48 protein-coding genes (1 of these 48 only partly in view) are annotated in these 57,671 nt (G+C 63.1%); 19 read left to right on the top strand and 29 right to left on the bottom strand.

Annotation, left to right across the window (positions count from 1 at the left end; translation table 11 throughout):
- The 14 genes from XalbCFBP2523_RS02020 to XalbCFBP2523_RS01955 form a co-directional block, all read right to left on the bottom strand.
- On the bottom strand, positions 1–2,248 hold the 5' portion of the coding sequence (locus XalbCFBP2523_RS02020; RefSeq protein WP_158250768.1) for a YadA-like family protein. The gene continues 1,868 nt to the left of window position 1, outside the view; 2,248 of the gene's 4,116 nt are visible here — the first part of the coding sequence; it begins with the start codon at positions 2,246–2,248; its stop codon lies beyond the left edge, outside the window.
- A gap of 1,491 nt (positions 2,249–3,739) precedes the next feature.
- Positions 3,740–5,656, bottom strand: coding sequence for a CocE/NonD family hydrolase (locus tag XalbCFBP2523_RS02015; RefSeq protein ID WP_045758171.1), 1,917 nt, complete (start codon positions 5,654–5,656; stop codon positions 3,740–3,742).
- Between the two features lie 333 nt (positions 5,657–5,989).
- Positions 5,990–7,252, bottom strand: a complete 1,263-nt coding sequence (locus XalbCFBP2523_RS02010) for a glutamate-5-semialdehyde dehydrogenase (protein ID WP_045765906.1) — start codon at positions 7,250–7,252, stop codon at positions 5,990–5,992.
- 157 nt (positions 7,253–7,409) lie between these two features.
- Positions 7,410–8,576, bottom strand: coding sequence for a glutamate 5-kinase (proB, locus tag XalbCFBP2523_RS02005; RefSeq protein WP_045765907.1), 1,167 nt, complete (start codon positions 8,574–8,576; stop codon positions 7,410–7,412).
- A gap of 16 nt (positions 8,577–8,592) precedes the next feature.
- Entirely contained in the window at positions 8,593–8,850 is a 258-nt protein-coding gene (locus XalbCFBP2523_RS02000; protein ID WP_012916376.1) for a YciI family protein, read from the bottom strand.
- A 68-nt stretch (positions 8,851–8,918) separates the two neighbouring features.
- The gene (gene argH / locus XalbCFBP2523_RS01995) at positions 8,919–10,217 is read right to left on the bottom strand and encodes an argininosuccinate lyase (RefSeq protein WP_045765908.1); all 1,299 of its coding nucleotides are present in this window, start codon (positions 10,215–10,217) and stop codon (positions 8,919–8,921) included.
- Between the two features lie 48 nt (positions 10,218–10,265).
- Positions 10,266–11,237 (bottom strand): N-acetyl-gamma-glutamyl-phosphate reductase, encoded by a 972-nt coding sequence (argC, locus tag XalbCFBP2523_RS01990; protein WP_045765909.1) that lies wholly within the window; start codon positions 11,235–11,237, stop codon positions 10,266–10,268.
- On the bottom strand, positions 11,234–11,851 hold the full coding sequence (locus XalbCFBP2523_RS01985; protein WP_045766736.1) for a GNAT family N-acetyltransferase: 618 nt from the start codon (positions 11,849–11,851) through the stop codon (positions 11,234–11,236). Before XalbCFBP2523_RS01985 ends, argC begins: the two co-directional genes overlap by 4 nt.
- A gap of 14 nt (positions 11,852–11,865) precedes the next feature.
- On the bottom strand, positions 11,866–13,182 hold the full coding sequence (locus XalbCFBP2523_RS01980) for an acetylglutamate kinase (RefSeq protein ID WP_045765910.1): 1,317 nt from the start codon (positions 13,180–13,182) through the stop codon (positions 11,866–11,868).
- Positions 13,183–13,238: 56 nt separating this feature from the next.
- Positions 13,239–14,336 (bottom strand): acetylornithine deacetylase, encoded by a 1,098-nt coding sequence (locus XalbCFBP2523_RS01975; protein WP_045765911.1) that lies wholly within the window; start codon positions 14,334–14,336, stop codon positions 13,239–13,241.
- A 6-nt stretch (positions 14,337–14,342) separates the two neighbouring features.
- The gene (locus XalbCFBP2523_RS01970; protein WP_045765912.1) at positions 14,343–14,795 is read right to left on the bottom strand and encodes a GNAT family N-acetyltransferase; all 453 of its coding nucleotides are present in this window, start codon (positions 14,793–14,795) and stop codon (positions 14,343–14,345) included.
- Between the two features lie 136 nt (positions 14,796–14,931).
- The gene (locus tag XalbCFBP2523_RS01965) at positions 14,932–16,152 is read right to left on the bottom strand and encodes an argininosuccinate synthase (protein ID WP_045765913.1); all 1,221 of its coding nucleotides are present in this window, start codon (positions 16,150–16,152) and stop codon (positions 14,932–14,934) included.
- Between the two features lie 66 nt (positions 16,153–16,218).
- The gene (locus XalbCFBP2523_RS01960; RefSeq protein WP_045765914.1) at positions 16,219–17,253 is read right to left on the bottom strand and encodes an N-acetylornithine carbamoyltransferase; all 1,035 of its coding nucleotides are present in this window, start codon (positions 17,251–17,253) and stop codon (positions 16,219–16,221) included.
- Positions 17,254–17,552: 299 nt separating this feature from the next.
- Positions 17,553–18,083 (bottom strand): glycine zipper 2TM domain-containing protein, encoded by a 531-nt coding sequence (locus XalbCFBP2523_RS01955; RefSeq protein WP_045758815.1) that lies wholly within the window; start codon positions 18,081–18,083, stop codon positions 17,553–17,555.
- A 143-nt stretch (positions 18,084–18,226) separates the two neighbouring features.
- Here XalbCFBP2523_RS01955 and cysS point away from each other — a divergent pair, with 143 nt between their 5' ends.
- The 3 genes from cysS to XalbCFBP2523_RS01940 are packed head-to-tail and all read left to right on the top strand — an operon-like array spanning position 18,227 to position 21,352.
- A complete protein-coding gene (gene cysS / locus XalbCFBP2523_RS01950) occupies positions 18,227–19,621 on the top strand; it encodes a cysteine--tRNA ligase (RefSeq protein WP_045766737.1) in 1,395 nt (464 codons plus the stop codon).
- A gap of 46 nt (positions 19,622–19,667) precedes the next feature.
- Positions 19,668–20,108, top strand: a complete 441-nt coding sequence (locus tag XalbCFBP2523_RS01945) for a SufE family protein (protein ID WP_045760799.1) — start codon at positions 19,668–19,670, stop codon at positions 20,106–20,108.
- Entirely contained in the window at positions 20,105–21,352 is a 1,248-nt protein-coding gene (locus XalbCFBP2523_RS01940; RefSeq protein WP_045765915.1) for an MFS transporter, read from the top strand. The genes XalbCFBP2523_RS01945 and XalbCFBP2523_RS01940 overlap by 4 nt, the downstream gene beginning before the upstream one ends.
- A gap of 22 nt (positions 21,353–21,374) precedes the next feature.
- Here XalbCFBP2523_RS01940 and XalbCFBP2523_RS01935 read toward each other — a convergent pair whose 3' ends face one another.
- Complete coding sequence (locus XalbCFBP2523_RS01935) at positions 21,375–22,484, bottom strand: alpha/beta hydrolase (protein ID WP_045765916.1); 1,110 nt, start codon at positions 22,482–22,484, stop codon at positions 21,375–21,377.
- Positions 22,485–22,920: 436 nt separating this feature from the next.
- On the opposite strand from XalbCFBP2523_RS01935, the gene XalbCFBP2523_RS01930 reads away from it, so the two are divergent.
- The 8 genes from XalbCFBP2523_RS01930 to XalbCFBP2523_RS01895 all read left to right on the top strand — a co-directional run bounded on the left by XalbCFBP2523_RS01930 (position 22,921) and on the right by XalbCFBP2523_RS01895 (position 31,351).
- Positions 22,921–23,925 (top strand): HlyD family secretion protein, encoded by a 1,005-nt coding sequence (locus XalbCFBP2523_RS01930; protein WP_080928205.1) that lies wholly within the window; start codon positions 22,921–22,923, stop codon positions 23,923–23,925.
- A gap of 6 nt (positions 23,926–23,931) precedes the next feature.
- A complete protein-coding gene (locus XalbCFBP2523_RS16995; protein WP_080928115.1) occupies positions 23,932–24,195 on the top strand; it encodes a hypothetical protein in 264 nt (87 codons plus the stop codon).
- A gap of 86 nt (positions 24,196–24,281) precedes the next feature.
- Positions 24,282–26,378, top strand: a complete 2,097-nt coding sequence (locus XalbCFBP2523_RS01920; protein ID WP_407071005.1) for a peptidase domain-containing ABC transporter — start codon at positions 24,282–24,284, stop codon at positions 26,376–26,378.
- 60 nt (positions 26,379–26,438) lie between these two features.
- A complete protein-coding gene (locus XalbCFBP2523_RS01915; RefSeq protein WP_045765918.1) occupies positions 26,439–27,014 on the top strand; it encodes a 2OG-Fe(II) oxygenase in 576 nt (191 codons plus the stop codon).
- Between the two features lie 31 nt (positions 27,015–27,045).
- Positions 27,046–27,945: a dienelactone hydrolase family protein gene (locus tag XalbCFBP2523_RS01910; RefSeq protein WP_230599081.1), complete on the top strand. Its 900-nt coding sequence runs from the start codon at positions 27,046–27,048 to the stop codon at positions 27,943–27,945.
- A 48-nt stretch (positions 27,946–27,993) separates the two neighbouring features.
- The gene (locus tag XalbCFBP2523_RS01905) at positions 27,994–29,652 is read left to right on the top strand and encodes an outer membrane protein assembly factor BamB family protein (protein WP_230599083.1); all 1,659 of its coding nucleotides are present in this window, start codon (positions 27,994–27,996) and stop codon (positions 29,650–29,652) included.
- Positions 29,653–29,768: 116 nt separating this feature from the next.
- Positions 29,769–30,602, top strand: a complete 834-nt coding sequence (locus XalbCFBP2523_RS01900; protein WP_045765920.1) for a hypothetical protein — start codon at positions 29,769–29,771, stop codon at positions 30,600–30,602.
- Between the two features lie 74 nt (positions 30,603–30,676).
- Positions 30,677–31,351: a hypothetical protein gene (locus XalbCFBP2523_RS01895; RefSeq protein WP_012916397.1), complete on the top strand. Its 675-nt coding sequence runs from the start codon at positions 30,677–30,679 to the stop codon at positions 31,349–31,351.
- Positions 31,352–31,647: 296 nt separating this feature from the next.
- On the opposite strand, the gene dksA is transcribed toward XalbCFBP2523_RS01895, so the two are convergent.
- Positions 31,648–32,787 (bottom strand): RNA polymerase-binding protein DksA, encoded by a 1,140-nt coding sequence (dksA, locus tag XalbCFBP2523_RS01890; RefSeq protein WP_104629888.1) that lies wholly within the window; start codon positions 32,785–32,787, stop codon positions 31,648–31,650.
- Positions 32,788–32,901: 114 nt separating this feature from the next.
- Here dksA and yidD point away from each other — a divergent pair, with 114 nt between their 5' ends.
- The 5 genes from yidD (at position 32,902) to XalbCFBP2523_RS01865 (ending at position 38,951) form a co-directional block, all read left to right on the top strand.
- Positions 32,902–33,174, top strand: coding sequence for a membrane protein insertion efficiency factor YidD (gene yidD / locus XalbCFBP2523_RS01885; RefSeq protein ID WP_080928117.1), 273 nt, complete (start codon positions 32,902–32,904; stop codon positions 33,172–33,174).
- Entirely contained in the window at positions 33,174–34,508 is a 1,335-nt protein-coding gene (locus tag XalbCFBP2523_RS01880) for a dihydroorotase (protein WP_045765922.1), read from the top strand. The genes yidD and XalbCFBP2523_RS01880 overlap by 1 nt, the downstream gene beginning before the upstream one ends.
- Positions 34,509–34,567: 59 nt before the next feature.
- On the top strand, positions 34,568–35,374 hold the full coding sequence (locus XalbCFBP2523_RS01875; RefSeq protein ID WP_045766740.1) for a peptidoglycan DD-metalloendopeptidase family protein: 807 nt from the start codon (positions 34,568–34,570) through the stop codon (positions 35,372–35,374).
- A 599-nt stretch (positions 35,375–35,973) separates the two neighbouring features.
- On the top strand, positions 35,974–37,242 hold the full coding sequence (locus XalbCFBP2523_RS01870) for a putative acyl-CoA thioester hydrolase (protein WP_080928118.1): 1,269 nt from the start codon (positions 35,974–35,976) through the stop codon (positions 37,240–37,242).
- An 11-nt stretch (positions 37,243–37,253) separates the two neighbouring features.
- Positions 37,254–38,951, top strand: a complete 1,698-nt coding sequence (locus tag XalbCFBP2523_RS01865) for a glycoside hydrolase family 28 protein (protein WP_045765923.1) — start codon at positions 37,254–37,256, stop codon at positions 38,949–38,951.
- Between the two features lie 110 nt (positions 38,952–39,061).
- Here the strand turns inward: XalbCFBP2523_RS01865 and XalbCFBP2523_RS01860 are convergent, their stop codons facing one another.
- The 5 genes from XalbCFBP2523_RS01860 to efp form a co-directional block, all read right to left on the bottom strand.
- Complete coding sequence (locus XalbCFBP2523_RS01860; RefSeq protein WP_045766742.1) at positions 39,062–39,766, bottom strand: isoprenoid biosynthesis enzyme family protein; 705 nt, start codon at positions 39,764–39,766, stop codon at positions 39,062–39,064.
- 20 nt (positions 39,767–39,786) lie between these two features.
- Positions 39,787–40,494 carry a phosphoglycolate phosphatase gene (locus XalbCFBP2523_RS01855; protein ID WP_045765924.1) on the bottom strand — a complete coding sequence of 236 codons (708 nt, stop codon included), beginning with the start codon at positions 40,492–40,494 and terminating at the stop codon, positions 39,787–39,789.
- Positions 40,481–41,221: a bifunctional 2-polyprenyl-6-hydroxyphenol methylase/3-demethylubiquinol 3-O-methyltransferase UbiG gene (gene ubiG / locus XalbCFBP2523_RS01850; RefSeq protein WP_045765925.1), complete on the bottom strand. Its 741-nt coding sequence runs from the start codon at positions 41,219–41,221 to the stop codon at positions 40,481–40,483. The genes XalbCFBP2523_RS01855 and ubiG overlap by 14 nt, the downstream gene beginning before the upstream one ends.
- Positions 41,222–41,269: 48 nt before the next feature.
- Positions 41,270–42,607, bottom strand: coding sequence for a TRZ/ATZ family hydrolase (locus XalbCFBP2523_RS01845; protein ID WP_012916407.1), 1,338 nt, complete (start codon positions 42,605–42,607; stop codon positions 41,270–41,272).
- A gap of 281 nt (positions 42,608–42,888) precedes the next feature.
- Positions 42,889–43,455 (bottom strand): elongation factor P, encoded by a 567-nt coding sequence (gene efp / locus XalbCFBP2523_RS01840; protein WP_012916408.1) that lies wholly within the window; start codon positions 43,453–43,455, stop codon positions 42,889–42,891.
- 99 nt (positions 43,456–43,554) lie between these two features.
- Between efp and epmB the strand changes: the two genes are divergently transcribed.
- Complete coding sequence (epmB, locus tag XalbCFBP2523_RS01835; RefSeq protein ID WP_045756910.1) at positions 43,555–44,592, top strand: EF-P beta-lysylation protein EpmB; 1,038 nt, start codon at positions 43,555–43,557, stop codon at positions 44,590–44,592.
- Positions 44,593–44,786: 194 nt separating this feature from the next.
- On the opposite strand, the gene XalbCFBP2523_RS01830 is transcribed toward epmB, so the two are convergent.
- Both XalbCFBP2523_RS01830 and XalbCFBP2523_RS01825 read right to left on the bottom strand, forming a co-directional pair.
- The gene (locus XalbCFBP2523_RS01830; RefSeq protein WP_012916410.1) at positions 44,787–46,064 is read right to left on the bottom strand and encodes a lytic murein transglycosylase; all 1,278 of its coding nucleotides are present in this window, start codon (positions 46,062–46,064) and stop codon (positions 44,787–44,789) included.
- A 483-nt stretch (positions 46,065–46,547) separates the two neighbouring features.
- Positions 46,548–47,306, bottom strand: coding sequence for an RNA methyltransferase (locus tag XalbCFBP2523_RS01825; protein ID WP_012916411.1), 759 nt, complete (start codon positions 47,304–47,306; stop codon positions 46,548–46,550).
- Positions 47,307–47,426: 120 nt separating this feature from the next.
- Between XalbCFBP2523_RS01825 and XalbCFBP2523_RS01820 the strand changes: the two genes are divergently transcribed.
- Positions 47,427–48,254, top strand: coding sequence for an inositol monophosphatase family protein (locus XalbCFBP2523_RS01820; protein ID WP_012916412.1), 828 nt, complete (start codon positions 47,427–47,429; stop codon positions 48,252–48,254).
- 512 nt (positions 48,255–48,766) lie between these two features.
- Entirely contained in the window at positions 48,767–50,932 is a 2,166-nt protein-coding gene (locus XalbCFBP2523_RS17315; protein WP_045765926.1) for a methyl-accepting chemotaxis protein, read from the top strand.
- A gap of 284 nt (positions 50,933–51,216) precedes the next feature.
- On the opposite strand, the gene secF is transcribed toward XalbCFBP2523_RS17315, so the two are convergent.
- The 6 genes from secF to XalbCFBP2523_RS01785 form a co-directional block, all read right to left on the bottom strand.
- A complete protein-coding gene (secF, locus tag XalbCFBP2523_RS01810; RefSeq protein ID WP_012916414.1) occupies positions 51,217–52,182 on the bottom strand; it encodes a protein translocase subunit SecF in 966 nt (321 codons plus the stop codon).
- 73 nt (positions 52,183–52,255) lie between these two features.
- The gene (gene secD, locus XalbCFBP2523_RS01805) at positions 52,256–54,100 is read right to left on the bottom strand and encodes a protein translocase subunit SecD (protein ID WP_045765927.1); all 1,845 of its coding nucleotides are present in this window, start codon (positions 54,098–54,100) and stop codon (positions 52,256–52,258) included.
- A gap of 56 nt (positions 54,101–54,156) precedes the next feature.
- A complete protein-coding gene (gene yajC / locus XalbCFBP2523_RS01800) occupies positions 54,157–54,501 on the bottom strand; it encodes a preprotein translocase subunit YajC (RefSeq protein ID WP_012916416.1) in 345 nt (114 codons plus the stop codon).
- Positions 54,502–54,746: 245 nt separating this feature from the next.
- On the bottom strand, positions 54,747–55,886 hold the full coding sequence (gene tgt / locus XalbCFBP2523_RS01795) for a tRNA guanosine(34) transglycosylase Tgt (RefSeq protein WP_045765928.1): 1,140 nt from the start codon (positions 55,884–55,886) through the stop codon (positions 54,747–54,749).
- Positions 55,887–55,950: 64 nt separating this feature from the next.
- Entirely contained in the window at positions 55,951–57,003 is a 1,053-nt protein-coding gene (queA, locus tag XalbCFBP2523_RS01790; protein ID WP_045766743.1) for a tRNA preQ1(34) S-adenosylmethionine ribosyltransferase-isomerase QueA, read from the bottom strand.
- Between the two features lie 116 nt (positions 57,004–57,119).
- On the bottom strand, positions 57,120–57,551 hold the full coding sequence (locus XalbCFBP2523_RS01785) for an Lrp/AsnC family transcriptional regulator (RefSeq protein WP_012916419.1): 432 nt from the start codon (positions 57,549–57,551) through the stop codon (positions 57,120–57,122).
- Positions 57,552–57,671 lie beyond the last annotated feature (120 nt).

Here is a 57,671-nt window from a genome sequence, read left to right as displayed (position 1 = left end):
CGGTGGAGACCGGACCAATCGCCACGCTATCCGAGCCAGTGGCGGTCGCATCGGCTTGGGTCGAATTACTACGGAAATACTTGATGCCGCCACCGTTATCGATATTACTCACGGTGCTGCCCAAGCTCTGCACGGCACTGTTGGTGGCGAACAACTGACTGCCATTGACGGCGTCCGTGCTGCTGGCGCTGACCTGACCCGCGGCCAGATTGGTCAGCGTGCGCTCATTGCTGGCGCTGCCCACGCTGAGCGTGCCGACCGGCGCAGTCCCCGCGAAGGAATAGGTCGTCCCGTTGAGCGTGGTGCCCGTGGTGCCAACTGCCACCGCGGTCACGCTGCTGCCCTGCCCCAGCGCCACGTTGACCCCGGTGACGCCCGCGGTGATGCTCGCGCCGCGGCCGATCACCACGCTGCTGGTGATGCCGTTGTCGCTGGCGCCGCTGCCGATCACCACCGAACCCAGACCATTTGCAGTGGTGGAGAAACCCAGTGCAACCGCGTTGGTGCCACCGGCGGTGGAGGAGTTACCAATCGCCACCGCACGTTGCGCACTGGCGGTGGAGCTACCGCCTAGCGCGATGGCGTTCGAGCCGTTGGCCGTCGCGGTATCGCCCAGCGCGATGGCGCTCGCCGCACCGGCGGTGGACCCATTGCCCAATGCCACCGCGCCTTGCCCGATCGCACTATTGGCATTACCGATGGCGACTGCGCCGTTGGCCGCGGTGTTGCCAGCGGTATCACCGGCAGCCGTGTTGTCCGCGCCCACCGCCACCGCGCCGGTCCCGTTGGAGACGTTGGGATCGCCAATCGCCACCGCGCCGTCGCCGCTGGCGTTTTGACTCAGGCCGATCGCCACCGCTCCGCCCGCCGTCGTACCGCTATTGGCCGACGCCGTGGCGCCGATCGCCACGTTTTTGCCAGTGGTGCCGGATTGAGCGGCATTGCCGATGGCGATACCCGACACGCCCTGCGCATTGGAGACCGGACCGATCGCCACGCTGTCCGTGCCGGTGGCGGTCGCATCGGTTTGCGTCGAATTACCATGGAAATACTTGATGCCTAGACCATTATTGATACTGTTCACGGTGCTGCCCAAGCTCTGCACGGCGCTGTTGGTGGCGAACAACTGGCTGCCATTGACAGCATCAGTGCTGCTGCCCCCGATCTGCCCCGCGGCCAGATTGGTCAGCGTGCGCTCGTTGCCAGCGCTGCCCACGCTGAGCGTACCGACCGGCGAGGTCCCCGCGAAGGAATAGGTGGTTCCATTGAGCGTGGTACCCGTGGTACCAACCCCCGCGGAGGTCACCCTGCTGCCCTGCCCCAACGCCACGCTGACACCAGCGATGCCGGCGGCGATGCTCGCGCCACGGCCGATCACCACGCTGCTGGTGGCGCCATTGTCGTTGGCGCCGCTGCCGACCACGACCGAGCCCGTACCGCTTGCGGTCGCTGCATTACCTAACGCTGTTGCCAGCAGCGCATTGGCGACCGCGTTGTTGCCGATCGCCACGGCTTGCTGTGCAGCCATCGCATTGGTGCCCATCGCTACCGCAGCGATCACCGTGGCCTGGGCATTCGTGCCAATGGCGATGGTGTTGCTGGCAGACGACACCGACTGGCCACCGATGGCGATGGCGCCGGTGCCAGAGGCCTGCGCGCCGCTGGTGGAATTACTGCCAATTGCCACTGAACCGTCTCCCGAAGCAGTCGTCGAATTGGCCTGAGACAGCGGGAGTGTCCCCACGCCGCCAGTGCCGCCGGCACCGCCGATGGCAACGCTGTTCAATGCAGTGGCATTGCTGCCGAAACCCAACGCGGTGCTGGCGATACCGCTAGCCTGAGTCTGCAGGCCAAAGGCCGATGCCCAGCGCGCGGCCGTGGACTGGAAACCGAACACGGAAGCGCCGGCACCCGTCGCCTGACCGAAGCTACCGAAAATACTGACCGCATCCAGGCCGGCACCGGTCGCATTGCAACCGGCCACGTTTGCATAGGTGCCCGAGCCATCGACCGGGTAGGCATTGGTGGCCCCAGGATTGTTCCTGCCGACGAGAACGCCTGCGCCAGAGTTACAGGAAGTGACCGTGCCACTGGAATTAATCGGGGCAAAGACGCTGGCCCAGCACGTCGCCGAGCAACCCGCACTTGCCAGCGCCAGCGCCAGCGCGGATGCGGTCAACCGCGATCGACGCCGCGGGTCAATGCCGCTGCCGGCCACGACAGCACACGCGTCCAGTTTCAAGATCATCTTTGCGTGTCCAACGACTGCGTTCCAGCTATTGCTGTATGGCGTCTTCATTCATTTCCCCTGCGTGTGCGCCAATGGGAATTATCGATCAATCGCCCTATTGGCAATGAATTATCGGAATGTTTATTTTTTTACATAATAAAGACATAAGACCACTGATGAAACATCACAGCGAAAAACTAGAGCCCGAGATTTTCCAATAAAAATAAAACGAAGCAACTTTGACGATGCGCGATATCGCACTACGACGAGCAACGAAGCAAGATTCAGCAACGACGACACAAGGGTCAAATCACTTCAACCCAAAAAATAATTTATAAATTTATCGACGAACGACACATCGCCCTTTGATTCAACAACACTTGATCCCAATCGGATCCTCAGAGCGCCGACTTCACTCTCATCTCCATGAAGTCGAATTCATCCTCATATCAAGGAAAAGATGACCTCTACCTCTTATTACTTCTCGAAATTTACATATTTCCAAAATTCAAAGCGAAAATTAAGAGTAAATATTAGAGATAAACTTATACACCACCACGCGCGCACTAAGCGTAGACAAAGCCATGAAAAAATTTTATGGGTTTCACGCCATCGTCATGCCGCATTCCTAATGATAAAAAATTTCACCAGAAAATTCGTGAAAACATCGCCAATCAACCCATGAAACAAAGGAAGCATAAATTTCAAATCATCTGTTTCACTAAAATATTGAGATACCCATCCCCTTAATTACCCATGACAAACCCAGCATCGATTTTTAATTGATGCACTTGGTACCCTGCGAGGCGCGTATGGATCATCCACTTTCGTTACGCTGACATCGACTTCCTTGCAACGTTCGAGCAAACGCCTTCCTCGTTCTGCCATCGATAACGCTTCCCAGTGAAAACCTGCTCCGTTCGGCTCTTGAGAACCAGATTGCTCTGCGACAACCTCAGACCCAGTTGATCGGGAAAACGCCATGGTCCGCACTGCAAAAGACGCTTTCGATGTGTATGCCGGCAGACCCTGTCCGCGGTGAACGCCAGGCGCCATCGATCCAGCCGATGGCCGGATTGCTGCACCTCAAGTACAGCTACGATTTTTGCGACGAGACTATGTTGAGTTTTTTAGGGCCGACGCTTTAATCGACGCGACAATGCAGGTTCGCCACTGTAGAGATCTACGTAAGACTCTCAGCCTGAGGCTTTCGATCAGCTCTACCGCTGATGCCTGCGTGTGGAGCCGAGCTCTTCCACTTTTTTAGCGAAACTGACATCGTGCACGCAGATAACCCCACAACAACGCTCGACGTTGACGTGCAACCTGACCCGCAACAACGTTGGGGACATCACCCACAGATTGGATAGCACAAGCACCTTCATTACCTGCGAGTGTGCTTGGCCAAACCACGATATCCGACGCCGACAGCGGTAGCGCGCGGCACCGCGATGGGACGCCCGCCAGCAAGCGTCCCACAAATGCAACACGAGAACGCTCACGGCATGTTCAATACACCGGCAGTTCGATGAAGCTGGGTTGTTGTGGCGTGTGCCAGATCCGCTGCGTGGCTTTCTGGTAATCGCCGGGCTTGGCGAAATAGATGTTCGGCACGTAGGTCTGCGGATTACGGTCGTACAGCGGAAACAGGCTGGACTGCACCTGCACCATCACGCGGTGGCCGCGCTGGAAGGTGTGGTTGGCGGTCGGTAGGCCGAACGTGTAGGCCAGCGGCTGGTTTGGCGCCAGTGGCGCGGGATGTTCGAAACTCTCGCGGTAACGGCCACGGAAGATCGCCAGCGATATCGGCAATTCGTAGCCACCCATTTGGGGATCGGAGGCCATCTGATCCGGGTACACATCGATCAGCTTGACGACCCAGTCGCTATCGCGGCCGCTGGTGGAGGCCTGCAGGTGCACTTGTGGCGCGCCGGCGATGCGCAAGGGCGCTTGCAGGGGCTCGCTGACGAAGGTCAACACGTCCGGGCGACCGTCGACGAAACGCTGGTCGTGGACCAGCCAGGTGGTCCACATGCCACGGTCTTCGAACGCGACTGGGCGCGGCGCGAACGGCACCGGCTTGGCAGGGTCGGACACGTATTCGGTGTACTCGCCCTGCCCGGCCTTCGGCGCCTCGAACGACACCTTACCGCCAGCTTCCAGGTACAGCGGCTTGCTCTGCGCCGCGCAACCCTGCGCGCAGCTCAATGGCCAGTGCTGCAGGCGATCCCAGTGATTGGCACCGGTGTTGTAGATCAACACCGGTGGCGTGTCGGCCTTGGGCGCGCCATCCACCAGGTATTGGTCGAAGAACGGCTTGAGCACGTCGCGGCGGAATTGCAGCGTGGTGTCGCCATCGAACTGCAACGCGCCCAACGATGCGCCACTGGCGTTGACCTGACTATGCCGCCACGGCCCCATCACCAGATAATTGCGGTCGTTGCCGGTGTCGCGCGGCTCCATCGCCGCGTAGCTGTGGATTGCGCCCCACATGTCTTCCTGATCCCACAATCCTTGCAGCCACATCGTCGGCACCTTCAACGGGGTGCGCGCCATGACCTTGTCCAGCGCCTGGAGTTGCCAGAACGCATCGTAAGCCGGGTGCTCGGTGAGCTTGTGCCACCACGGTAGTTGCTCCAGGCCAGCGGCCTTGGCGTAGGCGCCGGCCGAACCGGCACGCAGGAAGTTGCTGTAGTCGTCGTAACCCTGACGCGCAATGCTCGTCCCCTTGCCATGCTTGCTCAGCTGGGCGGTGAAGTAATCCAGGTTGACTTGCCGGAAAGCACCGTAGTTGAGCCAGTCATCGCCCATCCAACCATCGACCATCGGGCTTTCCGGCGCCGCCACCTTCAGCGCCGGATGCGGATCGGTCAGCGCCATGACCACGGTAAAGCCTTCGTAAGACGAGCCAATCATGCCCACTTTGCCGTTGGACTCGGGCACGTGCTTGACCAGCCAGTCGATGGTGTCCCAGGCGTCAGTGGCGTGATCCACCTTGGTGGAATTGAGCGGACCGCGCAGTGGCCGGGTCATCACGTAATCGCCCTCGGATCCGTACTTGCCACGCACGTCCTGGTATACGCGGATGTAGCCGCCCTCCGCGAAGACCTCATCGCTCTGCGGCAGCAGGTCGCGCATATGCGGGGAGAACAGACGGCTGGCGCGGCCGCTGGCATCGTAGGGCGTGCGAGTCAGCAGGATCGGCGCGCCGTGCGCGTTCTTGGGCAGCACGATGACGGTATGTAGCTTCACCCCGTCGCGCATCGGAATCATCACCTCCCGCTTGATGTAGTCGTCCGCCACGGTCGGCGCGACGAAGGGCTTGCCGGTGATGTCCGGGGTCATGGGCGCGGTCTGAGCGATCGCACCACCGGCGATCATGAAGGCGATGGCAGTGGCAAGCAGGCGGGGAGCAAAACGGCGCATGGGCTGATCGTATCGAATTAGAAGGCAAGTTCGCCACGCTAGACGGCAAAGCGCATTTTGGAAAGTGTCAAAGGTATCGGGTTGCTGGCTTCGACGCTCGCCAGATAACCCGGCCTCCCGATACGCCAGATGCAAACCACCAGCACAAATCGCCACACCCACCAGCGCCGAGGCCAGGCATCGATTGCAGCGCGAGCCGATCATGCCGCTCCACGGCAGACTGCCGAGCAGACCCAGCCGGATGAACGCGACCGCCGTCCATGCGCGCCGGACATCGCCCAACACCGCCGTCAATGCCGCTGGCGCAAGCCGCGCCCAGGTACGCGATGGCCGTCAGGACGCGGTGTCTGGGTGCCGCACCTGACCTTCGCCACGCACCACGAAACGCTCCACTGTCAACGCGTCCAGGCCCATCGGGCCATAGGCGTGGAGGCGCGTGGTCGAGATACCGATCTCCGCCCCGAGGCCCAGCTCGCCACCATCGGAAAACCGCGAGGATGCATTGACCATCACCACCGCCGCGCGCAGTGCCTGCACGAACGCCTCGGCATTGGCGGCATCGGTGGTGGCGATGACCTCGGTGTGGTCCGAACCGTAGCGGCGGATGTGCGCGATCGCCGCATCCAGATCAGGCACCACCGCGATCGCCAGGATCAGATCGAGGTACTCGGCGGCGTAGTCGTCGTCGCTGGCGAGTTCGATCTGCGGCAGCAGTGCGCGGGTGGCGGCGTCGCCGCGCAGCACCACGCCGCGTTGGCGCAGCGCCTGTGCCGCCAACGGCAGGAAGCGCGCGGCGATGTCGGCGTGGACCAACAACGTCTCCAGGGAATTGCAGGCCGCCGGACGCGTAGTCTTGCCATCAATCAGCAGCTTTATCGCCAGGTCCACGTCGGCTGAGGCGTCCACGAACAGATGGCACACGCCTTTGTAGTGTTTGATCACCGGCACGCGCGCGTGTTCGGCGACGAAACGGATCAGACCCTCGCCGCCACGCGGGATCGCCAGATCGACAAGATCGTTGAGCTGCAGCAACTCCAGCATGGTCTCACGGCGCAGGTCCTCGAGCAGGGTCAGCGCGGCCTCGCCGAGACCAGCCTCTCGCAGTGCGCGGCGTAGCGCCGCGGCGATGGCGGTGTTGGAGTGGATCGCTTCCGAGCCGCCGCGCAGGATCACCCCGTTGCCGGCCTTGATACACAGCGCCGCGGCATCGGCGGTCACGTTCGGACGCGCCTCGTAGATCATCGCCACCACACCCAGCGGCACGCGGATTTTCTGCACCCGGATGCCGTTGGGACGCACGTCGTCGCGGGTGATCTGGCCAACCGGATCGGGCAGCGCCGCGACCTCGCACAAGGCCGCGGCGATGCTATCCAGGCGCGTGCTGTCCAGCGCCAGCCGATCCAGCAACGCCGTGCCGACGCCCTTGGCCCGCGCCGCGTCCAGATCGCGCGCATTGGCGGCGAGGATGCGCTCGGCATCGGCCTGCAACGCCGCCGCCATCGCCTCCAACAACGCCTGCTTGGCTGCGGACGACAACTGCGCCAGCGCCTGCGCAGCATCGCGGCATTGCAGGACGAGGGAGCGGATGGACGTCATGGCGCGGTTCCAGATGATGGGATGATTGAAGCGAGATGCGTGATCCTTAAAAAGCCGCGCGTTGGCCGGATGTATCGAACCGAGCCACTCGCGCTGGCGCGATCTCGGCGCGACCACGCGAGCGTAACGCGATGCAGCCGTGATCCTAGATCCAGGATCACGGCGCTTGCAGCACCAGATCGTCCCGATGGATCACGTTCTCGCCATAGTTGTAGCCCAGGATCGCCTCGATGTCGCGCGAATGGCGACCGGCGATGCGACGGATGTCCGTCGCCGCGTACTGGCTGATGCCGCGCGCCAAGCAGCGCTCGCCAGCGGCGTCGCGCAGGCGCACCTCCACCATGTCGCCGCGGCGGAATTCGCCATCGGCGTCAGCAACGCCGCCGGGCAACAGCGAAGCTCCCTTCTCGACCAGCGCGACCGCAGCACCGGCGTCGATCCGGATCGCACCGGGTTCCACCGGCACATGGCGCAACCAATACTTGCGCGCGGCAATGCGGGTGCGTGCGGCATGGATGCGGGTGCCACGCAGACGGTCCTGCGCCAGCGCACGCACCACCTCAGCGCTGCGACCGTTGAATAAATAGGTCTCGATGCCGGCGGCGCCGGCCTTGGCCGCCGCCTCCAACTTGGTGCGCATGCCACCGGTGCCGACACCGCTGCCGCGACCACCGGCCATCGCCAGCACCGTCGCGCTCAGTTCCTGCACCTCGTGCAGCGGCTGCGCCTGCGGGTCACGACGCGGATCGGCGGTGTACAGGCCGTCGATGTCGGTGGCGATGAACAGTGCGTCGGCATCGACCAGCGCGGCGACGATCGCCGCGAGATTATCGTTGTCGCCCAGCGTGAGTTCGTCCACCGACACGGTGTCGTTCTCGTTGACCACCGGCAGCGCGCCCAGCCGCAGTAGCTCGCCCAGGGTCGCGCGCGCGTTGAGGTAGCGGCGACGGTTACGCAGATCGTCGTGGGTCAGCAACACCTGCGCCACCGGTCGCTCGAAGAAGCGCTGCCACAACGCGATCAGTTGCGCCTGACCGAGCGCGGCCAGCGCCTGCCGCGCGGCCAGCGCCGCGCCCGCCTCGGCCGCTTTGGGCACAATCGCGCGGCCGGCGGCGACCGCGCCGGAGGAGACGATCACCAGTTCGCGCCCGGCCGCCAGGTTGGCGGAGACGAACTGCGCCAGACCCAGCGCGAAGCGCGGACTGACGCCGCCGCCATCGGCGGCCAACAAGCTGCTACCGACCTTGAGCACCGCGCGCCGCCATGGCGGCAGCACCTGCTCGGCGAAGGCGGACACAGCGATGGGGGCGGTCGGTACGCTCATCGTGGCCTCGTGCGGCTCAATGGGTATTCCAAGCGTAGATGGTCAACTCGGACGCATTCTGCAACAGCAACGGATCCTCGGCGACAATCGCCCGCGCCTGTTCGAGACTGGCGACGTTCTTCAACACATAGGCACCGCCGCTGCCGTCGGCGAAACCGCCGGTGAGTTCCAACAGCCCCTGCGCGCGTAGCGCGGCGAGAAAATCGCGGTGCGGCTGGATCACCGACTCCGGAAACGTCGGCTTGCGCATCGCCATGACCAAGTAGTGTGTCATCGTCTGGTGTCCTTGCTGGATCGGTTCGGTGTGCGCCAGGCGCGGTGGCGGCACGGCGGTGATCGGCATCAGCCACCCAGCGCGTGCCAGCGCGCGTGCAATTGCGCCAGGCGCAGATCGGCGGCGGCACCGGGCGAGACCCGTGCGGCCAGACTGCCTTCCGGCGTGCGCCCCTGCCCAGCGCTGTCAGCGGTGGCCGCCGCCGCCTGATACGCCTCGCGGAACGGCACCCCGGCCAGCGCCGCTTCCACGGCCACGTCGGTGGCGTACATACCGGAGTCGATCGCCACCCGCAGCTTGTCCTGGCGCCACTCCAGATTGGCCAGCAACGCCGGCAACAACTCAAGCGCGGCCAGACCACGACCGAAACCGTGGAAAATCGCCCCCTTGCTGCTCTGCAAATCGCGGTGATAGCCGGAGGGCAGCGAGAGCAGCTGTTCGATCTCGGTCCGCGCCGCGGCCACGCTGGCATGGGTGGCGCGCATCAGTTCGATCACGTCCGGATTGCGCTTGTTGGGCATGATCGAACTGCCGGTGGTGTACTGCGCCGGCAGCGCGACGAATCCGAACTCGCCGCTGGTGAACAGCGACAGGTCCCAGGCCAGACGGCGCAGATCCAAGGTGGCGCTACCGAGCGCTTCCAGTGCCGCCATTTCGAACTTGCCGCGCGACAATTGCGCGTAGATCGGGCTGACCTGCAGGCGTGCGAAGCCCAGCGCAGCGGTGGTGTGATCGCGATCCAGCGGCAGATTGACACCGTAACCGGCGGCGGTGCCGAGCGGATTGCAGTCCACCAACCGCAGCGTATCGCCAGCGCGTACCGCATCGTCGATGAAGGCCTCGGCCCAGCCAGCCCACCACATACCCGCCGACGACACTACGGCACGTTGGATGTGGGTATAGCCGGGCACCGGCAGATCCTGCTCGGCCTGCGCGCGGTCCAACGCGACCTTGGCGATCTCGGCGCTGAGCTGGACCAAACGCGTCAACTTGTCCTTCAGCCACAGCCGGGTAGCGACCAAGATCTGATCGTTGCGGCTACGTCCGGTGTGGATCTTGCGCCCGGCATCGCCCAGGCGCTCGGTCAACCGCGTTTCGATCGCCGAATGCCCGTCTTCGAAGCGCGCATCGAGGACGAATGCGCCGCTGCGGAAGTCTTCGGCCAGGATCGCCAGCTCGCGTTGCAATCCAGCCAGTTCGTCCACCGAGAGAATGCCGATGCGCTGCAGGCCTTCGGCATGCGCGCCGCTGGCGGCGATGTCGTGCAGGAAGAATTCGCGATCCAGCAGCACGTCGTCGCCAGCCAGAAATGCCTGGATCTGCGCATCGACGGCAACGCCGGGTTTTTGCCACAGGAGATTGGTCATGGGGAGGGAGGCTCTTGTGTGGGACCCAGGTTGCGGGTCCAGATGATGTCACACCGGAATCGACGTCAATTCGTCCAATCCCAGCGCCAGGTTGAGATTTTGCATCGCCTGCGTCGCCGCGCCCTTGAGCAGATTGTCCAGCGTCGCCACCAGCACCAGCCGCTTGTTGCCCGGCGCCAGGGTGAAGCCACCGATCTGCACGCCGTGGCGGCAGGCGATGCGACTCACCCACGGCGCGGTGTCCAGCACCTCGATCAGCGCTTCGCCGGCATAGCGCTCGCGGTAGCGACGCTGCACCGCATCCAGCGTCATCGGCTGCTGCAGCCATAGGTTCACGGTCATGGTGATGCCGCGAAAATGCGCCGCCACGTGCGGCATGAACTCCACCGGCAGGCCGAGTTGCGCAGACACTTCACGCTCGTGCAGGTGGTCGGTCAACGCATACGGCATCAGGTTGTCGCGCAGCAGCGCCGGGTCGTTCTTGTCCGACGGCGTGGTGCCAGCACCGGAGTAGCCGGAGACACCGAAGCACTGCGGCGGGCCGGCCAGTTGCTCGCACAACGGCGCCACCGCCAACTGCATCGCGGTGGCGTAGCAACCGGGATTGCTGATCCGCCGCTGCCCGTCATAGCGCGTCCGGGTCAGTTCCGGCAGGCCGTAGTACCAACTCGGATCGAAGCGATAGTCCGCGGACAGATCCACGATCACCGGATCCACCGCCGTCGCGTCCGCCTGTTGCGCCGCCTCCAGCGCGGCCACGTAGGGCGCGGCCTTGCCGTTGGGCAGCGCCAGCACGACCACGTCGGCGCGCTTGGCCGCGACCGCCTCCGGATCCAGGTTTTCGTAGCGCAGCTCGCCCTGGTAGGCGTCGTGATGCACGTCGACGCGCTGACCGTCCAATTCGCGCGAGGACACGAAGGCCAAGCACAATTGCGGATGCGCAGCGATCAGGCGGATCAGTTCGGCGCCAGTGTGGCCGCGCGCGCCGACGATGCCAATGGAGTAAACGGAAGTGCTCATGCGTGCGAATCCAGGCGGAACTGCAGGTGACGTTTCACCCCGGCCCATTCCGTATCGATGATGGAGAAGACCACGGTGTCGCGCGGCGTGCCATCGGGATGGCGCTTGTGGTTGCGCAGCACCCCATCCTGCTTGGCGCCCAGCCGTGCGATCGCCGCGCGCGAGGCATGGTTGAACCAGCTGGTCTCGAACGCCACGCTGAGACAGCCGAGGGTATCGAAGGCGTGACCGAGCAACAGCAGCTTGGCCTCGGTATTGACGCCGGTGCGCTGCACGCGCGGCGCATACCAGGTGTAGCCGATCGACAGCGTCGGCACCTGCGGGTCCAGGCCGTAAAAGCGCGTGCTGCCGACGATCTCGCCGTGCGCGTCGCGCACCACGAACGGTAGCACGCGGCCCAACGCCTGCAACTCAAGCGCGTCGGCGACATAGACATCCACTCGCTCCGGCGTCGGTACGCTGGTGTACCACAGCGTGTCCAGGCCGCTGCCGGCCAGCGCGACGCGCAGCCCCTGGGCATGCGCCGGCTCCAGCGGCTCTAGGCTGACATGACACCCGCGCAAGGTCGGCACGAAACGCCAGGCCTCGGTAGGATCGCAGGAGGACGCAGACATGGCGGCGGTCGCGTTCAACCCAGCAAGGTCGGCATGCGCGTGGCGCAATGCGCCACGCAGTGCTGGATCTGCTCGAAATTCTCCAGCCCGTACCAGAACACCTTCCACTTCTCCTGCTTGAAGCAGCCGTCGGATTCGGCGTAATAGAAAATGTTGACCTGATTGTTGTGGCGCGAACGCCAAAACAGCTGCGGCGTTTCCTCGCGCATCACGTTCCACACCGCGCGGCCAAGGCCTTCACCCTGCGCATCGTCAAGTACCGCGAACTTGTCCAGATAAGTGTAGCCGTCCTCGTTGGTCAGGATGACCGCGGTACGGTAGTTCTCACTGACGTAGGCGCGCAGCAACCGGGTCGTGTCGAAGTAGTCCGGCACCAGGGTGCGACCGAAACTGGATTCGATCAGCGTCCTCAAGCGCGCCATGTCCAACTCACGCCACGAGGTCGCGCGCAACACCCTCTCGCCACGTCGCACCAGCGTGCCGGAGCCCTTATGGGTGAACAGTTCCTTGGCCAGGTCGGCCGGGCGGGTGATCGACACGGACGACTCCAGCGGCAGCCGGTCCAGCAGATCCTTGATCTGTTCGATTTTCAGCCGCATGCCGCCATTGATCCACGGCTGCTGCATCAGGTGCGCGTACTCGGTGGACAGATTGATGGAGTCGATCACCGTACCGCGCTCGTCGAGCAAGCCGCCGGTGCCGGTGAGGAAAATGATCTTGTACGGCTGCAATTCCCGCACCAGTTCGTTGGCGGCGATATCGGCGTTGACGTTGAGGATCTGGCCGCTGGGGGTTTCGCCCAGGCTGGTGATGACTGGAATCGAGCCGGCTTGCAGGCTGGCCTCGATCGGCGCCAAATTCACCGCGGTGACCTCGCCGACCAGGCCGTAAGTGGCCTGATCCAAGTACTGCGCCTCGAACACCCCGCCGGTGATCGAGGTGGCGCGCGCACCGTTCTGCTGCAACGCCTCGACCAATTTCAGGTTGGAGGTCTGGAACACCCGGCGCACGATCGCCAGCGCTTCCGGCGAAGTCACGCGCAGTCCGTTGACGGTGCGCTTCTCGATCCCCGCCGCGGCCAGTTCCGCATCCAATTGCGGGCCGGCGCCGTGCAGCACGATTGGGGTCAGCCCTACTTCTTGCAGGAACGACAGCGATGAGGTCAGCGCTTCTAGGTCGTCGCGCAGCACCGCGCCACCGACCTTGACCACGGCGAAACGCTTGGCATCCAGTTGCGAAAAGCGCTTCAGATACTGGCTGATTTCCTTGGCGCTGGCCATGCTCGAAAGCAGGCGCACGATGGTCTGACGGGTTTGACGGTTGGCGTGCATGGCAGGAGAAAATGTCCGAAAAAATCCAAGGTGGTCAGGCGCAGCAGACGCGCGGGTCAGCGCACACCGTTGAGGATGCGATGCACCGACGTGGCGTAGCGCTGCAACTGCTCCAGCGTCACGAACTCGTCGGCAGTGTGCGCCTGGGCAATATCGCCCGGGCCGTACACCAACGCGGTATAACCACCCGCGGAGAACAGCGAGGCCTCGGTCCAGAAATCCACTGCGTTGCCGATCGGCAGCTCCAGCGCATCGGCGACATCGCGCGCGGCCAGTCGACGTTCCTCGGCACGGGCGATGTCGCCGGACGGCAGGCTCGGCCCACGGAAGGTTTCCTCGAAATGCGCCGCGGCCGGATCGGCGAAGCCAGCGAAGCTCCCCAGCAATGCGTCCACGTCCATCGACGGCAACGGACGGAAACCGAAGCGCAATTCGGCTGCCGGCGCGATCATGTTGGCCTTGATGCCACCCTCGACCCGACCGATGTTGAAGCGCAGCCCGGTGAGACCACCGAAGCGCGCATGCGCCAGCGATTCCACATGATCCAATGCGCGGCCACCCCAGCGGATCGCCTGGTGCAGCGCGCTGGCCGACGGATCCTGCTTGCCGGATGCATGACCGGCACGGCCAGCGAAACGCATCAGCACCGAACTGATGCCGCGATGCGCCAGCACCGCCTCGCTCATCGTCGGCTCGGCCACCAGCACCGCCTCATAGGCGATGCCACGCGCCAGAAACGCGGCGATGCAACGTGGATCATTGGCTTCCTCGTCACTGGAAAACAGGAACGCCGCATCGCCATCGCCGGCGTTGGCTGCGGCAATCAGTGCCGCCGCCGCGCCCTTGATATCGCAAACGCCCAGGCCGATCACCCGATCCTCGGTGCGACGCATCACGTGCGGGTCGGCGCTCCAGTGCGGCGAATCCGGCACCGTGTCCAGATGGACGTTGAACAGATACTTCGGCGTACCCCGCACCGCGTACAGACTGACCGCGCCGGCGCCGTGGTCGATCACCTCGACCCGGAAGCCGGGCAGTTGCGCGCGGAGATAATCGAAGATGCCAGCAGTGGTGATCGCGCGCGGCGGGTTGCGGGTGTCGAAGGCGACTAGCGCCTGTAGGTGATCGAGGGTGGAGGTGAGCAGATCGGTCATGGTGGGTCAGGCAGCCGTGGTACTGGTGCGGTAGAGGTTGGTGTGAGCGATTTCCATCAGCGATTGCGGCCGCTCCGGCGCGGCGAAGCCGTGCCGGGCGTACAACGCATGCGCGTCGGAGGTCGCCAGCATGAAACGGCGTAGGCCTTGCAGTTGCGGGTGGGCCATGACCGCTGTCATCAACTGCTTGCTGTAGCGATGGCCGCGGTGTTCCGGCAGCACGAACACGTCGGCGAGATAGCCGAAAGTCGCGCCATCGGTGATCACGCGGGCAAACGCCACCTGCCCCACTGCACCGAGGTAGCCGCCGAAGCACAGCGAACCGGCGATCGCCCGTCGCACCGTCTCCAGCGGAATGCCCAGGCACCAGTAAGCTTGCTCACTGAGAAAGCGGTGGATCAAGGGCAGATCCAGTTCCTCGTTGTCGGTGCTGATGCGCAGTGCGGCCATGGATTCCATCAGAACAACACTTCCAGCGGGAGAATGCCCCCGAAGGGAGCGGATGAGGGGGCGTGCGAAGCCTCGTGTCGTGAGCTGCGCGAGGGCTTCGTTGCCGTACCCTCACCCATCTCCCGAGGGGAGAGGGGCCTTGCGCTCAGCGATTCACCTGCGCATACAACGTGGAGCTCATCCCGAACAGCTTGATGAAGCCCTCGGCCTCGGCCACGCCCCAGTCCGCCGACTGCGCGTAGGTCGCGCCCTTGGCATTGAGCAGATGCGGCGACTTCACCGCCACCGCATCGACGCGACCGCCGCGCGTCTCCAGTGTCACCTCGCCGTTGACCATGGACTGCGAGGAATGCAGGAACGCCTCCAGATCGGTCTTCAGCGGATCGTGGTAGAAGCCTTCGTAGACCAACTCCACCCACTTGCGTGCCACCTCCGGCTTGAAGCGATTCTGCTGTTTGGTCAGCACCGCGTCCTCCAGCGCGCGGTGCGCGGCCAGCAACGCGACCAGGCCCGGCGCCTCGAAGACGATGCGACCCTTCAGGCCGATCACGGTATCACCGGTGTACATGCCACGGCCCACGCCGTAGTGGGCGAACAATTTGTTGAGCTTGGCCAGCAACTTGGCGCCTTCCAACGGCTTGCCGTCCAGCGCCACCGCCTCGCCGTGTTCGAACGTCAGCGTCACCGTCAACGGCTCGGTCGGCCAGGCGCTGCGCGGCGCGCACCAACCACGGGTGCCCTCGCCCGGCGCTTCCCAGCGGTCGATCTCGCCACCGGACATGGTCACGCCGAGCAGGTTTTCATTGATGGTGTACGCCTTCTGCTTGGCGCGCACGCCGAAGCCGCGCTCCTCCAGGTATTTCTGCTCGTAGGCGCGGGTCTGGGTGTGCTCCTTCTGGATTTCGCGAATCGGCGCCACGATGGTGTAGTCGCCCAGCGCCTTGACCGCCAGATCGAAGCGCACCTGGTCGTTGCCCATGCCGGTGCAACCGTGCGCGATGTGCTTGGTGCCCAGTTCGTCGGCGCGCTTGAGCGCGGCATCGACAATCAAATAACGGTCGGAGACCAACAACGGATACTGGCCCTGGTACCCCTCGCCCGCCTGCACGAACGGCTTGACGAAACCGTTCCAGATCGCCGGGCCGCCATCCACGGTGACATGACTGGCCGCCCCCAGTTCCGCCGCGCGCTTCTCGATGAAATCGCGCTCATCCTCGTCCACGCCACCGGTATCGGCGAACACCGTATGCACCGCATAGCCCTGCTCTTGCAAATAAGGAATGCAGAAACTGGTATCAAGGCCGCCGGAAAAGGCAAGGACGATGTCGATGGCGCCTGGACGCGAAGCAGCATTGGGGTGCGACATGAGGGAACTCCTGGGGGAAGGCTGAATCGATGAAATAAAGAAAATCTGCGGCGTCGACGTGGCGCGTTACGCGTCCCTGGTGTCGCGTCCGGCATCGCGCACCAACGCGGCCATCACCGCCTTCTGCACATGCAGCCGATTTTCGGCCTCGTCGATGGCGATGCAATTGGGCGAGTCCATCACCGCGTCGGTGGCCTTGACGTTGCGGCGCAGCGGCAGGCAATGGGAAAACACACCGTTGTTGGTCAGCGCCATCTTGCGTTCGTCGACGATGAAGTGCTGATACTGGTCGCGAATCGGTTTCTCCGGCCCCCAGTTGCCGAAGAACGGCAAGGCGCCCCAGCTCTTGGCGTAGACCACGTCGGCACCGGCATAGGCGCTGTCGATGTCGTGGCTGATGGTCAGCGAACCACCGCTCTCGGCCACATTCTGCGCGGCCCAGCCCATGTAGCGTTCGTCGAGCAGGTAATCCGGCGTCGGGCACAGCAAGGTCACCTCCATGCCCAAACGGGTGGCGATGGTCAGTGCGGAATTGGCCACCGCCGTGTTCAGCGGCTTGGGATGGTAAGTCCAGGTCAGCACGTACTTCTTGCCGCGCAGGTCCTGGGTGCCGAAATGTTCCTGCAGTGCCAGCGCGTGGGCCAGCTCCTGGCAGGGATGGGTGATGGTTTCCATGTTGATCACCGGCACCGGCGAGTATTTGGCGAAGCTCTTGAGCACCTGATCCTCGCGGTCCTTGGCCCAGTCGACGAACTTCGGAAAGGCGCGCACGCCGATCAGGTCCACGTAGCGTCCGAGCACCCGCGCGACCTCGGCGATGTGCTCCTCGGTCTCGCCATCCATCACCGTGCCCAGATCGAACTCGATCGGCCAGGCATCCTTGCCCGGCTGCAACACCACCGCGTGCCCACCCAGCTGGAACGCCCCCAGCTCGAAGCTGGTGCGGGTACGCATGGAGGGATTGAAGAACACCAGCGCGATCGATCTGCCCTTGAGCTCGCTGCCAAGACGATTGCGCTTGAACAGCGCCGCCTGGGTCAGCAACGCATCCAGGTCGGGGCGGCTCCAGTCCTGGGTGTTCAAAAAGTGCTTCAGAGACATCGATCCATACCTTTGCTGCGGGGAACCACCGGAAATCGATGGCATGCGCGGGGCGCGCGATAGCTTCTTTACGGGTGAAACCTTTCCGGACAACGAAAACGAAAAAACCCAGCCTCTAGCTGGGTTTTCAGAACGAGCACAACGACGCTCCGGTTACCCAGCCAAAATGTGGGATTCCGGTCGACGCGCACGCGAGGCCATGCCAGAGGCAAGACGAGCGGCACTGAGGGCATGCTGGAGCAGGTTCGCTTTCACTGGCGCGCATCGTCGCACGCGCGCGACGCAGGCGCAAGCCGGGCTCATCGCGGCGGCACCACTACCGCGTCCGGGACGTAGGGCACCACCGACACGCGGATGCGCAGGCGGTTGCCCGGATCTTCCGGCAGGCGCGAACGATACTTGGTGCCCTTATAGACATAATCCACGTCGTAGGCGATCGGCCGACGGAACTCCCGACCGACTGTCACCGTCGTGCAATTGCGTCCGCTCGATGGCGCGGCCGCAGGCGCCGGAGCGACTGGGAGCTCCTCATGCCGGCGACTGAAGATATCCTTCACCGAATCCATCATCCTGCCGATCCGGCTATCGTCCTGAACGGGCTTCGGCAGCTCCGGCGCGGCCTCCATCGCCGGCACTGGGTCACACCGCTGTTCGGTGCGAGTGGCGCGCAAGGTCTGATAGACCGGCTCCACGTTAAGCACCTGCGCGTACTCCAGCCTGACGTTCTCGATCACCACCACCCGATTATGCTCCTCGTTGTCCTGCGCTGCGGACACCGACGCAGCGCAAACAAGCATGCCTAGCAGCGGCGACAACAACTTTGGACGCATTGGCAGCGGGCTTTGCGGTGGCAGACTGGTCAGTGTAGGCATTGCGGCTTGCGTCGGGCTGAATGCATGTCCAGGCCAGCATGACCCACCCAGTCCACAACTACTACCGGTAGAATCGAACAGCCTCTCCATGCCCGATGCCGATGCGCCTGCGCCTGTACAACAACCTGACTCGCCAGCTCGACGCCTTCGAACCGCTCGATCCGCATGCCGGCCCGACCTTCTACGTCTGCGGCCCGACCGTGTACAACTACGCGCACATCGGCAACGCGCGCGGCCCGGTGGTGTTCGACGTGCTGGCCAAGCTGCTGCGGCGACGGTACGGGCGGCTGCGCTACGCGCGCAACATCACCGATGTGGACGACAAGATCAATGCTGCCGCGCAGGCCCAGGGCGTGCCGATCAGCGCAATCACCGACCGCTTCGCCGCCATCTACCGGCAGGACATGGCCGCGCTGGGCGTCGCCCCGCCGGACATCGAGCCGCAGGCGACCACCCACATCCCGCAGATCGTGGCGATGATCCAGCGGCTGATCGACAACGGCCACGCCTACCCCGCCGAGGGTCACGTGTTGTTCGCGGTGGCCAGCTTCGCCGACTACGGCAAACTCTCGCGGCGCGACCCGGAAGAACTGTTGGCCGGCGCCCGCGTCGACGTGGCGCCGTACAAACGCGACCCGGGCGACTTCGTCCTGTGGAAGCCCTCCAGCGACGACCTGCCCGGCTGGGACTCGCCGTGGGGCCGTGGCCGCCCGGGTTGGCACATCGAATGCTCGGCGATGGCCGCCGCGCACCTGGGCGAGACCATCGACATCCATGCCGGCGGCGTGGACCTTCAGTTTCCGCACCACGAGAACGAAATCGCGCAGAGCCAGTGCGCCCACGGCGGCGCCACCTTTGCCCGCTTCTGGCTGCACAACGGCATGCTCACCTTCAGCGGCGCCAAAATGAGCAAGTCGCTGGGCAACATCGAAACGGTGCACGAGCTGATCGCCAAGCATCCGCCGGAAGCACTGCGCTACGCGCTGCTGAGCGCGCATTATCGACAACCGCTAGACTGGTCGGAGGCGCTGATCACGCAATCGAAGAACACGCTGGATCGGTTGTATGGGACGCTGCGCGATCTGTCCGACTATTCTGCCGAGCCGGATATCCCCGCCGAAGTGGACATCGCGCTCGACGATGACCTCAATACCCCAAAGGCGCTGGCCGAGCTTTCCGCACTCGCCTCGCGCGCCCGCACGCTCCTGTCCAAACCCGAGCACATTGGTCCAGCCGAACACGCCGAGCTTGCCCATGTAAAAGCCAACCTGCTCGGCGCCGGGCTCGCCCTGGGCCTGTTGCAACAAGATCCCAACGTCTGGTTCCAAGGCGCCGACAATGCCGACGATGCGTCCATCCAGGCCTTGATCGACGAACGCAGCGCAGCCAAACAACGTCGCGACTTCGCCCGTGCCGACGCCATCCGCCAACAACTCGCCGACACCGGCATCGTGCTCGAAGACACACCGCAAGGCATTCGCTGGAAGCGTGGCTGATCGGCATCTCGCGCTGCGCTCTATCCAGAACCTTATTGTATTACCCGTGACCGACACCGACTTCCCGCTCGAACCCACACCCACCGCCGCCCAGGCCGCCATCGCTGAGGAATTCGGTTTCTTCGGCGACTGGTCCGAGCGTTACCAATACCTCATCGATCTGGGGCGCAAGTTGCCCGCCTTTCCCGAGGTATGGAAGACCGAAGAACATCGCCTGCACGGCTGCCAGTCGATGGTGTGGATCGTGCCCGAAGGCAATACCCAACGCTTGGTGTTCCATGCCATCAGCGATTCGGCCATCGTCTCCGGGCTGATCTACCTGGTACTGCGGATTTACTCCGGACGCAGCGCCGCCGACATCCTGGCCACGACGCCGGACTTCGTCGCCGCCATCGGCCTGGGCAAGCATCTCTCGCCGACCCGCAGCAACGGCCTGGCCGCCCTGCTGGCCTTCATCCAGGACACCGCCCGCGCGCAACAGACATGAGCGCACCGCTGCCCACGCCGCATACGCTGCGCACCCTGCTGGCGCATCCCGGCTTTGCCCTGGTGCTGGCCTATCGCATCTGCACCATGCTGTCCTACCAGATCGTCGCCGTCACGGTCGGCTGGCACATCTACGAGATCACCCATAATACGTTCTCGCTGGGGCTGATCGGGTTGGCCGAAATCCTGCCGTTCTTCTGCATCGCCCCATTCGCCGGCTATCTGGTTGATCACCTGCCGCGACGCCGGCTGGGCATGCTCTCCTGCCTGGGCCTGATCGCCACCGCCGGCGTGCTGACCGCCGTGAGCCGCGACTGGCTGCCCGTGCACGGGGTGTGGCCGATCTACGCGGCGATCGCGCTGACCGGCGCAGCGCGCGCGTTCCTGACACCGGTCTACAACGCGTTGTTCGCGCATGCGCTGCCGCGCGCAGCGTATGCGCGCGGCGCCGGGGTCGGCAGCGTCGCGTTCCAGGCCGGCATGGTGATCGGGCCGGCGCTGGGTGGCGTACTGGTCGGCTGGGGCGGCAAAAGCCTGGCCTACGGCACCGCCATGGGCGCGGCCACCCTGTCACTGCTGGCGCTGTGGTTGTTGCGCGTCGCCGAGCCGATCCATGACGGCCCACGCGCACCGATCTTCCGCAGCATCGCCGAAGGCGCGCAATTCGTGTTTTCCAATCAGATCATGCTCGGCGCAATGGCCCTGGACATGTTCTCGGTCCTGCTGGGCGGCGCGGTGTCGATGCTGCCGGCCTTCATCCACGACATTCTGCACCATGGCCCCACCGGCCTGGGCATCCTGCGCGGCGCGCCAGCGCTGGGCTCAATCCTGATCGGCGTGTGGCTGGCGCGGCATCCATTGCAGCGCAATGCCGGACGCGTGCTGCTGCTGGCAGTGGCCGGCTTTGGCCTGTGCACCATCGCCTTCGGCCTGTCGCGGCACTTCTGGCTGTCGGCTGCGATCCTGCTGGTCTACGGCATGTGCGATGGGGTTTCAGTGATCGTGCGCTCGACCATCCTGCAACTGGTCACGCCAGATACGATGCGTGGCCGGGTGTCGTCGATCAGTGGCATTTTCATCGGTTCGTCGAACGAGCTTGGCGCCTTCTACGACGGAATCATGGCCCGGCTGATCCACTTGGTGCCGGCGGTGGTCCTGGGAGGCTGCATCACCCTAGGCGTGGTCGGCATCACCGCCTGGAAGGCGCCGAAGCTGCGCAGGTTGGATCTGCGCGACCTGCAGTAGCCCATCGCGTGCGCCGCCGCGCTCAACGCGCGACGGAAGATGGCTGCGCAATGTACTGGCTCCACGCATGTGCGCAATCGGGCACACCGTGCGCTTGCACCAACCCTCCCCGAGTGACCAGAAACCGGCACGTCGCCACGAACACCGCCGACACCGCTCTGGAACGGATCGGCGAAGCCAGCACATGGTCGTCCGCCGTCGGAAAATTCACCGCCTGGCGCAGCGCAGGCGGCGTCCCCAACTGTTTGAACATCGCCTGCATGGCCGCTACCGACACTGCCTTGTCCTGGCGTTGCGCGTCGCGGTAGTAATACCCTAGGAACACCGGCACGTGGATCCGGGCGTAGGTCGCCGGCTGCATGCCGCCGCGGGTGAGCGCGGCCAGCGCGCGATAGCCATCCAGATGCGTCGCATCGGCCCAGTACGCGTTCTCGACCGGATGGCGCAGGATCGGATCGCCGCCGTTGCGCATCCACACCAACACCTGTGCTCCCCATGGCCACAGCATCGGTTGCAATTGCGCGTCGCGTTCGCGCACCAACGGCGACCACAGCACCAAGGCCTGCACTTGGCGCGGATTCGCGGCCACCGCTTGCACCGCCAGGGCGCCCCCCATCGAATTGCCGATCACCACCACCCGCTCGCCCAGCACCCGCGTCACCGCCAGCGCCTCGGCGGCCCCGACGAGCAGGCCACCGGCATCGACACCACGCAACGCATCGGCCGCAACCAGCCCATGCCCCGGCAGCCGCGGCAGATATAGATTGCAACCGAAGCTGCGCGCCAGACGCACATGCGTGGGTGCCCCTTCGCCTTGGCTGGCGGTGAAACCATGCAGATAGACCATCGCACAGCCACGCCGCCCCGGATGCGCCGGGTCGGCCCAGACGATGCGCGCCTGATTGTCCGGACGCAGCCCTGGCGTGGCGCGTTCGCGCGCATCGATCCACGCCTGCAGCGCAAGCGGATCCTGCGGCACCGCCGGTGCCACAACCTGGGGCAAGACCACACTGACCCGCGGGCCCAGCGCAACGATCGCCAGCAGCAATAGCACGCTGGACAACAGCCAGCGCCATTTGCCACGGCAGCGCGGTTGCTGCCGCGCCGTCGCCCGTTCGACGACATCACTCATTAACTTCAACTTCCCCACTGCACACCAACCATCACGATGACGATCAAACAGAAACGACCATTGGATAGCATGAACGCGCAACGATGACATGACGATGCCGCCATCCGCTCAGCATGCGGTACCGGCATGACAAGGGCATGTACGACGTGGGCAGCGCATGCCGCATCGCATCTGGCATCCACCATGCCCGTGCGCCGAGGCACTGATTTTCGCAAGGTCATGTGCGCCCCCCTCTCCACAGGGGTATGTCTGCATACCCACCCACACCCATGGCGCGATTTGTAGACAAAAGAATCACCATGCCAAATGGGAAAGGCTGACGAAACCATCACTATGCGATCCTGATACGCTAGAAAGTAGCGGCGCCTTGGATGCAAGGCAACAGTGTCATCGCATGTGGAGTTTCCCGTGCGACATTTGAATGGACGACGTCGAAATGGAACATTCGCTTTTCCGACGCGAGGTGTCGGACACCCCCAGTCAGGCATGGCTAGGCACTGTAAGACTGGCAACCCCACTCTCCACCCAGGTCTGGACCCTCGTCGCACTCGGCATTGTCACTGCCATCCTGGTGTGGTTGTGCTTCGGTCACTACACACAGCGCGTCCACGTGACCGGCCTGCTGGTGCCACGCGCCGGCCTCATCAGCCTGACCGCCAATACGCTCGGCGTGGTCGATCACGTCGATATCACCGAAGGCGAACGCGTAGAGGCAGGGCAGAGCCTGGTCTCGCTGTCCGGCGAACACACCAGCAAAGCGCTCGGCAACACCTCGGCGAGCATCAGCACACAACTGCAACGGCAAGCTAGCAGCCTGCGCCAGGACATGGGCGACGCCGTCGAACTGCAAAACAAGCAGGCCGAGGACAACCGCATGCAGCAGACAGCGCTGAAAGAACAGCTCAAACAGATCGATGCGCAAATCACCATCGAAAAGAAGCAGATGGCGCTCGTCCAGGAACTGGTGAACAAATGGTCCGGCCTGGTCGCCGGCGGTTACATCCCCGCCATCCAGGTCGAACAGGAACAATCGGCTCTGCTCGCCGACGAATCCCAATTGCGATCGCTGCAACAACAGCGCACCAGTACCCGCCAACAACTGAGTGTCCTCAGCGATCAACTGGCCCAACTCCCATTATCGGTGTCGGCCAAACTCAACGAACTGCGCCGGCAACTCGCCCAGGTCGAGCAAACGCTGGCGCAGAACGAAGCCACACGCGCCAGCGAACTCCGCGCGCCGGCCAGCGGCACCATTTCCTCGCTACTGGTCAAGGCCGGCGCCTCGGTCGCACTGGGCCAGCCCTTGCTCGCCATCGTACCGGACGACTCATCCCTGCAAGCGCAGATTCTGGTTCCTAGCCAAGCAGTCGGCTTTGTGCATATTGGTACTGAAGTCACCATGCACTACCAAGCGTTCCCATATCAGAAGTTCGGCCTGTAGCATGGCGTGGTCCGCAGCGTCTCGCGCAGTGCACTGACTCCTGGCGAGGTCACGGTGCTGCTGGGCGGCGGCACGTCTGCGTCCTCGGATCCGCTCTACGTAGCACAGGTGGAGTTGGCGGACCAATCCGTGCAGGCATACGGGCGCAAGGAGCCGTTACGCCCTGGCATGGTGCTGGACGCGGACATGTTGCTGGATCGCCGACGAATCGTCGAATGGATCTTCGAGCCTCTGTACGGCATCGGTCGCCGCTGGAGCGGCGGCGCATGAGCCAGTCGCCGATCGAGCATCCGCCGGAAACCTTCGATCTGCGCGAAGACCACAGCGGAAGACTGCGTTTCTGGCAGGCGCGCAGCTTGCCGAATATCTTGCAATCGGAAACAGCCGAGTGCGGACTGGCCTGCATCGCCATGATCGCCAGCCACCATGGTCACCACACCGATCTGCCCGCACTACGGCGGCGCTTCAGCCTGTCTCTGAAGGGCATGAACGCGCGACGTCTGATCGAGGTCGCACACGTACTCGGACTGCAATGCCGGCCACTGCGCCTGGACATGGAAGAGCTCGGCCAACTGCAGACGCCCTGCGTGCTGCACTGGGACCTGGACCACTTCGTCGTGCTGCGCAGCGTCGGCAAGCACAAGGCGGTCGTGCACGATCCGGCAGTGGGCGTGCGCAGCCTGAGCCTGGTCGAGATCGGTCGACATTTCACCGGCGTCGCCATCGAATTCTCCAAAGGACCCAGCTTCCAACGCCAGCGCGAGACACCCCCTATCTCGTTGCGCGCGCTCGCCGGCTCGGTTCGCGGCCTCGGCCGTGGGCTGACGCAGATCTTCGGCCTGGCGCTGGTGCTGGAGATATTCGCCCTGCTCGCACCGCTGTTCATGCAACTCGTGGTGGATCAGGTCATCGCCGATGGCGACCACGACCTGCTGACCTTCCTCGGCTTGAGCTTCGCCCTGCTGATCGTGCTCGAGACGCTGGTGTCGGCCCTGCGCAGTTGGACCGTGATGTGGCTCAGCACGCACTTCAACCTCGGCTGGACCGGCAACGTGTTCCAGCACCTGATGCGCCTGCCGCAATCCTACTTCGGCGCACGCCATCTCGGCGACATCGTCTCGCGCTTCGGCGCGATCGACACGATCCAGCAGACCCTGACCACCCGCTTCGTCGAAATCCTGCTCGATGGCCTGCTGGCCAGCATCACCCTGGTCGTGCTGTTCGCCTACAGCCCACTGCTGTCGGTCATCGTGCTCGGTGCGGTGGCGCTCTACGCGGCGCTGCGAGTGCTGTACTTCCGTATCTACCGCGAGGCCAACCTCAGTCAGATCACCGTCACCGCCAGGCAGCACAGCCGATTTCTGGAAGCGGTACGCGGCGTGCAGACGATCCACCTGCACAATCAGGAAGCCGAGCAGACCGCGCGCTATCTCAACGCGGCAACGGACACGCTCAACACCTCGATCGCCGTGCAGCGCCTGGACATGCTGTTCACCGCGCTGCAGAACCTGGCGACCGGCGCGCAGCGCCTGGGCGTGCTGTGGCTGGGCGCGTGGCTGGGGCTGAAAGGCCAGTTCACCGTCGGCATGCTGACCGCCTTCGTCGCCTACGGTGACCAATTCAGTAGCCGCGTCGCCAGTCTGGTCGATTATGTGATCGAACTGCGCATGCTGCGCCTGCAAGCCGAGCGGCTGGCCGATATCGTGCTGACACCCCCCGAAGCGCACGCCATCAGCGCGCATGCCGGCCCGCTGCCGGAACCTGGCGTCGCCTTCCACAAAGTCAGCTTCCGCTACGCCGAGGGTGAACCGTGGATCCTGCGCGAGTGCAGTTTCGGGGTGCATCCGGGGGAATCGGTCGCCATCGTCGGTCCATCGGGCTGCGGCAAGAGCACGCTGGTCCGGCTGCTGCTTGGCCTGCTCGATCCGCAGCACGGCACCATCGAGATCGGCGGCATCGATCTGCGCCGGCTCGGCAAATCGCGCTATCGCGCGATGACCGCCAGCGTGATGCAGGACGACCACCTGTTCAGCGGCTCGATCGCCGAGAACATCAGCCTGTTCGACGCGCTCGCCACGCCTGCGCAAATCGAGGACGCCGCGCGCCTGGCCGGCATACACGAGGACATCATGGCCATGCCGATGGGCTATCACAGCCTGGTGGGCGACATGGGATCTTCTCTATCCGGCGGCCAGCAACAGCGCTTGTTCTTGGCCCGCGCGCTGTACCGGCACCCACAGATCCTGGTGCTCGACGAGGCCACCAGCCATCTCGATGTCGCCCTGGAACGCGAGCTCAACCAGGCGATCCAGGCGCTGAACATCACCCGCATCGTCATCGCCCACCGACCCGAGACGATCGCCCACGCCGATCGCGTCATCGAACTGTGCGAGGGAGCGCTGCGCACGCGCCAGCCATCCGAGCACACGACTCCCGTTCCCGCCACGTCCTAGTCCACTGCCGGCGCAACCGCGCCGTGTCCCATCCCGTTCTTCCATCGTGAGGTCGCCATCGTGTCAGCGTCGGAAGCATCATCCCTCCAGGTCGTCAACAATTTCGTCGAAGTACAGCATCTGCCGGCACTGATACGCGGCCGCGGCGGCTGGTCCTACGGCATCTATCCGGGGCTGCTCGGAGAGGTCGCGCCGTCCTGGCACCTCCATCTGTGTGGCAGCCGCAAGCCGTACGAGCGCGCCATTCACGACGACGTGCTCGCCGCGACGCCGGGACTGGAACCGCTGCACGAGATCTGGACGCAGATCAAGGAGGATCTGGCGCAGGACTACGGCCTGGTGCGCGCCTACGCCACCGGCCACACGCATGGACAGGAGGGGACGGCCCACCACTACGCCAAGCCATCGGACCAGGAACGCGTCGCCCTGCTCTACACCAGTGCCGAATGGAAAGACGATTGGGCCGGCGAAACCGTGTTCTACGACACCGCCCGCGAATGCATTTCCATCCGCCCGCGTCCCGGCCGACTGGTGCTATTCGACGGCACCGTCGTCCGCGCCTCGCGCGCTCCCACGCGTGAGTGCCCAACGCTGTGCTCGACCATCACCTTCCACATGCGGCGTCTGCGCCGCTGACGCCGCCGCAACCGCAACAGGAGCACGCATCATGATCCTCTCCCTGCACAACATGCTGGCCACAACAGCGCTGCTGCTCTGCGGCGCAACGCCCTGGGCCGCCTCGGCAACCGGGCTCGGCGGCGGACATGCCAACCTCGGCGAACAACTGCACATTCCCATCGCCGATCCCGACGGACACCCCTGGATCTTGCAAGGCCGCCTCTGCCATCCCGTGGGCGTCCACCGCCCGCGCGTGGTGGTGATCGCGCACGGCTCGCCGGCAAATGCCGCCGACCGGCCCGGCATGACCCTGGAAACCTGCGACGGCGAATCGGCGCGCTGGTTCTTGCAACGGCACTATGCGGTCGCCCTGGTACTGCGACTGGGCTACGGCGCGACCGGCGGTCCCTGGAGCGAGGGTTACGAGGGCTGCGAGCGCGCCGACTACGCCAAAGCGGGACTGGAAACCGCGCGCCAGCTCAAGACCATCGTGGCGTTCGTGACCGCCCTCCCCGGCAACAGCCCGAACGGCGCCATCGTGGTAGGGCAGTCGGCCGGCGGCTGGGGCACCCTGGCCTACAACAGCCTGCCACACCCCAATGTCAGCGCGTTCGTCAACATGGCCGGTGGCCGCGGCGGCCACTTCCACAACCTTCCGAACAGCAACTGCCATCCGGACAAACTGATCGAAGCAGCAGCCACGTTCGGCAAGAGCGCGAGCACGCCGATGCTGTGGATCTACACCGCCAACGACAGCTTCTTCGGCCCCCCATTGGCCGCCGCACTGCATCGCGCCTTCACCGAGGCCGGCGGTCGCGCAATGCTGGTGACGCCAGGCGCATACGGCGAAGACGGACACCATCTTTTCTTCGGTCACGGCGGTTCCGCCATTTGGGGACCTTCCGTGGAGCGCTACCTCGCATCGGTAGATACCAACGAATCCCAGTGACCCACCCTCCACCATCATTTCCACTCCCATGCAAGGCACACGATGACCATGCAATCACTCCGGGATCTCATCCAGACCATCGGCCTGCACACCAGTGCCGAGAACATCCACCTCATCACCAAGAAAGGCGGCACCTACGCCTGGCTGTTCGATCTGCGCCGTGTGTTCATGCAACGCGCGGCACTCGAGCAGATCGCCCAGGCCTTCTGGGAGCGCAATGCCGCGCGTGCACCGTTCCAGCTCGGCGGGCTGGAGACGGCCGCGATTCCATTACTCACCGCATTGCTGTTGACCGCGCCCAAGCAACACCGGCAGATCAACGGTTTCATCATTCGCAAGGACCGCAAGACGACCGGCATGGGCAATGCCATCGAAGGCGAGGTACTCGACCTGCCCGTCATCCTGGTCGACGACTCGCTCAATTCGGGCAACAGCGCAGAGAAGGCCCGCGCAGTGATCGCGATGGCCGGACACACGCTCAAGGAGATGTTCGTGGTGGTCGACTTCCTGTCCAAGGCCGGCATGCAGTGGCGCAACGCGCACGGGATCACCGTGCAATCGCTGTTCACGCTCAAGGACTTCAAGCTACCGCAAGAACAGAAGACCCCGCATCCCACCCAGGTGTATCGAGAGCTGTGGCGGACGGCGACACCGGGCGGCTTCGCCTACCACGTGGTCCCTAAATCCGCACCGCTCCTGGTCGGCGACAGGATTTTCCGCGGCTGCGACGCGGCCAAAATGCAGGCATTCTCGGCCGAGACCGGTGGACTGCTCTGGGAATACCCGGTGACCGGCGCGGCGTACACCAAGAAGGGCATCTGGTCGTGCCCGGCCTACCACGATGGGCGCCTGTACTTCGGTGCCTACAACGGCACCGTCTATTGCCTGGACGCAGCCAATGGCGAGGAGATCTGGACCCATCCGGACGGCGACTGGGTGGGTGCCTCCCCGCTGCTGGTGCCACGGCACAATCTGATGTACGTCGGGATCGAATACGTCCGCCCCTGGGCACAAGGCAGTCTCGCCGCCTACACCATGGACACCGGCGAAAAAGTCTGGGAACACCAGGTACAGAAGCTGCAACACGGCTCGCCGGGCTATTGGGAGGGGGGCGACCTGGTGATCTGGGGAAGCGCGGATCACGAGACCCTCGCCCTCGATGCAAAAACCGGACACATCGCCTGGCGTTTCAAGACCAGACGCTCGGTGAAATACGCGCCCGCCGTGGACGAACAACGCCGGTTGACCGCTTTCGCCTCGTTCGACAAATCGATCTATCTCCTGGATGTGGCCACCGGCGAGAAGCGCGGCGAATGGCAAACCGAGGAAATCTGCTACACCACGCCGCTATTTGCAGGAAACAAGCTATTTTGCGGATCGGGCGATCGCCACCTGTATGTGATCGACATCGACACGATGCAACTGATCAAGAAGATCAACCTGCGCTCGCGGGTGTACGCCTCGCCCAAGCGCATCGGCAATCGCGTGATCGTCGGCAGCAACGGCGGCCGCGTCGTCGAGATCGACATCGACACGCTCGAGACCGTGGGCATGCTGCAACTGCCGGACGCGGTCACCAACGGCGTCGCCGTCTCACCGGATGGCCAGCGCATCTACGTGTCCACCTACATGAATCATCTTTATGCGTTCGAGCGCCTGAGCGGCATGCAGAACCGAGACGCCCTCCCGGCCCTCGCTGCACCCTGACGCACGACGCGTGTCCGGGATTGGTTCGCGCGTGCAGCACTGGGCTGCACGCGCCGGATCAACCGAAGCGGGGACGGCCTTCCCCGCATACATGTCAAAGGATAAAAAGGATCAACATGAGAACGCTCGATATCATCGAAATCGATATGGTCGCAGGCGGCACACGTAAATCCATGGGCACCCACCCATTGTCCAGCTCGATCCACCACGCCAAGGCGCACAATAAAACGCATCACGCCAAGGCCAAGACCCATCATCATCACCAGATGGCGCTACACAAGTCCGCCGCTTCGCATATCACCTCAACCAGCGCGCTCGACGCGCAGCTCGACTCGGAAATCGCCGAAGGCGGTGGTGAAGGTGGTGAAGGTGGTGAAGGTGGTGAAGGTGGTGAAGGTGGTGAAGGTGGTGAAGGTGGTGAAGGTGGTGAAGGTGGTGAAGGCGGTGAAGGCGCTGACGGTGCTCAAGACACCAGCGGGGCCGGCACCAGCGACAAACCCGGCACGTCCGCCTCTGTCATCAAAACCATCAGGGGCCCCACGGTAACCTATACAGCGGCAGATGGCTCTACGAACGAAATCTGGGGCGCGCACCCGACGCGCGACAACAATCCGCTCAACATCCGCTCGGGCACCTTCGCGGACAACCATGGTTCGATCGGCAACGATGGCGGCTTCGCGATCTTCTCCAATCCTCAGGCTGGACGGGATGCTGCAATGGCCAACATGAACCGCCTCAACAATAATATGGGCGGCAACGCCACGCTAAGCCAGCTCATCACCACCTGGTCACCACCGGGCGAAAACAATACATCGCAAATGATCACCGATATCACCAACGGTTCGGGCCTGAACCCGTCCGATCACTGGGGGACATTGAACAGCGATCAGCAGAACGCGTTCATAAATGCTTACGGCAAAAGAGAAGGCTGGAAGCCCATAACGCACTAATTCAATTCAACCTGTGGCAAGGCCGGGAAAACTCCCAGCCTTGCCCACGCACAATCGACTCCCGGAGCTATCCCATGCACCACCGCTTCATTTCGTTGCTCGGCCTGCTCGCCTTCAGCATGGCCGTCAGGCAGGCCCACGCCACCGGCACCGACGGCGCTGCCTGCACGCACGCCCTGCACCAGGCCTTCGCCGCCTCGCCCAACGCGGCCATCCTGCCCGCTCCATGCAGACACATCGGCCCGGTCGCGCTTGGCATGCGCAAGGACGAGGTTCTCGCCGCGCTCGGCCAGCCGGACGCCACCCGCAGCGATGCCAAGCATCCGGACACGCTCCGCGTGATGTACCTGTACCCGCGCGATTTCAAAGCACGATTGGCGCAACATCCTCTTCCGCTCCAGATGCTCGGGTTCACTAGCCTAACCGTAAGCTTCCGCAACGACCGTGTCATCAATGTCGATATCTTCGTCTGTCTGAGCGTTCCCTTGCCTTTCGATCTGCTCGGCAAGCCAGTCGGCACTCATGTCGATCGCATCCTCCAGGCGATCGGTGGCAGTCCGCAATGGAACGCCAGCCGCGACTATATCCAGTTCTCGGCCATGCCACTGAGCTTGGAGGTGGATCCGGACACCTCGGCCATCGTCGGGTTAGACATCGCAGCCAACAAGGACGACCTGTACAACTTCGGCATGTTCAACTTAAATTTGCTCAAGGATCCCAAAAGCGGCCTGATCAACGGGGTACGTTGAATCTCGACGTCGTCCCTGCGCCGTGGTACGGGGCATGCTTGGCAGCGCAGCGCGAGACCCCGACAGCACAGACAGCATCGGCATCACCGGCGAAACATGCGCACGCGCCACAGCGAATGGCAGCAGACACAGCGACAGTGCGTGGCGCAAACGTCATCGCCACGCGTCACCTTGCCCGCCGCTGCATCAGCGGATCGCACGGTTTGGCGGCAGGCGCCCCCGCCGGATCGGCACGATCCACCAAAAACGCAAGGCCCCGCACGAGCGGGGCCTTGGCGACGCAGAAGAGGCGGGGATCAGTCGCCCTGCTGCTTCTGCAAATGCTCCCAGCGTTCCTGCGCATCGATCGTGCGCTCGGCGGTCAGGCGCGCTTCCAAGCGTTCCAGGCCAATTTCCTCGCCAGTGTCCACGCAGTAGCCGTAATCGCCCGCATCCAGGCGCTTGATCGTGCTGTCGATCTTGCCGATCAGCTTGCGGTAACGGTCGCGTGTACGCAGTTCCAGCGAGTTCTCGGTTCCGCGGGTTGCACGCTCGGCTTCGTCGCCGATGTCGCGGACCTCGTCGCGTAGGTTCTCGATGGTCTGCTTGGATTCCTCCACCAGATCGGCGCGCCAGCTGAGCAGGCGTTGACGGAAGTATTCCTGCTGCAACGCATTCATGTATTCCTCGTCCGCCGTCGGCTTGTAGCCTTTGGGCAGGATCGGGCGACCGGTCGCCTCGTCGGTCTTGTATTCGACCACTTTGTACTTGGCTGGCTTGGCCGGTGCGTTGGACTTATTCGCGGTCACGGCCACAGCGACCTTACCAGTGGGTCTGGTCACCGGCGGCTTCGGGGCGGGTTCGGATTTGGTGGGGGTTTTCGCGGAAGATTTCGAAACGGACACAGGATTCTTTTGTGGCGGGGCCGAAGACGTGACGGGCGCGGCAGCGACGGGCTTGGGAGCCGGTACCGGGGCAGGCGCGACAGACTTGGCCTGGACAGGCTTGGCCGCAGCCGGCTTGGATGCCGGCGTCGGTACGGAGGTGGACGGCGCAGGCGCGGCGACCGGTTTGGATTTGACGGCTGGTTGGGATTTGGCGACAGGCGCAACCGTCTTGGCAACAGGCTTCGCCGCCGACTTCACTACCGGCTTGGGGACAGGCGCAGACTTGCCGCCAGACTTGGCAACAGGTTTGACCGATTTTGTCGCCGGCTTTGCCGGCGTTTTCTTGACGGCTGCGGATTTGGCGGCCACCACGGCAGGCTTGCCCGCCGTTTTTTTGACCGCTGGTTTGCTGGCGGGCTGCTTCGCAGGCGCTGCCTTTGCCACTGGCTTGGCCGACGTTTTTTTCGACGGCTTGGCAGCAGCCACGCCCCCCGTCGCTTTCTTGGCGACAGGCTTGGCGGGCTTTTTGACGGCCTTAACGGCCTTCTTTGCAGGTTTTTTAGCAGCCACGAAACGCTTCCTTGATTCTTCCCGGGGCCCGGGAAAGCGGGCCTTTATAGCCTACCCTACCCTTAGCGGCAACAACGCAGCGTATACGCCGACCAACACCGCCTAGTCCAGCAGGTGGCATATCATGATGGCGTGATCGCCCGCGCCCTTATTGTCCTGCTGCGCTTGTACAAGCACTTCATCAGTCCGCTGCTGGGGCCGCGCTGCCGTTTCGTGCCCAGTTGCTCGGCCTACGCAATGACCGCTATCGCCCGTTATGGTGCGCTGCGTGGCGGCTGGATGGCCGTTTGCCGCGTCAGTCGCTGCCATCCCTTCCATCCCGGCGGGTTCGATCCGGTGCCAGACCCCACCACTCCCCCAACCTGCCGCTGCCGAGGAAAATCCTGATGTCCGCTTCCACACTCATCGTCAACGCGCGCCTGGTCAACGAAGGCCATGAAACCCAGGGCGACCTGCGCATCGCTGACGGCCGCATCGCCGCGATCGCCTCGCAACTGGGCGCACGCGAGGGCGAGACGGTGGTCGATGCCAAGGGGCGCTGGCTGCTACCCGGCATGATTGACGATCAGGTGCATTTCCGCGAACCCGGCCTGACCCACAAGGGCGACATCGCCAGCGAATCGGCGGCCGCGGTGGCCGGCGGCCTGACCAGCTTCATGGACATGCCCAATACCAATCCGCCGACCCTGGACGCGGCCGCCTTACAGGCCAAGTACGACGCCGCGCGCGGCCGCGCTTGGGGCAACTACGGCTTCTACCTGGGCGCCAGCAACGACAATCTGGCCGCGATACAAACGCTGGATCCGAAGACTGCGCCTGGCATCAAAGTGTTCATGGGCGCCTCCACCGGCAACATGCTGGTGGACGATCCGCGCACGCTGGATGCGATCTTCCGCGACGCGCCGACGCCGATCATCACCCACTGCGAGGACACCCCGACCATCGATGCAACCTTGACCACGTTCAAGCAGCAATATGGCGAAGCGCTGACCGCGCAGATGCATGCGGACATCCGCTCGCGCGAGGCCTGCCTGAAATCCTCCCAGCTAGCGGTATCACTGGCAAAGAAGCATGGCACCCGCCTACACGTGCTGCACATTTCCACTGCAGACGAACTGGCGCTGTTCGCGCCCGGCCCGATCCAGGGCAAGCGCATCACCGCCGAGACCTGCATCCACTTCCTGCGCTTCGACCGCACCGACTACGCCACGCTCGGCAACCTGATCAAGTGCAATCCGTCGATCAAGGACGCCAGCGACCGCGAGGCGCTGATCCGCGCACTGACCGAGGATGTGATCGACGTGCTCGCCACCGATCACGCCCCGCATACCTTGGAAGAAAAGAGCAAGCCGTATGCACAGGCACCGTCGGGGTTGCCGCTGGTGCAGTACGCGCTGGTCGCGGCGCTGGAACTGGTCCATGAAGGCAGGCTCAGCGCGGCACAGGTAGTGCACAAGTTCGCGCACGCGCCTGCGCTACTGTTCGACGTGCACGAACGCGGTTTCCTGCGCGAGGGTTACCACGCCGACCTGGTCCTGATCGACGACAACACCTTCACCGTGCGGCGCGAGGATGTACTATCCAAATGCGGCTGGTCGCCATTCGAGGGCCGCCGCTTCCGTTCGAAGATCGCCACAACCTGGGTCAACGGCGAGTTGGCCTGGGATGGGACGCGCTTGGTCGGCCATCCGAACGGGCAACGTCTGATCTTCGACCGATGATGTCCCGCCGCATCTTGCCGAGCCGCGCATGGTGGACGTTCGGCCTGCTGGTTGCTGCGATGGCCCTTCCATTATGGGCGCAGCCAGCAGCGGCCATCGGCACCGAAACACGCAGCGTATTCCCGCATAGCGCATCGCAAGGCGCGCTGGTGATCGGCAAGGTGCCGCCCGGCAGCCAAGTCAAATACGCTGGAAGAACGCTACGTGTCAGCGACGACGGCAGCGTGGTGTTCGGTATCGGCCGCGACGAACACGGGCCGCTGCAGATCGTGGTGCAACCTGGCGGCGGCACCAGCGAGACGATCGAGATCGCAGTGACAGCGCGAGACTGGCCGCTGGAATACGTCAACGGCGTTCCACCAAAGACCGTCAACCCGCCCGCGGCAATCGCCGAGCGAATCAAGCGCGAACAGGCCCAGGTCAGCGCCGCGCGCAACCGCGACGATCCGCATACCGACTTCGCCACGCCCTTCATCTGGCCAGTACAAGGCCGCATCAGTGGCCGCTTCGGCAATGCCCGCGTCTATAACGGTCAACCCGGCGCCGGCCACTCCGGGATGGATATCGCCGTGCCCACTGGCACCCCCGTCAAAGCACCAGCGGCTGGCGTGATCACCTTCGCCGCACCGGATATGTACTTGACCGGAGGCACCATACTGCTCGATCACGGCTACGGCGTCAGCTCCAATCTCCTGCATCTATCGCGGATCGACGTGAAAGTCGGCGACCGGATCGTTCAAGGCCAGATAATCGGCGCGACCGGCGCCACCGGACGCGTGACCGGACCGCATCTGCATTGGGGAATGAACTGGTTCGATGTCCGTATCGACCCGCTGCTGGTACTTGAACGCACGAAGTCACATTGACGGCCCCCACATTCATGGCGACACAGCAGCGGATTCGTCATCCAAGATGACAGCAATGCCAGCGCATCGATGCAATTCGATGGGCACAGATGCCGGCACGAGACACCGACGTCGATAAAGCGGCGACGTACGACACAGCACGCCAACTGGCGTACATGCATCAACATGCTACGAGTCTTCGCTTGTGATCGGACTCACGCCATTGATCATACTGGCGACAGCATAATCCCTCACTGATCGAGCCAGCACAATATTAAAAATATCTCCATTCCAATAATAACAATACGATGCAAGCATTCTTGCATGAATGGAATACGCATGACACATGCCAATGACAAAACTCGCGGCGACACAACCATCAACACAGCCGCACTCAGCAACCAGCAAGATTACGGCGAGTAATCTATCCGAATTATTGACCGCGACACGGAAACTCCCGAAATTTCACCATCTATATTCCCATATTTTTTTATAAAATATCATCGGAAATACAAAACAGAACTTATCATTATGCGCAATGGAAATCCGCATAAAAATTTCGACATACCCCCCACACCCCCTTTGAGAAAAAATCCATCTTCTTGAAAGAGAAAATCCATATGCGACTTCCAACTTGGCTGTACGCCTATGCATTACTGGCGCTTTTTCAGCCCCTCGCTTGCAATGCACAAAAGTTGATAGGCACTGCCGACAGACCGCAATTAAGCAACGCCGATGCGAAGAACTATACGGCCTCCACCTATCTTGCCCGAGCCGGCAAGATCGGTTCGATGGTCACCGACAATTGGAACCCAAGCGCGGGCGTGGCACTGCTGAGCCCCAGCTATCACGTCGCTGCCGACGGCTCCGCACCATTCGCCAGTGTTCAGGCAGCGGTGGACAAGGCAGTGGCGGACGGAGGCACAATGCGCCGCTACATCGGCATCGAACCAGGGGTCTACAGAGAAGTGGTATGCATCCCTGAAACGGCGCCGCCGATCACGCTGTTCGGCATGGGCCAAACCCCCAGCGACACGCTAATCACCTTCAACAATGCCAATCTGACGCCAAAACCAGTCGGCACTCCCACCACTCCATGCGCTAGCAATGCCGATGCGGCCGTCATTGGCACTTTCGGTAGCGCCACATTCACAGTAAGCACTGACGCATTCCAGGCGCGCAATCTGACCTTCGCCAACGATTATGTGGAAGGCACCTACCCAGGCACCAACCAATCGGCGGTCGCCCTGGCCGTACGCGGCGACAAGGCGGTTTTCGAAAAAATCGCGGTACTGGGCAATCAGGACACTCTGCTGGTCGGCCCCGTCGACACAACATTGGTGAAACGCACATACTTCAAGGACAGCGTGGTACAAGGCGACACCGACTTCATCTTCGGCGCAGGTATCGCAGTCTTTTACCACAGCATTATCCGCTATGATGCCAGACGTTTGAACGGCAGCGGCAAAGCCTATCTATTCGCTCCAAGCACCCATCCCGGCAACCCATACGGTTTTCTTGTCATCGACAGCATCTTCGACGTCGTCGGTGATGCCGTCGGCAACACTATTTATCTTGGCCGCGCCTGGGACCAGAGCACCCCCAATCTTCCCAACTATTTCAATGGCAAATCACCCAATGGACAATTGACAATCCGCAATTCGATACTCGGCGCGCATATACGCAAAGACGCGCCATGGAGCAACTCTACTGCCAAACGCCCTTATTGCAGTGAAAGCTGCACCTATTCCGCAAACCGTTTCTACGAATATTCCAACAGCGGCCCAGGCAGTGCCGATTGCCATCATCCCCACGGATATCGGTCGAATCGAAGCGGCGGCCGTTCCAGTCAGCAAGCCGACACATATGCTGCCCATCTTTCTTTCTGAGAAACTCACTAATGACAACTACAACTTCATCCTCTTTGTCCGTATACGGCTTACCACTACTCGTATTCTTCTCACTCCATGCCGGTGCGACCTCACTCCATGGGCATCCAACACGAAAAAAACCATACCAAGACCAAGACAATACAAGCTCTATCGTGACCGCCTGGGGAACTATCGACGAACCAAAGCTTCCGTCGAACGTCTGCACGACATTGAACGCAACGCTGCAACCGCTCAATGGCTCGCTGGACAGCATCGATGCTGACCCTACCTACTCGGCACCGGATACGTTGCGCATCCAGGATGCCATCAACGACTGCCCCGTCGGCAGTGCGGTGAAACTGGCACAGGGAAGCTATGGCGAATCCGGCTTCCTTACCGGCCCGCTGACCCTCAAGAGCGGGGTGACCCTATGGATCGACGAGGGCGTCACCTTATTCGCCTCGCGCAACCCACAAGATTACGATACCGGCGTAGGGAGTTGCGGCACCGCAAATAGCGACAAAACCAAAACCTGCAAACCACTCATTTACGGCAACTCGCTCAGTGGCAACGGCATCGTCGGCGACGGCAAGATCGACGGGCGTGGCGGCAGCGTCCTGACCTCAGGCCCAAACGCGGGCAAGCGTAGTTGGTGGGATGTAGCCTATCAGACCGTGAGCCAGGGACTCATCCAGCACGCGCCGCGTCTACTGCAAATCGATAACAGCAGCAATATCGTCATGTATCAGTTAACCCTGGAGAACTCGCCGAATTTCCACGTCCTCACCAACAATGTAACAGGCATGACCGCCTGGGGCCTGAAGATCCTCAGCCCGAGTCTGGTCTATACGCAACCAGGCTATAACTGCCCAGCCGGCACCACGCCGGATATGCAAACGCCTGCCACTTGCTTCACTCCGGAAAACGTCAAAAACACCGACGGCTTCGATCCAGGCCAATCCAAGAATGTCCTATTGGCATATTCCTATATCAGCACCGGCGACGACCACGTCGCCATCAAAGCTCATGCCACTGACTCATCAAATATTCCGTCAACATATATGGCCTTCGTCAATAACCATTTTTATTATGGCCATGGTATGTCGCTAGGTAGCGAGACCGACTCCGGCATAAACAATATCGTGGTGCGCAACCTAAGCATCGACGGATTAAATTCCTTTAATCCAAACAAAGACAGTACCTCAGGTAATGGCCTACGGATCAAATCCGACAGCACCCGCGGCGGACAGGTTTCCGATGTACTGTTCGAGAATGTCTGCATGCGCAGCGTGGCACACCCACTGGTGTTCGACGCATTCTACAGCAAGCCGGCGAGCAGCGCCAAAAGCGCCTCTTATCCGCGTTTCAATGGAATCACCTTGCACAACGTGCACTCGCTGGGCTTGAGCAATTTAGGCGCTGGTCAATTGAATTTCTACGGCTACATGGGAAAAAATGTGTCCTATCCAATCACGATTTCCCTCGATAATGTCGTAATCGACGGCGGCAATGTCTCCTTCGCCTTCCCTCACAATGGTGGACCGAACGCCAATCCGGCGGCCACTCACTTCAGTTTTACCGGCGGGCCGGTCAGCTTCGCCAGTTTGCTATCGCCCTCCAAGCAGTACGATGTGCAGTTGAATGGCACACTTGGACAAGGCACGCCATTGGACTGCAGCAACGCTTTCGTCACCTACAGCAGCGTGTTGCCCGATTCACCGATCTGATCGATCCAACTCGCACCGTTCTCGTCACCCCGCAGCGCTGGAGCCATCAATGCCAGCGCTGCGTTCTTCGATATGGTCGCTGCGGATGCGCTGGGTCCTGGGTTCCACCCTCATCCCAGAGCCGCCCACCAGACACGCCATAGTGTGGACATCGCGCTCGGCGAGGAGCGTCTAAGGCGTGCACGCTGTGCAAGCCGTGCCCGCGCCAACGTCGAAACGATGCGCCGTGGGCGCGCACCCTGCACGCGCTGCGGCCAGCGCTGCAAGATGGCCTGCGCCCAGCGCTGTTGCGCCTGCACCTCCTCGCCACTGCGCAGCGACAACGGCAACGCGGCAATGCCGGCCTCGGCCAGCCGCTGCGCCAACACCTGGGCCGCGACAGGGCCGGTGGCGCCATCGGTGACGGCATCGAACAACACACGCTCGACCGCGACCACCGCCTGGGCGAACGGTTGCAGGCGTTCCAGCGCATGCGCCACATCGGCAGCGGCGGCGCGCGAATCCGGCAAGGTCAGCAGCGCATCGGCTAACTGCGCCCAAGGCGCATCGACCGGTTCCAGAACCCGCCCCAACGGATGCCGCGAGCGCCGTCCGGCCCAACTGCGTAATTCTTCTCCCCACCATGCCAGCTTCGCATCGGCCGGCAGCGGATCGCCCGCGATGTTGAGGATGTCGTCGAACTCCTGCAGCAAGGCGAACCAGGCCACGGCGCGGACGCGATGAGGGGCAGGCACAAAGGTCTCGGCCACGGCCCATTCCGGCCAACGGCGGTGCCATTTGTCGAGAAAAGCCTCCAGTGCTGACGAGCTGCTCATGCGATCGAGGATCCGGAAAATCAGGAAGACGGCGCAGCCAGCGGCCACGCTGCAGCCGTGTACAGATCGAGCGGGTCGGCCACCAGCGCGTCGGCACGCCAGGCCAACGGCTCGTCGTCGTGCAGGCGATAACCCCACAATACCGCCACCGAAGCCATGCCGGCGGCGCGCGCGGCGAGGATGTCGCGCTCATCGTCACCGACGTAGACCACATCCTGCGGCGCCATCGCTAGCCGCTGCGCGGCGACCTGCAGCGGCAGCGGATGCGGCTTGCGCTCGGGCAACGAGTCGCCGCCGATCAGCACCGCACAGCGCTGCTCCCAGTGCAGTTGCGGCAGGATCAGCCGGGCCAGGAACTCGGGCTTGTTGGTGACGATCCCCCAAATGCTACCAGCCTCCTCCAGCCGTTGCAGCAACCCGGCGATCCCATCGAACGGACACGAATAACGGCCGATCAGCGCCTCGTAGTGGCTCAGGAACGCCGGAATCAGCGCATCGCGGACATCGGCGGCCAGGTCCGGGAAGGCGACACAGAGCATCGCCCGCGCGCCTTTGGACACCACCGGTCGCAGTTGCTCCAACGTCAGAGCGGCACGACCATGTTCGGCCAATAGCACATTGGTCGCGGCCAGCAGGTCCGGCGCACTATCCAGCAAGGTGCCGTCCAGATCGAAGAGCACCGCGCGCGGGAACCCACGGCGCGGCGGTAGCTGACTACTGCTGCGCATCCAGCGCGTCCGGCTTGACCGCGCAGGCCAGATAGTTGACTTCGGTGCGAGTGGACAGACGCGCGCGGTTGCGCCATGGCTCATAGCGCAGGCCAGTGACATCGCGCAACTGCAATTGCACTTGGCGCAACCAGGCGGCCAGTTCCGCCGGCTTGATGAAATCTTGATAGCGGTGAGTGCCGGCGGGCAGCAGACGCGCCACGTATTCGGCGCCGACGATAGCCAGTGCGAACGCGGCCGGGGTACGATTGAGGGTAGACAGGAACAGTTGGCCACCCGGCTTAAGCAAGCGTGCACATGCAGCGACGATTGCCGCCGGATCCGGCACGTGTTCGAGCATCTCCATGCAGGTGATCGCATCGAAACTGGCCGGCTGCGTCGCCGCCAGCTCCTCCACCGACTGCACCCGGTAATCGACCTCGACCGCGGATTCGAACCGATGCAGCCGCGCCACCTTGATCAGCTCCGGTGCCAGATCGATGGCGATGACCTGTGCACCTTCCTTGGCCAGCGCCTCGCTGAGCAGGCCGCCTCCGCAGCCCACGTCCAGCACAGTGGCGCCACGTAGCGGCACCCGCTCGGCGACATAGCGCAGGCGCACCGGATTGAGTACATGCAGCGGCTTCTGCGGGCCGTCGGCATCCCACCAGCGGGTGGCAAGGGCGCCGAACTTGTCCAGTTCGGCCTGATCGAAATTGGCGGAAGCGTTGGCGACGGGAGCGATCATGACGGCATCTCGATAGGGCCACGCACTGCGCGGCACGGGAAAAACAGGTCAGGCGCGCACGCTGCGGATACGTTCGCGCCATTCCCGCGCATTGGCGAGCAGTGCCTCGACGTCCATGTCCACCAACACCCGCTGCGTCAGTTTGGGCTGGCCGGCGATCCACACATCGCTCACTTGCTGCCGGCCAGCCGCATACACCAGCTGTGAGAGTACGTTGTGCAACGGCTGGGTCTCCAAGGCCGACAAGTCCACGCAGATCAGGTCGGCCTGCTTGCCGGGTTCGATCGAACCAATCTTATCGCCGAAACCCAGCGCACGCGCGCCGCCCAGGGTCGCCGCACGCAGCGTGCTGGCCGCATCCAGCGCGGTGGCGTCATTGGCAACCGCCTTGGCCAGGAGCGCTGCCGTGCGGTTCTCGCTGAACATGTCCAGATCGTTGTTGCTGGCGCAACCATCGGTGCCGATCGCCAGATTCACCCCGGCGCGCTGTAGCGCGCAAGCCGGGCAGAAACCGGAGGCGAGTTTGAGGTTGGATTCGGGGCAATGCACGACGCTGACACCGCGCTCGGCGCACAGATGGATCTCCGCGTCGGTCAGTTGGGTCATGTGCACCGCGATCAGGCGGTCGTTGACCAAGCCGAGCCGGTCCAGCCGCGCCAGCGGACGCTGGCCGTATTGCTTAAGCGAATCGGCGATCTCCTGCGCCGTCTCGTGCGTGTGCAGGTGGACCGGCACATCGAGCTGGTCGGACAGCATGCGCACCCGCTCGAAGTTGACATCGTTCACCGTGTACGGCGCATGCGGGGCGAAGGCGATGCCGACCAGCGGATCGTCGCGCCATTGATCGTGCACCTCGCAGGCGCGGGCGAAGTATTCGTCGGCGGTCTTGGCCCAGGCGGTGGGAAAATCGATGATCACCGTACCGACCCGCGCGCGGAAGCCGTGCCGCTTGTACACCGCGGCCTGCACATCGGCGAAGAAGTAATTTTCGTTGGCGCAGGTGGTGCCACCGCGCAGCATCTCGGCGATCGCCAGCACGGTACCGTCGGCAACGAACTCCGGGCCGATCACCGCGGTCTCCACCGGCCAGATGTGCTGCTGCAACCACACCATCAACGGCAGGTCGTCGGCGATACCGCGCAGCAGCGTCATCGGGTTGTGGGTATGCGCATTGACCAAGCCCGGCAGCAACGCCGCATCGGGACGCGAGACGGTATGTGCGGCGGCGAAGCGCGTGCGCGCCTGGGCGGTGGGCAGCACGGCGAGGATCTCGCTGCCGCGCACCGCGACCGCGTGGTCCTCCAGAACCACAGCATGCGGTTCGATCGGGATGACGTAACCGGCTTCGATCAGCAGGTCGCAGGATTCAATCGTGGGGACGGTCATGGTGCGTCTTGGCAGGCATCAAGGTGGCAGCGCCTGAAATGGCGCCTTGTCGAGGGCGACGGGACAATCGCCTTGCCCGTCTTAGCATAGCGTCTGCCACGCGCAATAGCGGACCTGGCCGGTTGGGGGGGCGTCGCGCGCCAGCACAGCCGGCAAATCGCGCCTTCCAATTGCGCACGGATGCGCCACAGGCCGCCGTTTGCACCGCGCGCCAGACCGGGTACAACACCGCTCCGGCCGCCCAGCCAGGGGACGCACGCTGCGCCCCTGCACGGACACGCTTACTTGACGCGCGAGAAATATTCGCCCGAGCGCGTATCGACCTTGATCACTTCGTCCTGGCCAACGAACAAGGGCACCCGCACCACCGCGCCGGTCTCCAGCGTGGCCGGCTTGCCGCCGCCGCCAGAGGTATCGCCACGCACGCCCGGATCGGTCTGGACGATCTTCAGCTCGACGAAATTCGGCGGGGTGACCTGGATCGGGGTACCGTTCCACAACGTCACCACGCAGTCTTCCTCCCCCTTGATCCATTTGGCGGCATCGCCGACGCCGGCCTTGTCGGCCTGCACCTGCTCGAAGGTCTCCTGCTGCATGAAGTGCCAGTATTCGCCATCGGTATACAGATACTGCATGTTGGTATCGACCACATCGGCCGCTTCCACGCTGTCGGTGGCCTTCATGGTCATTTCGACCACGCGCCCGGATTTGATGAAACGATATTTGACCCGGGTGAAGGCCTGGCCCTTGCCCGGCTTCACGTATTCGGTATCGGTGATGATCGCCGGTTCGCTGTTGACCAGGATCTTCATCCCGTTCTTGACATCGTTCATGCCATAGCTGGCCATCTGAAACTCCTCGGGTAAGGCAAACCCGCCGCGTTCGGCGGCCGGCCGGATAGAATGGACGCCCCGCCACAGCGGCGGGCACTCGTTTGATGACCGCCTATGATAACCGCAGCCCTACCCTCGATGCAGCCGTCACCGAGCCCCCCCGTCGTCGCATCGCCACGCTGGCAGCAGATTTGGCGCGACGCCGTGCGCGATCCGCACGAACTGCTGGCACTGCTGGGGCTGGATCCGCAGGGACTGGGCATTTCCACCGAGGCGGCGACGCAGTTCGCGCTGCGCGTGCCGCGCGGCTTCGTCGCACGGATGCGGCATGGCGATCCGCACGACCCACTACTGCGTCAGGTGCTGCCGCTGGATGCCGAATTGCACCGGGTGCCGGGCTTCGCCCTGGATGCAGTGGGGGACGGCGCAGCGAAAAAGGCCGATGGAGTCATCCACAAGTATCGCGGCCGCGCCCTGCTGGTGGCGACCGGCAGTTGCGCGGTGCACTGCCGCTATTGCTTCCGCCGCCACTTTCCCTATGCCGAGGAGAGCGCCGCACGCGATGGCTGGCGCGATGCGGTGGCAGCCATCGCCGCCGATCCCAGCATCGAGGAAGTGATCCTGTCCGGCGGCGATCCGCTCTCACTGGCCACGCCGAAACTGGTCGAACTGACCGAGGCGCTCACGGCGTTACCGCAGATCAAGCGCCTGCGCTTGCATAGTCGGCTACCGGTGGTATTGCCCGAGCGTATCGATGCCCCACTGCTGGCGTGGCTACGCGCCCTGCCCTGGCCGCTGGCCGTGGTAATCCACGCCAATCATGCCAACGAATTCGACGCTGCGGTGGATGCCGCGCTGGCGCGCCTGCGCGATGCCGGCGCGCAGTTGCTCAACCAGGCGGTGCTGTTGCGCGGCGTCAACGACACCGTGGAGGCACTGGCCAAACTGAGCGAACGCAGCTTCGCCGCCGGGGTGCTGCCCTATTACCTGCACCAGTTGGACCGGGTCGAGGGCGTGGCCCATTTCGAAGTGGACGATGCCACCGCATTGGATTTGCATCGAGCGCTGGCCTCGCGGCTATCCGGCTACTTGGTACCGAAGCTGGTGCGCGAAATCCCCGGCGACAGCAGCAAGCGCCCGCTGATGCCCTGATCGGTACCATCGCCGCGCACCTGGCGCACCGCAACTACGCCCAAGACCTGTCTCAATTGCCCGCATAGAGGGTCGGCAAGGATTCGTGCAGAAAAGAGCCAAAAGCGAGCTAACTCGCTATCAGCCAAGAACTTTTCATGGAATTCCTGCAGACCCTCCAAAGCCTCCGGCTTGGTTCCGGCATACAGCGCCGATTAGAGGGCCCGCAGACGCGCCAGCAACGAAGTGCTAGCGTAACCATCCTGCGGCAATTGCTGGCTGCGCTGGAATGCACGGATTGCCTGACGAGTTCGCGGCCCCAACGTACCGTCGACGCTGCCTACGTCGAATCCCTTTTCGTTCAGCCGCTTCTGCAACTCGGTGATCTCGGCCACGCTATTGAGCGGAGGATCATCTTTGGGCCATGAGTGCTCTACCCCGGCACCGCCCGCATAGCCATCGGCCAGCAAACCGACCGCCAAGGCATAGGCGTTGGAACTGTTGTAGCGCAGAATGCTGCGGAAATTGTCGAACACCAAAAACGCCGGGCCGCGGTACCCGGTGGGCAACAGCACCGATGCCTGCTGCTGAGCCAGTGCGCCCGCAATCGGTTTGCCAGCACACCTCACCCCCAGGCGCAGCCATTCGGCTACGGTTTTCTTGATCGTCAGGTCGGCTTGCGCGTAGTCGAAGCCGGCTGGCAGATGGACCTCCTGGCCCCAAGGAATATCGCGGGTCCAATTGCTCTGCTTGAGATAATTCGCCGCAGAACCCAAAGCGTCCGCATCGGAATTCCAGACATCCCGTTTATGGTCGCCATCCTCGTCGACGGCGTATTCGCGATAGGTGGTCGGAATAAATTGCGTCTGCCCCATGGCGCCGGCCCACGAGCCAATCAACCGCGAGCGATCAATGCCTTTTTCCGTCTGTAGAATCTGCAAGGCCGCAAGCAGTTGCGTGTTGCCATATGTGGTGCGCCGCCCCTCATGCGCCAGCGTCGCCAGCGAGCGGATCACATAAAGGTCCCCGATATTTTTGCCGTACTCGCTTTCCATGCTCCAGATGGCGGTCAGTATGCCCGGATCCACACCGTACTGCTGCCTCAATTTCTGAAAGAGAGCGTGATTGCTCTTCAGCAGTTGCTGTCCTTTCTGGATGATGGAAGGTGTGATACGGCCATCGAGATAGTCCCACAGAGCAAGGGTAAATTCGGGTTGCTGCTGATCCAGTGCCTGCACCGATGGATCGGGTGTGACGCCAGCGAATGCCTTATCCAGCGTGGTTGCTTCGATGCCGGCGGCAAGCGCACGCTGGCGGAAATCGGCAAGCCACTGTTCGAAGCTGGCAGTGGGTAAGGGTTTTTGTTGCGCGGTGGCGGTGGTTGGGGAGAATGAGGCTGTTTCGGGATCTGTGGTTTGCGCTGCTGCACTGGTGGCAACCACACATACGCTGACACAGAACGATAAACGCAAAATACGCGAAGGCATAATCATGGCTAGCGATACCTGCAGTGAGGGGATGCGAATTCAGCATAGTCCTCGTGTTCCTTGGATAAAAGTATTGCAGCCGTACTTTTATTGAACAACTCTTGGGCAATCTATCCCACTTAGGGAAGGCACGAACAAGCCCATCCCCCCTGTTTTTGGCACAAATCATTGATTTTGGAAGACCTGACTTATTCAAGCCCTCCTTGTTATCACGCCTGAGCCGGCTCAAGTCCAGTCTGGTGCAGTTCAGACAGTACACCCCGCCCCCCCCCAACAATGCCGCGCCGGTGCTGGAACTGAACACTACAAAAAAGTAGACAACCCGTTATCCACGAATAGAGGCGAGAAGGCTCCAGCGAAAGGCGAAGGCGGGAAACGACATTGCTACCCCGTGCTGCACTATATTGCACCGCCTGGTGCCGACCCCAAACGCCGGCACGCTGGACGCGCGCAACAAATCAACTGGCAGGGGTCACGACGGCACGGCAATTAATGCTTGCTCTGCCCCGCCAGGCGCGCCATACGCTGCGCGTCGGACAGCACCCCGCGCAACAGCCGCACTTCCTGCTCGCTGAGCGCGTTGCGCAGAAACAAACGACGCAGTTTGCGCATCGCCGACTCTGGCGCGCGGCCCTTGTGGAAATCGATGTCATCCAGAGTCTCGGCCAACTGCCCGAACAGGCCTTCCAGTTGCGCGTGGCTGGCCGGCGCTTCGCGCAACCCAGGCGCCGCAGCGGGCACGGCGGCCTCGCTGCGCAACTGGGTCAGCCGCACTTCATAGGCCAACACCTGCACCGCCGCGGCCAGGTTGAGCGAACTGAACGCCGGGTCGGAGGGGATATGCACCGCCGCATGGCATTGTTGCAGTTCCTCGTTGGTCAAGCCGGTGCGTTCGCGCCCGAACACCACCGCCACCTCGGCCGCATCGGCCACTGTCGCCGCCAGACGCTGCGCGGCGTCCGCGGGCAACAATTCCTGCAACGCGACCCGGCGACTCCGCGCAGTACAACCCAACACCAGCCGGCAATCGGCCAGCGCATCGGCCAGCGTCGGCAACACCGGCGCCTGTTGCAACACGTCTTCGGCGCCAGCCGAACGCCGGTAAGCGTCGACGTCCACGCTGCATTCCGGCGCCACCAACACCAGCCGTGCCAGGCCCATGGTCTTCATCGCCCGCGCCGCGGCACCGATGTTGCCTGGGTGCTGGGTTCCCACTAGGACGAAGCGAATGCGGGCAGGATCGGTCATGGCAGCGCAGCAGAGGGAAGCGAATGGGGGCGTAGATGGTAAACTGTGCAGCCGGCCTTCGCGCCGGAGTGCTCTTTTCCTCCTTCAGCCCTACCTCCGCCCTTTCGGGGAACCGTTGCCGTGCAAAAACCCGTCGTTACCGTCATGGTCAAGGCCGCCCGTCTCGCCGGCAACGTGCTGTTGCGCCACATCAACCGTCTCGAGGCACTGAACGTGGTGCAGAAGGACCGCATGGACTACGCCAGCGAAGTCGATGCCGATGCGGAGAAGGTGATCGTCAAGGAACTGCGCCGCGCCTACCCAGACTACGGCGTGATGGGCGAGGAAAGCGGCGTACAGGGCGGCGGTCGCTACATGTGGGTAATCGATCCACTGGACGGCACCAGCAACTATCTGCGTGGATTCCCACATTATTGCGTGTCCATCGCCTTGGTCGAAAACGGCGAGCCGATCGATGCGGTGATCTTCGATCCACTGCGCAACGAGCTGTTCACCGCCAGCCGCGGCAACGGCGCGGTACTCAACGACCGCCGCATCCGCGTCAGCGAACGCAAGGAACTCGATGGCGCCATCGTCAATACCGGCTTCGCCCCACGCGAACGCAAGCGCACCAGCGCGCAGCTCAAATGCGTGGACGCGTTGATGGTGCAAGCCGAGGACATCCGTCGTACCGGTTCGGCCGCATTGGACTTAGCTTATGTCGCCTGCGGTCGTGCCGATGCCTATTTCGAGGCCGGCGTAAAAGCGTGGGATATCGCCGCTGGCGTGTTGCTGGTGCGCGAAGCCGGCGGTCGCGTCACCGACTTCAAGGGCGCCACGCCAGGCCGCATCGACGACCGCGGCGCCCCTCAATTCCAGATTGTCGCCGGTAATCTCAAGGTCAGCGACGCGCTACAGAAGCTGATCGTCAACAGCGGGTATGCCGGCGAGTTCGACGCCAAGCTCTAAAAAAACCAGGTGCAGGGAACCGGAGAACCGAGCCCCCCTCAGAAAACCGAAAGCCGCGCGATTGCGCGGCTTTTTTGTTTCCAACATGCGCACAATCGGCGCCATATCGACCGGTCCTGACACGAAGCGCTTGCGGACAAGGCGGTGTAACGCGTGGATATGCCAACAAAGCGCCTTCTTCCGATTGCACCGCAGTCATGGCGAACATGCGCCACAAGATTGACATCAAAATTTCACGAAAAAATGATCGCCGGGTGCGTAGAAACCGATCGGCATGCATCCAGAGAATGATGGATACGTCTCCGAAATCACACCAATACGTCAGGTGCCGCTTAACCGCCGATGGCAGTCATCGATAGTCTGCCTCAAGACTAGCAATAGATGGTCGATATCGGTGCGGGCCTTTGCCCATAGCCTCGCCTCCCCACCAGCGCTCACCCGACACCGCGTTGCCGGCTCATCCCGATCACGCAGTCGGTAGCTCGCACCTTCCGTTCCGGAGATTTTACCAAATGTCGTTCAATCATCTTACCGTCAGCAAACGCTTGGCGATCGGCTTCTGCGGCGTGATCGCCATGCTGCTGCTGGTCGGCATCGCCAGCCTGATCGGGTTCCGCAAGTTTACCGCAGCCGCTGCAATGGACGCGCATACCTATCAGGTCATCACCATGGGCGACCACATGCTGTTGAGCCTGCTCAATATCGAAAGCGGCGCGCGTGGCTTCGGCCTCACAAAGGACCCCACCTATCTTGAGCCGTTCGAACTGGGAAAACGCGAATTCGACACGCAATTGCAGCAATCCAAACAGTTGACCGCAGACAACCCGATGCAGCAGACGCGTCTGCAAACAATCGCGCAGTCCTACGAACAATTCCTCGCAATCCAGGAAAAGACAATCGATCAGATCCGTGGCAACGCGAGCGGCAGCACCTCCAGTCTGTCAACGCTCAACACGCAAGGCAAGCAGCAGATGGATACACTGCGGGACAGTATCAGGCATTACGAAGACACCGAGCAAGGATTGTTGAAAGTGCGCCGAGCCGCAAGCGAGGCGCGTGCGCGGACGGGCGAGTGGACCAACATCGGCGGCATGCTGATCGGCATTCTGGCTGCGGTATCGCTTGGCCTACTGGTCCGCAACAGTCTGATGCGCCAGCTTGGTGGCGAGCCAGCCTATGCTGCCGAGGTCGTCCGCCGCATCGCCAATGGCGACCTGTCGCGGGACGTGGAACTCGATGCGACATCGCCATCGCTACTGAACGACATGCGACAGATGCAAGAGCAGTTGCGCGCAGTGATCCAGGCACAGACCGAGATGGCAGACCATCACGCAGCCGGACAAATCAGCTTCCGCATGAACGAGACACACTTTCCAGGTGATTATGGACGCATGGTGCGCGACGCCAATGCGCTGGTGCATCGCCACATTGATGTGAATCAGCGGGTGATCGCACTGATGGGCGAATACGCCGAGGGCGACCTGAGCGGCGACTTGGAGCAATTCCAGGGCGAAATGGCGATCCTGACCGAGACCATGTACAAGGTGAAAAGCAACCTGGGTGCGATCAACAGCGAGATCGATCTGCTGGTCCGCGCGGCCGCGCAGGGCGATTTCTCCCGTCGCGGCGAAGAAACGCGTTTTCGCCATGCCTTCCGTTCCATGGTGACCAACCTCAATCACATGATGACTGGCACCGAGACGAATCTGGCGGCGCTGTCGCAGTTGCTACGTGCGATCGCCGCCGGCGATCTCACCCAACAAATGCAGGGAGAGTTCCACGGCGTTTTCGCACGCATGCGCGACGACGCCAACGCCACAGTCGGGCAATTGACCGAAATGGTCGGTCGCATCCAAAAAGCATCCACGAGCATCGACAGCGCCGCCAGCGAGATCGCCACCGGCAACAACGACCTGTCGCACCGCACCGAACAGCAGGCCGCCAGCCTGGAGGAAACCGCCGCCTCGATGGAAGAACTCACCTCCACCGTGAAGCAGAACGCCGACAATGCACGCCAGGCCAACCAGTTGGCGGTTAGCGCCGCATCGGTCGCTTCGCAAGGTGGCCAGGTGGTCGGCCAAGTCGTCACCACGATGAGTGGTATCGAATCCTCCTCAAAGCGCATCGCCGACATCATTGGCGTCATCGACGGCATTGCCTTTCAGACGAATATTCTCGCACTCAACGCAGCGGTGGAAGCGGCACGTGCCGGCGAACAAGGCCGCGGGTTCGCTGTGGTCGCCAGCGAAGTACGCACCCTCGCACAACGCTCGGCCAATGCCGCCAAGGAAATCAAGGACCTGATCGACGACTCGGTGAACCGCATCGCCGAAGGCTCGGTCCTGGTTGCCCGCGCAGGCACGACCATGCAGGAGGTCGTGGCCTCGGTACAGCGCGTCACCGACATCATGAGCGAGATCTCCGCGGCCTCGCAGGAACAGTCGGCTGGGATCGAGCAAGTCAATAAGACCATCACCCAAATGGACGAAGCGACCCAGCAAAACGCCTCGATGGTCGAGGAGGCGACCGCCGCAGCACGCTCCATGGAACAGCAGGCAAACCAGTTGGTCGAGATCGTCGGACAGTTCCATGTGCAAAGCGAAACCTATCCGACAGTGGCAAAGATGGTGGCGCGCGTCACCTCACACGTGTCCCCTGCCATACACGTTGTCTCCTGATCAACACGCACGGGGCGGCCCTGGCCGGCCCCGTGTTTCAGGGGAGAACGCAGCGCGCCGCTGCAAGGACACAGGAAGGCACTCGCACCTTGACCCTCTCCGCTACAGACAATGTGCACTGCGTGGGCACATCGGTCGCCGCCGTCACACCACACATGACACCTCAACAGGCACTGTGACCCTGCACCCAAAAGAAAAGCCGCGCATTCGCGCGGCTCTTGCAAACTGACGACAACAGGAGAATCGCGCATTCCTCGCGCTCCGGCCCGTCACGGGTGCCCAGCTTACGGCCTGCGCGCCAGCGCCTCCACGTCCTTGGCCTTCGGCAACAGATCCTGCTTGGTGACCTGGAACGGACCGATCGACAACAACGGCACCGCCACGATCACCGAGGACACCACCACGATCACCGCGCCGATCATGTGGGTCAGCGCCAAACCTTGCATCGATGCGCCACCGTACAAGTACAACGCCAACGCCGACAGGAAGAACATCACCGCCGTGATCACCGTGCGCGACAGGGTCTGATTGATCGAACGATTCAACACCTCGGTCGGCTCCACACGCAGGCTGCGGAAATTTTCGCGCACGCGATCGAACACCACGATGATGTCGTTGATCGCAAAACCCATCACAGATAACAGACCGGCAAGCACGGTGAGATCGAACTCGCGACCGGTCACCGAGACATACGCAACGGTCACCAGCAGATCGAACAACGCGGTCATGCTGGCCACGACCGCGAATTTCCATTCGAAACGGAACGCGATGTAGATCAGGAAACCGATCAGCATGAACACCGTCGCATAGACGCCATTCAACGCCAGGTCCTTGCCGACCTGCGGCCCGACGAATTCGCCCGGCTGCACCGTCGCCGGATTCTCCGGCGTCGTCACCGCCTTGCGAACCTGTTCGGCCAAGTTCTTGGTGATGTCCTCGTTATTGTGTTCGCCCTGCGGCTGCAGGCGGATGACCACCTGGTTACCGCTACCGACATTCTGCACCTGCACGTTCTCGAAGCCGGCCTTGGCCAACTGCGCGCGCACCTGATCCACATCGACCGTTTTCTGGAAACTGGTCTGCACCAGCGCGCCGCCGGTGAATTCCAACGCGTAATTGAAGCCCTTGGCGAAGATCACGCCCAACGAGGCCAGCGCCAGCACCACCATCAGCGCCAAGGTCGGGTGCCGCCAGCGCATGAAGTCGATCTTGGTGTCGTTCGGGATCAGGTGAAGCGGGAAGATTTTCATAGGATGCCGCTCTGCGTTTTTTTGGAGCCCGCGCCGGCCGGCGCGGGTTCTTGCGAAGGATAGCGTGCGCGGCTCAAATCGCCACGGACTTGAGCTTCTTGCGACGGCCGTAGATCAGCACCGCCAGCGCACGCGACACGGTGATCGCGGTGAACATCGAGGCGAAGATGCCGATGATCATGGTCAACGCAAAGCCCTTCAACGGACCGGTGCCGAACGCGTACAGCGCCACGCCGACGATCAGGCCGGTGAGGTTGGCGTCGAGGATGGTGCCGCCGGCCTTTTCGTAACCGGACGCAATCGCCGACTTGGGCGGCACGCCCAAACGCAACTCTTCGCGGATACGCTCATTGATCAGCACGTTGGCGTCCACCGACAAGCCCACCGACAGAGCCAGACCGGCGAAGCCCGGCAACGTCATGGTGGCACCGAACAGCGACATCACCGAAACCACAATCAGCAGGTTCATCAGCAAGGCCACCGAGGTGATCGCACCGAACATGCGGTAGTACACGCCGAAGAACACCAGGGTGAACAGGAACGCGTAGACCACAGCGGTGATGCCACGCTCCACGTTCTCGGCGCCCAGGCTGGGGCCGATCACATATTCCTCGACGAAGTCCATCGGCGCGGCCAGCGAACCAGCACGCAGCAACTTGGCCAGATTCTCGGCCTCGGTCTTCTCCAGGCCAGTGGTCTGGAAATTCTTGCCGAACACACCAGCGATACGGGTCGGCGCCAATGCCTCTTCCTTGACCCGCACGCTGCGCACTTCCTTGCCATCGACCATGGTCACGGTCGGAATGCGTTCGATGTAGACCACCGACATCAGCTTGCCGGTGTTGGCGCTGGTGTAATCAAACATGCGCTGACCGGCGACGTTATTGAGCGTCACCGCCACCGCCGGCAAGCCATTCTGGTCGGTGCTGACGCTGGCGTTGACCATTTGATCGCCTGACACCAGCACACGCTTGTTCAGTAGCACCGGCGCGCCATTGTCGCGCCGATAGTAGACTTTGGCCTCGGCCGGGATGTTGCCGGAGCGCACCGCATCCTCGGCATTGCCATCGACCACGCCACGGAACTCCAAGGTAGCGGTGGCACCGATCATGCGCTTGGCCTCGGCGGTGTCCTGTACGCCCGGCAACTCGACCACGATACGGTCCTCGCCCTGGCGCTGGATGATCGGCTCGGCCACGCCCAACTGGTTGACGCGGTTGCGTAAAGTGGTCAGGTTCTGCTCGATGGCGCCAGCGGCGATCTGCTTCAGCTCGGCATCGGGCACAGTCACCGCGATGGTCTGCCCGGACACGGCGTAGCTCAACGTTGGCTGCGCCTTGGCCAGAAGGGCGCGTGTGGCGCTGGCATCGGCACCTTCGCCCAGGTTGGCCTGGATGCTGTTGTCTGGCCGACGTTCCACCGAACGGTAGGGAATGCGGTTATCGCGCAACGTGGTGCGGAGGTCTTCGGCGAAGGCGTCCAGGCGCTTCTCCAGCGCAGCCTTCTGATCCACCTGCAACGCGAAATGCACACCGCCGACCAGGTCTAGGCCCAACACCATCGGCTTGCCGCCGAGCTTGGACAGCCAACCTGGCACGGTCGAGGCCAGGTTCAGCGCCACCGTGTAGTTTTCGCCCACCTGCTCGCGCAGGATGTCGTTGGCGCGGGTCTGCGCCTGCAGGGTCGGCAACCGCACCATCAGGCTGTCGCCTTCGTTGGCCACCGACTTGGGAGTGATCCCGGCCGCCTTGAGGTCGGCGAGGACCCGTTCGCGCAGGGCATCGTCGAGCTTGCCGCCGCGGCTGGCGGTGATCTGGACCGACGGATCCTTCTGGTACACGTTCGGCAGCGCGTACAACGCGCTCAACCCAAGCACGATCAGAATGAGGACATATTTCCAGCGCGGAAACTCGAGCATTGCGGAACCCCGCACGACGCCACGCCGGCGTCGCGCCTAGCAGTAGGAGGAATGGATCAGGCGGACTTCAGCGTGCCCTTCGGCAGCACGTTGCCGATGGCGCCTTTCTGCACACGGATGCGCACGTTTTCGGCAACTTCCACAGTGATGAAGTTGTCGCCGATGTCGGTGACCACGCCGGCCACGCCGCCGGAAGTGATGACCTCGTCCCCGCGACCAAGCTTGTCCAGCATCGACTTGTGCTCCTTTTGCTTCTTCATCTGCGGGCGGATCATCGCGAAGTACATCACCGCGATCAGGATGACGGGCAAGAGGAACATCTGCAGGCCACCACCGGCCGAAGCAGTGCCGCCAGCGGTCTGTGCCTGGGCGACGGGAATCAGGAAATCGAGCGGATTCATCGGGTATGTCCTATGGGTTCGTGCAGCCCGCGCCCTGGGGGACGGGCCACTGATTTGCCGGGAAGCAGCAAGCAGCCGCCGATTATGCCACGATCTGCCTTCACTCTCCCAAACCGCCACCAGCGCCTTCCCTACCCCGGCACAACGGTGAATGCAGTTCCGCAGAAACGCGGCGTCCCAGATGACCAAACGCCGCAAAGCAGCATTCCCCCTGGCAACGCGCGCGCGACGAAAAGCGTGACCGACTACTCCGATGGAAGCGGCGTTGCCTCGACCCCGCGCGCCGCATAGAAGGACCGTCGGAATTGGGCAAAGGTTCCCGCCGCGATGGCCGCGCGCATCTGCGCCATGAGATTTTGGTAGTACCAGAGGTTATGCAAGGTTCCCAACATCGGCGCCAGCATCTCGTTGCAGCGATCCAGATGGCGCAGATAGGCGCGGGTATAGCCGCTGCTGCAGGCGTAGCAGCCACAGCCTGGCTCGATCGGGTCCAGGTCGCGCTCGTATTTGGCGTTGCGGATGCGCACCGTGCCGAAGGACGTGAAGTAATGGCCATTGCGCGCATTGCGGGTCGGCATCACGCAATCGAACATGTCCACGCCACGGGCCACGCCCTCGACCAGATCCTCCGGGCGTCCCACGCCCATCAAATAACGCGGACGGTCGGCCGGCAACTGCGGGTGCAGATGTTCGAGCATGGCATTGCGCTCGTGCTCGGGCTCGCCCACCGCCAAGCCGCCGATCGCGTAGCCATCGAACCCGATGGTCCGCAGCCCCTCGATCGAACGGCTGCGCAGGTCCGCATGCACGCCGCCCTGGACGATGCCGAACAACGCCGCATCGTTCCCCAGCGCATCGTGCGCATTGCGCGAGCGCCGTGCCCAGCGCAGGCTCAGTTCCATCGAGCGCCGCGCCACCTCCTCGGTGGCCGGGTACGGCGTGCACTCGTCGAAGATCATCACGATGTCCGCGTCGAGCACCTTCTGAATCTGCATGCTCTCCTCCGGCCCGAGGAACACCTTGGCGCCATCGGTCGGCGCGGCGAAGGTCACGCCCTGCTCGCTGATCTTGCGCCGATGTGCCAGCGAGAACACCTGGAATCCACCGGAATCGGTCAGGATCGGACCATCCCAACGGGCGAAGCCGTGCAGGCCGCCGTGGTCGCCGATCACCTCCAACCCCGGGCGCAGATACAAGTGGAAGGTATTGCCGAGAATGATCTGCGCACCCAGCGCCTTGATCTGCTCGGGCAGCACGCCCTTGACCGAGCCGTAGGTGCCGACCGGCATGAACGCGGGCGTCTCCACGGCCCCGCGCGGGAAGGTCAGGCGACCGCGGCGCGCGGCGCCATCGGTGGTGTGTAGCTGAAACTGCAATCGGGACATGGCGCTGAAAGGCGAGAAATCGGAAATGGAAAACGACAAGGGACACCGCAACGACGGCGCGGTGCTAGGACTCGACCTCGGCCAGGGTCGCCTGCGCACTCCACAACAGCATGGCATCGCCGTAGCTGAAAAAGCGGTAGCGCTGCGCGATCGCGTGGCGGTAGGCGGCGAAAATCCGCTCGCGGCCAGCGAAAGCCGCAACCATCATCAACAACGTGCTTTCCGGCAAGTGGAAATTGGTCACCATGGCATCGACGCTGCGGATGCGGTAACCGGGCAGGATGAAGAGCTGCGTCTCGCCGGCGAACGGATACAGCTCACCGTCCTTGGACGCGCTTTCCAGCGCGCGCACCACCGTGGTTCCGACCGCGATCACGCGCCCGCCGGCGGCGCGGGTACGGCGGACCTGCTCGACCAGGCTGGCACCGACGTTGAGCCACTCGTGGTGCATCTGATGCTGTTCCAGCGCCTCCACACGCACCGGCTGAAAAGTTCCGGCACCGACATGCAGGGTGATATGGCCGACCTCGACCCCACGCTCGTGCAGCGCCTGTAGCAGCGGCACATCGAAATGCAGCCCGGCAGTCGGCGCGGCGACCGCGCCGGCCTCGCGCGCAAATACCGTCTGATAGCGCTCGCGATCCTCCAGCCCCGGCTCGCGCCGGATATACGGCGGCAGCGGCAACCGTCCGGCCTGCTGCAGCCAATGCTCCAACGTGTCGTCGACATGGAACTGCAACTGGTAGAACGCGCCATCGCGGCTCAGCACCTCCGCTTCGCCGCCGGCATCTAGGGCGATGCGCGCACCGACCTGCGGCGACTTGCTCACGCCCAGTTGCGCGCGCGCGCACTGACCGCCGAGCAGGCGCTCGATCAGGATCTCGACCCGCCCACCGGTCTGCTTCTGCCCGAACAAACGCGCAGGGATCACCCGCGTATCGTTGAAGATCAACAGGTCGCCCGCGCGCAGCAACTGCGGCAAATCGCACACCTGACGATCTTGGAATGGCGCTGGGGCCGGTGGCACCCACAGCAGACGGCTGGCCGAGCGCTCGGCCAGGGGGGCCTGCGCGATCAGGTCGTCGGGCAGGTCGTAGTGGAAATCGGACTTCTTCAAGGCCGGCGGATCGCAGAACCAGGGCCGGGCATTGTAGCCGGCAACGCCATCCCCGCTGGGCACCGCTCCCGCACCGGAGCGGTTTTAACCGCAACCGCAGCGCCAGCCACCCCCACTCAACGCTCGAACTTGGTCGCCAGGATGATCGATGAGGTAGTGCGCTCCACCCCATCCAGCGCGCCGATGCGGTCGGTCAACGCGTCCATGTCGTTGACCCCCGGCACCACGGCCAGCGCGATCAGATCGTAGGAACCACTGACCGAATGCAATACCCGTAGCGCATCGATCTCGCGCAAGGCCTTGACTACCGAGATCATTTTCTTCGGCGACACGGTGATGAGGATATGCGCGCGGATAGAACCCTGTTCGTAGTCGTCGCGGGTGCGTACGGCATAGCCGCAAATCACCCCCTCGCGCTCCAGGCGCTCGATCCGGCTCTGCACCGTGGTGCGCGACACGCCGAGCCGACGCGCGATCTGCGCGGTGGATGCGCGCGCATCCTCGCGCAGAAGCGACAGCAGGCGTTCGTCGGAAGCCGTGATCTTCATGGCAGCCCATTTCGTCGATTCGACGAAATTACATTATTTCCCGTGCAAATCAACGCTGTCACTCGACCGCCACGTTCCGATAATGGATTCAAGGCCAATCCCTGGGCGATCCGTCATCAG

Source organism: Xanthomonas albilineans, assembly GCF_002939705.1.
Lineage (GTDB): Bacteria > Pseudomonadota > Gammaproteobacteria > Xanthomonadales > Xanthomonadaceae > Xanthomonas_A > Xanthomonas_A albilineans.
The sequence above is the reverse complement of the archived record's forward strand: the minus strand, read 5'-3'. Positions and strand labels throughout refer to the sequence as shown.

Bases quoted from the DNA above. Each gene is read 5' to 3' on its own strand.
- efp (WP_012916408.1), bottom strand. From the start codon at position 43,455: ATGGCCAGCTATGGCATGAACGATGTCAAGAACGGGATGAAGATCCTG.
- epmB (WP_045756910.1), top strand. From the start codon at position 43,555: ATGATAACCGCAGCCCTACCCTCGATGCAGCCGTCACCGAGCCCCCCC.
- XalbCFBP2523_RS01910 (WP_230599081.1), top strand. From the start codon at position 27,046: ATGATCCTCTCCCTGCACAACATGCTGGCCACAACAGCGCTGCTGCTC.
- yajC (WP_012916416.1), bottom strand. From the start codon at position 54,501: ATGAATCCGCTCGATTTCCTGATTCCCGTCGCCCAGGCACAGACCGCT.
- XalbCFBP2523_RS01940 (WP_045765915.1), top strand. From the start codon at position 20,105: ATGAGCGCACCGCTGCCCACGCCGCATACGCTGCGCACCCTGCTGGCG.
- XalbCFBP2523_RS01965 (WP_045765913.1), bottom strand. From the start codon at position 16,152: ATGTCGCACCCCAATGCTGCTTCGCGTCCAGGCGCCATCGACATCGTC.
- XalbCFBP2523_RS02000 (WP_012916376.1), bottom strand. From the start codon at position 8,850: ATGACACACTACTTGGTCATGGCGATGCGCAAGCCGACGTTTCCGGAG.
- tgt (WP_045765928.1), bottom strand. From the start codon at position 55,886: ATGTCCCGATTGCAGTTTCAGCTACACACCACCGATGGCGCCGCGCGC.
- XalbCFBP2523_RS01870 (WP_080928118.1), top strand. From the start codon at position 35,974: ATGCGACTTCCAACTTGGCTGTACGCCTATGCATTACTGGCGCTTTTT.
- XalbCFBP2523_RS02015 (WP_045758171.1), bottom strand. From the start codon at position 5,656: ATGCGCCGTTTTGCTCCCCGCCTGCTTGCCACTGCCATCGCCTTCATG.
- XalbCFBP2523_RS02010 (WP_045765906.1), bottom strand. From the start codon at position 7,252: ATGACGTCCATCCGCTCCCTCGTCCTGCAATGCCGCGATGCTGCGCAG.
- secF (WP_012916414.1), bottom strand. From the start codon at position 52,182: ATGAAAATCTTCCCGCTTCACCTGATCCCGAACGACACCAAGATCGAC.
- XalbCFBP2523_RS01830 (WP_012916410.1), bottom strand. From the start codon at position 46,064: ATGATTATGCCTTCGCGTATTTTGCGTTTATCGTTCTGTGTCAGCGTA.
- XalbCFBP2523_RS01970 (WP_045765912.1), bottom strand. From the start codon at position 14,795: ATGGAATCCATGGCCGCACTGCGCATCAGCACCGACAACGAGGAACTG.
- XalbCFBP2523_RS01980 (WP_045765910.1), bottom strand. From the start codon at position 13,182: ATGCACGCCAACCGTCAAACCCGTCAGACCATCGTGCGCCTGCTTTCG.
- argC (WP_045765909.1), bottom strand. From the start codon at position 11,237: ATGAGCACTTCCGTTTACTCCATTGGCATCGTCGGCGCGCGCGGCCAC.
- XalbCFBP2523_RS01985 (WP_045766736.1), bottom strand. From the start codon at position 11,851: ATGTCTGCGTCCTCCTGCGATCCTACCGAGGCCTGGCGTTTCGTGCCG.
- XalbCFBP2523_RS01845 (WP_012916407.1), bottom strand. From the start codon at position 42,607: ATGACCGTCCCCACGATTGAATCCTGCGACCTGCTGATCGAAGCCGGT.
- proB (WP_045765907.1), bottom strand. From the start codon at position 8,576: ATGAGCGTACCGACCGCCCCCATCGCTGTGTCCGCCTTCGCCGAGCAG.
- XalbCFBP2523_RS01880 (WP_045765922.1), top strand. From the start codon at position 33,174: ATGTCCGCTTCCACACTCATCGTCAACGCGCGCCTGGTCAACGAAGGC.
- XalbCFBP2523_RS17315 (WP_045765926.1), top strand. From the start codon at position 48,767: ATGTCGTTCAATCATCTTACCGTCAGCAAACGCTTGGCGATCGGCTTC.
- ubiG (WP_045765925.1), bottom strand. From the start codon at position 41,221: ATGATCGCTCCCGTCGCCAACGCTTCCGCCAATTTCGATCAGGCCGAA.
- XalbCFBP2523_RS01960 (WP_045765914.1), bottom strand. From the start codon at position 17,253: ATGTCTCTGAAGCACTTTTTGAACACCCAGGACTGGAGCCGCCCCGAC.
- XalbCFBP2523_RS01955 (WP_045758815.1), bottom strand. From the start codon at position 18,083: ATGCGTCCAAAGTTGTTGTCGCCGCTGCTAGGCATGCTTGTTTGCGCT.
- XalbCFBP2523_RS01865 (WP_045765923.1), top strand. From the start codon at position 37,254: ATGACAACTACAACTTCATCCTCTTTGTCCGTATACGGCTTACCACTA.
- XalbCFBP2523_RS01855 (WP_045765924.1), bottom strand. From the start codon at position 40,494: ATGCGCAGCAGTAGTCAGCTACCGCCGCGCCGTGGGTTCCCGCGCGCG.
- XalbCFBP2523_RS01935 (WP_045765916.1), bottom strand. From the start codon at position 22,484: ATGAGTGATGTCGTCGAACGGGCGACGGCGCGGCAGCAACCGCGCTGC.
- XalbCFBP2523_RS01930 (WP_080928205.1), top strand. From the start codon at position 22,921: ATGGAACATTCGCTTTTCCGACGCGAGGTGTCGGACACCCCCAGTCAG.
- argH (WP_045765908.1), bottom strand. From the start codon at position 10,217: ATGACCAATCTCCTGTGGCAAAAACCCGGCGTTGCCGTCGATGCGCAG.
- XalbCFBP2523_RS01905 (WP_230599083.1), top strand. From the start codon at position 27,994: ATGCAATCACTCCGGGATCTCATCCAGACCATCGGCCTGCACACCAGT.
- secD (WP_045765927.1), bottom strand. From the start codon at position 54,100: ATGCTCGAGTTTCCGCGCTGGAAATATGTCCTCATTCTGATCGTGCTT.
- XalbCFBP2523_RS01785 (WP_012916419.1), bottom strand. From the start codon at position 57,551: ATGAAGATCACGGCTTCCGACGAACGCCTGCTGTCGCTTCTGCGCGAG.
- XalbCFBP2523_RS01860 (WP_045766742.1), bottom strand. From the start codon at position 39,766: ATGAGCAGCTCGTCAGCACTGGAGGCTTTTCTCGACAAATGGCACCGC.
- XalbCFBP2523_RS01900 (WP_045765920.1), top strand. From the start codon at position 29,769: ATGAGAACGCTCGATATCATCGAAATCGATATGGTCGCAGGCGGCACA.
- XalbCFBP2523_RS01975 (WP_045765911.1), bottom strand. From the start codon at position 14,336: ATGACCGATCTGCTCACCTCCACCCTCGATCACCTACAGGCGCTAGTC.
- XalbCFBP2523_RS01895 (WP_012916397.1), top strand. From the start codon at position 30,677: ATGCACCACCGCTTCATTTCGTTGCTCGGCCTGCTCGCCTTCAGCATG.
- cysS (WP_045766737.1), top strand. From the start codon at position 18,227: ATGCGCCTGCGCCTGTACAACAACCTGACTCGCCAGCTCGACGCCTTC.
- XalbCFBP2523_RS01825 (WP_012916411.1), bottom strand. From the start codon at position 47,306: ATGACCGATCCTGCCCGCATTCGCTTCGTCCTAGTGGGAACCCAGCAC.
- XalbCFBP2523_RS01875 (WP_045766740.1), top strand. From the start codon at position 34,568: ATGGCCCTTCCATTATGGGCGCAGCCAGCAGCGGCCATCGGCACCGAA.